Source organism: Pseudomonas sp. Tof1, assembly GCF_055390395.1.
This window is the reverse complement of record NZ_AP024344.1, coordinates 5320546-5376546: the sequence shown is the minus strand read 5'-3', so window position 1 is coordinate 5376546 and position 56001 is coordinate 5320546. Positions and strand designations below refer to the sequence as shown.

Here is a 56001-nt window from a genome sequence, read left to right as displayed (position 1 = left end):
GCGTAGAGCTGAAAACCCCGGCGCAAAAAGCCTCCTACGGTATTGGCCTGAACATGGGCAAGAGCCTGGCCCAGGAAGGCATGGATGATCTGGATTCCAAGGCCGTGGCCCAGGGCATCGAGGATGCCATCGGCAAGAAAGAGCAGAAGCTCAAGGACGAAGAACTGGTCGAGGCGTTCGCCGCGCTGCAGAAGCGTGCCGAAGAGCGCATGGCCAAGCTGAGCGAAGAGTCGGCAGCCGCCGGCAAGAAATTCCTCGAGGAAAACGGCAAGAAGCCTGGCATCGTGACCACCGCTTCCGGCCTGCAGTATGAAGTCGTCAAGAAAGCCGACGGTCCTCAGCCCAAGCCGACCGACGTCGTCACCGTCCACTACACCGGCAAGCTGATCAATGGCACCACCTTCGACAGTTCCGTGGATCGCGGCAGCCCGATCGACCTGCCGGTCAGCGGCGTGATTCCTGGTTGGGTCGAAGGCCTGCAACTGATGCACGTCGGCGAGAAGTACAAGCTGTACATTCCGGCTGATCTGGCTTACGGCGCGCAGAGCCCGAGCCCGGCGATTCCGGCCAACTCGGTTCTGGTGTTCGACCTGGAACTGCTGGCGATCAAGGATCCGACCAAGGCTGACGATGCGGAAGCTCCTGCCGCCAAGCCTGCCGGTAAGGCCGCCGAGAAAGCTGCGAAGTAATCCTCCGGTTTGCCCCGCGAAAACGCCCCGTTCTACGGGGCGTTTTCGTTTGTGCGGCATGATGGGTTGCAATAAACCGAACATATACTGCCGACAGCAGTCTTAACATTGAGCTAATTGGCGTAGTCGTAGACTGTCGCCAAGTCAATGAAATATTGGGGTTTTTTTAGTGAGTAAAAAACGCCCGATCTGACTCGGACCCTTGTGCGACGGGGCTTTCAGCCATGAAATGCCGCTCTGTTCACAAGGTTATCCACAATTTGTGTGGATAACCTTGTGCGCCTGATCGCTGGAGTGATGATGAAAACACCGTGGAATTTCGCTCGCTTCCTGCCCCTGGCCCAACGCCTCCTGGCGCGTGGACGCCTGCCCACTTTACTGTTCGCAGTGGCGAGCAAGAGTGCCCGGGAAGGCGGGCGGCTGGGCAAGCTCAAGGAGGACCTGAAGCTGTTGCAGGTCTTGTGCCTGGCCTACTGGCGCGGTGAATATCGCGCGGTCAGTGCCAAGTCGATGGTCATCGTGGTGGCGGGCCTGATGTATTTTCTCAGCCCGATCGACGCGATTCCGGATTTCATCCCGTTATTCGGCATGCTCGACGATATCGCGGTGCTGGCCTGGGTGATGAATGCCCTGGACCAGGAGTTGAATGCCTTCCGGGCCTGGCGCGAGCGCCAGGTGCCGGAACACCTGGTGGCGGTCGAACGCCTGCCGGAGACCCCGAAGCAGTTGCAGCTCGAACGCAACGACAAAAATTGACCTGAATCCCCTCGTTTGAAGATCACACACACGAGCGACTCTGGTGGCTGTTAATATTAAGCTACTAGGAAAGCGCTGACTCGCTATGTGTAATCGTCCTACGGGGTGTAGTAATGGATCTTCAAATAATTACACGTGACGGTGAACCGGAATATGCGGTTCTCCCCTGGGCTCAGTACCAAAGTTTGCTCAAGGCTGCCGGCTTGCGCAGCCAACAACCCCCTCCGACCTCTTCTGACACGCCTGTGGCGCCGGCCGCCGCCATGCCGGCGTTCGACCAGTTGCGCACCCTGCGCGAAGCCAAGGGGCTGGCGATCGAGGTGCTGGCACGGACCGTGGGCATCAGCCCATCATACCTGGGGTTGATCGAGAGTGGTGAGCGGGAGCCGGATGCCGCGATTCGCCGCAGCCTGGCCTGGGAATTGGGTGTCGCCGGATGGAGGGATGCATCGTGAGCGTGCGAATCAGTCGTCAGCATTGGGAGGGCCTGCTGGGGGAACTCGATCAGGCCCGTCGGCAGCGGCATCTGTTGACCTATCGGGCATTGCTCGAGCGTCTGCAACTGCCCAGCCCTGCCATGCAGACCCTGACGGCGGCGCTGGAGCACCTGGCAGCCCTGGATGCCAGGGCCGAGCAGCCGTTGCGCAGTTCATTGGTGATCAGCCAGGGCGCGAGCCGTCTGCCGCGTACCGGTTTTTTCGAATGCGTGGAGCGCCTGGGGCGCTTTTCCGGTCCGTCGGACGGCGTGGCGGCGGCTTCCTGGCACGCATCGGAAGTGGTGCGGGTGTTCGAGTACGACTATCCCGAGTCGGCCGAAGCCTGATCTCGTGGGGCCTGTTCGCGGACTTGCAGCTCAGGCGCTGTCTTCGAGCGAAGTGATCTCGGTGCTGTCGATGACGTGGATGCTGTGGCCCGGCACGTTCTTGGCGTGGTGCTTGGCCTGTGAGGCCAGCTCGGCCAACTGGCTGGCATCGAGCAGCCCGCAGGACTGCGGCTTCAGGTGCACCGCACCGATGGACAGGGACAGCAGGGCAAACTCCTGGCGCAGGCCCTGGCGGTTCGACGCGATGAAACAGCCGGCCTCCAGATGCTCGGCACGGTAGAAGCGCCGGCACTGGTTCTGGAAGTCATCGACCAGGTGATCCAGGCGTTTCTGCCAATCATCCGAACCCAGCACCAGCAGGAAATCATCACCGCCGATGTGGCCGACGAAGTCGCGGCTCGGGTCGACCCGCTCGTTCAGGCACTGCGCCAGGCATAGCAATACTTCGTCACCCCGGCCGTAGCCGTAGATATCGTTGAAGGGCTTGAAGCTGTCGATGTCGACATAGCAGATCAACGCTTCGCGTTGCTGTTGCAGCAGACGGGCCAGGCACTGCTGGATCGGCACGTTGCCGGGCAGCAGGGTCAGCGGGTTGGCGTAGCGGGCCTGCTGGATCTTCAGTTCGGTGATCAGTTTCAGTACGTCGATCACCCGTCCAAGGCCCAGGTAGCGGCCATTGAGGGTGATGATGAAATCTTCCTCGATACGTTGCCGGGCACGGCTGGTCAGCAGTCGGCTGACCTGTTGCAGCGACTGGCTCGATTCCACGGCGAGGAAGTCATCGCTCATCAGCCGGCTGATGGGCTTGCGGGCGAACAGGTCGGTGGCGAACGGCTTGAGCAGCGCATCCGACAGCGAATGCCGATGGACGATGCCGCAGGGCCGGTTCTGTTCGTCCAGCACCGCCAGCGAATTGAGATTGGCCTGGCGCCGAAAGGCCTCCAGCACCGTCGCCGTGGCGGTGTCCTGGGTCACTGCCGGTTGTTCGATGAGCAGGGCGCTGAGGTCGCTGCCGTCCTCGCTCAGGACGATGGAGGTGTTTTCCACCTTGGGCAGCAGGGCGTGGGCATCCTGTGGCGGGTTTTCCTGGGGACGGCAGAGCAGGTAGCCCTGCACCAGGTCGACGCCCATTTCGGTCAGTACCGCCAGTTCTTCCGGCAATTCGATGCCTTCGGCGATCACCCGGGCCCGCGAGGCCTTGGCGATCTGCAGGATGGAGCCGACGAACTCGCGCTTGAGGCCGTCCTGGTGGATACCATCGATGAAGTGTCGGTCGATCTTGACGTAGTCCGGGCGCAATTCCGACCACAGGCGCAGGCTGGAATAGCCGGCCCCCAGATCATCCAGGGCGATCGAGAAACCCATGTCGCGGTAGTGGTGCAGCGCGTTCTGCAGCAGTTGGAAATCGTCGGTGGGGGTTTGCTCGGTCAGTTCGATGACCACGTTGCTGGGGTCGATGCCGAAGTCCTGCAGCCATTGCAGGGTTCGTCCCGGTGGGTGGCTTGGCTCCAGCAGGGATTCGGGGGATACGTTGAGAAACAGCTTGCCGGGCAGTTTCTGTTCGCTGAAACGGCGGCAGGCACTGAGCCGGCAGGCCATTTCCAGTTCGCTCAGGCGTCCGGCCTGACGGGCCACGGCGAACAGGCTGACGGGTGAGTGCAGCGGGCTGTTGGAGGGCCCGCGACTGAGCGCCTCATAGCCGACGATACGTCTCTCGGACAGTGAAATGATCGGTTGGAACAGGCTGTGCAGACCACTCTGAGCCAGGATTGAACTCAAGGCGTTCAGCTGTTCGGTCATGGTCATGGCAGTCTCTGTCGAAAGAAAAGGACCGGAGGCGGCTCCCGGCTCGGGAGACGTGTCCAGTCCTTTATTTCACGACAGAATGATGACTGTTTGATGACGCTCCGAAGAGCAATCACACTAAATTGCTATCACTCGTCAGTGCTTGGCCACCGCGGTATTCAGACGCAGGTAATCGAGCAGGATACGCCCGGTCTCGCTCAGGTAGGCGTCGTCTTCCGGCTTGGTTTTCTTGTCCGGGTCAGGCGGCAGGGCGTCGTCGTCCTCTTTCTTGAGTTCCTTGAGCGCGTCCTCGCCCTTGGCCTTGCGGCGGGCGTTTTCCATGGCCAGTTGCTTGGCATCGATATCGGCACGCTGGGCGCGACGCTCGGCCTCGTTCAGGCTCACGGTCTTTTCCTTCAGCAGCTTCTCGGCCAGGGCCAGCTTGTCGCGAATGAAGATGAACTCGGCATCCTTCGCCGCGCGGGCCTCGTGGTCGGCCTTGAGCTGGGCCAGGAATGGCTTGAACGGGTCCACCGCCGGCTTGATCGAAGGACGGATGGTGTCCCACGGCATGGCTTCCGGCAGCGCGCTTTCGCCGATTTCCTTGGTGTCGATGATCGACGGGAAATCCACGTCCGGCAGTACGCCCTGATGCTGGGTGCTCTGTCCGGAAACCCGGTAGAACTTGGCCAGGGTCAGTTTCAGCTCGCCATGGTTGAGCGGCTGGATGGTCTGCACGGTGCCCTTGCCGAAGGTCTGGCCACCGATAATCAGTGCACGATGGTAGTCCTGCATGGCGCCGGCGAAGATCTCCGAGGCCGAGGCCGACAGGCGGTTGACCAGCAGCGCCATCGGACCCTTGTAGAACGCACCGGGGTTTTCGTCCTCGAGCACGTCGACCTTGCCGTCGGCGTTGCGCACCAGCACGGTCGGGCCCTTGTCGATGAACAGGCTGGTCAGCTCGGTGGCTTCCTGCAGGGAGCCGCCGCCGTTGTTGCGCAGGTCGATGACCACGCCGTCGACGCCTTCCTTCTGCAGCTCGCCCAACAGTTTCTTCACGTCGCGGGTGGTGCTCTTGTAGTTCGGATCGCCAGCACGGAAGGCCTTGAAGTCCAGGTAGAAGGCCGGGATGTCGATCACCCCGAGCTTGTAGTCCTTGCCATCCTGCTTGAGGTGCAGGATCGACTTGCTTGCCGCCTGGTCTTCCAGTTTCACCGCCTCGCGGGTGATGGAGACGATCTTGCTGGTCTGGTCGTTCGGCGCGTTGCTCGCCGGGATGATTTCCAGGCGGACCACCGAGCCCTTCGGACCACGGATCAGCTTGACCACTTCGTCCAGGCGCCAGCCGACCACGTCGACCATTTCCTTGTCGCCCTGGGCGACACCGATGATCTTGTCGGACGGCGCGACCTGCTTGGTCTTGTCGGCCGGGCCCGACGGCACCAGGCGCACGACCTTGACCTGGTCGTTGTCGCTTTGCAGCACGGCGCCGATGCCCTCGAGGGACAGGCTCATGTTGATGTCGAAGTTTTCCGCGCTATCAGGAGACAGATAGTTGGTGTGCGGGTCGTAGGACATCGCGAAGGTGTTGATATAGGCCTGGAAGATATCCTCGGCCCGGGTCTGGTCCAGGCGGGCCAGCTGGTTCTTGTAGCGCTTGACCAGCAGTTCCTGGATCGCCTTGGGATCCTTGCCGGCGATCTTCAGGCGCAGCACCTCGTCCTTGACGCGCTTGCGCCACAGGTCGTCGAGTTCGGCGGTGCTCTTGAGCCACGGCGCGTCCTTGCGATCGATCAGCAGGGTCTCGTGGGTGGTGAAGTCGATCTTGTCGACGCCCTTGTTCAGCTCGGCGAGGGCGAAGTCCAGGCGGCCCTTGACCCGATCCAGGTAGCGCTTGTAGATGGTGAAGCCGGCATTGAGGTCGCCGCTCTTGAGGAAGTCGCCGAACTGGGTCTTCCACTTGTCGAATTCGGCGATGTCGCTGGCCAGGAAATAGCTGCGCGACGGGTCGAGCAACTTGATGTAGCTGTCGTAGATGATCACCGAGCGCGCGCTGTCCAGCGGCGGCTTGCTGTAGTGGTGGCGCTTGAGCAACTCGACGACGTTCAGGCTGGCGATCACCTCGTCACGGTCGGGCTGAAGATTGTCCCAGCTGTTGGCTGCGAACGTGTTGCCCGAGAACGCCGAAACGCCAAGGCCGATGAAAAGGGCAAGTGCAGTGCCGGGGAACAAATGCTTCATGCTGAGTCGACGCGGGGACAATTGATCACGCATATTAGGCCGTCTTTAAAGTCGCCGGTTCCGTGGGACTGAGTGCCAAAACCGCCATTGAGGGTTTCGCACGAGTCGCGGACCGGTCGCATAATGCAAGAAAGCCCGGTGCTACAGCTCCGGGCTCAGTCCAGACTCACTATGGAGGCACTGTGAAGGCATTGCAAGGCGTTGAAGGTCAAGTGGAGTGGCTGGAAGAGCCGAATCCGGGTTGTGATGTGGGGCAAGTGCGCATTCGCGTCGCTGCTGCGGGGCTCAACCGGGCCGATCTGTTGCAGAAGGCCGGGCTCTATCCGCCACCGCCGGGAGCCAGCCAGGCGCTGGGGCTGGAGTGCTCCGGAGTGATCGTCGAAGTGGGAGCCGGTTCCGCCTGGCAGGTCGGTGATCGGGTCTGTGCGCTGCTCGCCGGCGGCGGCATGGCCGAGGAAGTGGTGGTCGATGGCCGCCATGTGCTGCCAGTGCCGGAAGGCCTGAGCCTGGTCGAAGCGGCCGCGCTGCCTGAGGTCTACGCCACGGCATGGCTGAATCTGTTCCAGTTGGCGGGCCTCAAGCCCGGTGAAAAGGTGCTGTTGCATGCTGGTGCCAGTGGCGTCGGTTCGGCGGCGATCCAACTGTGCAAGGCCTTCGGCAACCCCTGCTGGGTCAGTGTCGGTTCGGCGGATCGACTGGCCTATTGCGAGTCGCTGGGTGCCCAGGGCGGGGCGATTCGTGGTGACGATATCGAAAGTCTGAACGACTTCGCCCCCTTCGACGTGATCCTCGACCCGGTGGGCGCGAACTACGCGGCGCTCAACGTGAAACTTTTGTCAGCTGACGGGCGGTGGGTGCTGATCGGCCTGATGGGCGGGCGGGAAACCCAGTTGGACCTGGCGAAGATCCTCGCCAAGCGTATCCAGTTGCTGGGTTCGACCCTGCGCAGTCGCGATGCGCAATTCAAGGCCGATCTGCTCGCGGACTTGAACCAGCACGTCTGGCCGCTGTTTGCCGACAAGCGCCTGAGCCCGCAACTGGCCAGGACGTTCCCGATCCGTGATGCCGAACTGGCGTTTGCCGAGCTGGCCGGCAACCAGGTGGCGGGCAAGCTGGTGCTGGTGATTGATGAAGCCCTGGTCTGATTGATTCTTCCGTGGGGGCGCAGCCTCTTCGCGGGCTTGGCCGCGAAGAGGCCGTCGCTGCGTGTCTCAGTGCCAGGCGTGAATCGGCCAGCCGGCCTTTTCCGCCTGTTCGCGCAACACCGGGTCCGGGTTCACCACGTGAGGGTGGTCGACCTTGAGTAGCAGCGGCAGGTCGTTGCGCGAATCGGAATAGAAACTCGCGCCTTCGAGGTTTTCCCCTTCGGCGTCGAGCCATTCCAGCAGACGGGTGATCTTGCCCTCGCGGTAGGTCAGGATGCCGGTGGTCTGGCCGCTGTAGACCCCATGCAGCACTTCCAGCTCGATGCCCAGCACCTCGTCGATGCCCAGGCGTTCGGCGATCGGCCTGACCAGGTGGGTGCCCGAGGCGGAGATCACCAGGATCCGGTCACCGGCCGCACGGTGCTCGGCAATCGCCTTGCACGCATCGCTGTAGATCAGCGGCTCGATCACCTCCTCGACCCACGGTTCGACCAGGTGTCCGATTTCATCCGGGGTCCGCCCGGCCATGGGCTCCAGGCTGAACAGCATGAACTCCTCCATGGCCAGTTCGCCCCGGCTGTAGGCGTCCATCAGTTCGTTGTTGCGGCGCATGAAGGACTCCGGGTCGACCCAGCCCAGGCGTCCCATCTGCTCGCTCCAGAGCGTCGCGCAGTCGCCGTGAATCAGGGTTTCATCCAGATCAAAAATTGCCAGGGCCATCAGTGCAGCTCTCTCTTCGGAAGGACATGCTTGAAACAGGGCATCAGGCTACCTCACAAAGGGCCGCCGGATCGATGGACAGGGCCAGGCGTCGACCATCGGGGTGCAGGTCGGCGGCCGAGCGGTTGAGCACGTCCACCAGCAGTTCGACACCGCGGGCCTCGACCCGGTAGCGGATGACGTTGCCCAGCAGACTGTGGCCACGGACCAGGGCATCCGGTTCGCCTTCGGTGTGCAGCTCGATGGCTTCCGGGCGGATCGCGATGCGGCTGCTGACCGGCCGTTGCAGCAGGCGGCTGGCGGCCTCGGCGTCGAGCAGGTTGTAGTTGCCGATGAAGCCGGCGGCGAACACGTCCACCGGCGCGGTGTAGAGCGATTCGGCGTCGCCGCTCTGGACGATGCGGCCCTGGTTCATCAGGAAGATACGGTCACTCATGGTCAGGGCTTCTTCCTGGTCGTGGGTGACGAAAATGGTGGTCAGGCCCAATTCGCGCTGGATCGCCCGGATCTGTTCGCGCAGGTGCTTGCGAATGCGCGCATCGAGGGCCGACAGCGGCTCGTCGAGCAGCAGCAGGCGCGGGCGTGTCACCAGCGAACGGGCCAGGGCCACGCGCTGGCACTGGCCGCCGGACAACTGGTGCGGGTAGCGGGCGGCGAAATCGTGCAGCTCGACCAGCTTGAGGGCTTCCATGACCCGCTTGTGGCTGTCGTCGGCGTTGACCTTCTGCATCTTCAGGCCGAAGGCGACGTTCTGCTCCACGGTCATGTTGGGAAACAGCGCGTAGCTCTGGAACACCATGCCGATCGCGCGTTTCTGCGGGCTCAGCGGGACGATGTCCTGGCCGTCGAGCAGGATCCTGCCGCTGTCCACCGGCGTCAGGCCGGCGATGCAGCGCAGCAGGGTGGACTTGCCGCAGCCGGAGGGACCGAGCAGGGTGATGAACTCGCCCTTGGCGATTTCGCAGTTGATATCGCTGAACACCGTGGTGCCGGCGTAGGTCTTTTTCAGGTTCTGGACGCTGATGAAGCTCATTGGCTCTTGTCCTTATTGAGGCGATTGGCAACCCACGTGAGTACCAAGACGAAGAGGAAATAGGAGATCACCAGCGCACTGGTGAAGTGACCGCTGCTGTTGCGCATGTTGTTCAGGTACACCTGCAGGGTCTCGTAGCGGGTGCCGACCAGGATGTTGGCGAACACGAACTCGCCGAACAGGAACGAGAACGACAGCAGCAACGCCACCATCAGGCCCTTGCGCAGGTTCGGCAGCACCACCAGGAATGCTGCCTGCCAGGTGCTGGCGCCGAGCAGATGGGCGGCGTCCATCAGGTCGCGCAGGTTGATCGCCTGCAGGTTGTTGGTGATCGCCCGGTACATGAACGGCAGGGCCACGGTGAAGTAGCAGCCGATCAGGATCCACGGCGTGCCGACCATGGCGAACGGCCCGGAGCCGTAAAGTTGCAGCAGACCCACCGAGGACACCACCGGCGGCACCGCGAAGGGCAGCAGGATCAGGATGTTCATCAGCGCGTCGAGGCGCGGGAAGTGGTAGTGCACCACGAACAGCAGCGGCAGGATCAGCACCACCGACAGCAGCAGTGCGCCGACGCAGACGATCAGCGATTGGCCGAACGCGCCGAGAAAGCGCGGGTCGCTCCACAACTGCAGGTACCACTTGAAGGTGAAACCGCTGGGCAGCACGGTCGCCGACCAACTGCTGGCGATGGAGTAGACGAAGGTGCCGGCCAGCGGCAGCAGCAGGATCAGGAACAGCAGGTAGACCACCACGCGGTGGTAGAGGCTGGCGGAGCCGGGTTCAACGCGCGACATGGTGGCTCCTTTTCAACAGCCATTGATGGATGACGGTGACGAAGGTCATCAGGCCGACCAGGATCACCGCCAGCGCGCTGGCCATGTTCGGGTCGAGGCTGATGTCGCCGGAGACCATCGCGGCGATACGGATCGGCAGCACGTTGAAGTTGCCGGTGGTCAGGGCGTAGACCGTGGCGTAGGCGCCCAGGGCGTTGGCCAGCAGGATCACGAAGGTGCCCAGCAGCGCCGGAGTCAGCACCGGCAGGCCGATGTGCCGCCAGAACTGCCAGCCCTCGGCGCCGAGCAGCGCGGCGGACTCGCGCCAGTCTTCGCGCAGGGCGTCGAAGGCCGGGTAGAGCAGCAGCACGCCCAGGGGGATCTGGAAGTAGGTGTAGAGGATGATCAGGCCGGTCTTGGAGTACAGGTTGAAGTCCTGGATGATCCCGGCCTGTTTCAGCAGGAGGGTGAGGGTGCCGTTGAAGCCCAGCAGGATGATGAAGGCGAAGGCCAGCGGCACGCCGGCGAAGTTGCTGGTCATGTTGGCGAAGGCGTTGACGAAGTCGCGCAGGCGCGAGTCGACACGGCGCAGCGAATAGGCGCCGAGCAGGGCGATGAGCATGCCGAACACGCTCGACCAGAAACTGATCTCCAGGCTGTACTGGATGGCCTGCAGGTAGAACTTCGAACCGAAGATCTTGTTGAAGTTGGCCAGCCCCCAGCCGTCGTCTTCCGATTGCAGGCTGTTGATCAGCACCCAGGCCAGCGGGGCGATCTCGAAGACGATGAAGAACAGGGCGAAAGGCGCCAGGCAGAGCAGGGCGAGCCATTTGCCACGGGTGATTGAATTCACTTCAACAGCTCCCGGCATACAGGTTTGTCGTGGTGCACGCCCAGCAGTGTGCAGATCGTGCCGCAGAGCTCGGTCTGCCGGGGTGCGGCATCGGGATTGAAACTGAAGGCGTCGCCGAGGACGAACAGCGGTACCTCGCGCTCTTCGGCCAGCAGGCCGTTGTGCGAGCGGTCGTTGTTCATGCCGTGGTCGGCGGTCACCAGCACCTGATAGCCGGCGTCGAGCCAGCCTTGCAGGTAGTCGGCCAGGATGATGTCGGCCGAGCGTGCGCTATTGCGGTACTGGGCGCTGTCCAGGCCATGCTTGTGGCCGGCATCGTCGATATTCATCGGATGCACCAGCAGGAAGTTCGGCGCGTGTTGCAGGCGCAGGCTTTCGGCGTCGGCGAACAGGTGCGAGTCGGGGTAGTGATCCATCCAGTAGAAATGCCCGTGCTGGATCGGCAGGCTTTCGTTGTGGGTGTGGCGATCGCGGGCGGCGACGAAGGGCGAGCGGTTGTACAGCTCGCTGACCCAGTGATAGGCCGCTGCCGCAGTGCGCAGGCCACCGTCGCGGGCGTAGTGGAACACGCTGCGCTGGTGGGACAGGCGCGTGACCTGGTTGTGCACGATGCCGCTTTCGATCGGGGCGACACCGGTGAGAATGCATTCGTAGAGCGGTCTGGAGAGCGACGGCAACTCGCATTCCAGTTTGTACAGCGCCGCGCGTCCTGCGCCTGCGTAAGCCTGGAGATGGCCCATGGCGTGCCGGGCGACCTCATGGTTCAGGCCATCGAGCACGACCAGGATGACGTTGTGCTGCATGAGTCGGGTCTCTGTTTCAAGGAATCTGCAAACTTGTAGGAGCCTGGCTTGCCAGCGAAGGGGGCCTTGAGGGCGATAAAAGCTTCGCGGGCAAGCCCTGCTCCTACACAGTTCAGTGGTGCTTGCTCGACAGTCAGCTATCGAGCCTTACTGCATGTTGATGATGACTTCTTCCTGCCATTTCTGCGGCAGTGCCTTGGACGTCTTCTCCCAGGCGTCGGCATCCTTGATCGGGGTGACGTGCTTGTACTGCTCGTTGGGCAGCAGCTTGGCCTTCACGTCTTCCGGCAGGGTCAGGTGCTCGGCGCGGATCGGCCGGGCATTGCCGCGGGCCAGGTTGGTCTGGCCGGCATCGCTGAAGATGTACTCACGCGCCAGCTTGGCGGCGTTCGGGTGCTTGGCGTACTTGTTGATGATGGTGGTGTAGCCGGAAATCACCGAACCATCGGAGGGGATCAGCACGATGTAGTCATCGGGGTTGGCCATCTTGGCCTTGTAGCTCAGGCCGTTGAAGTCCCAGACCACGCCGACTTCCACTTCGCCCTTCTCCATGGTGGCGATGGTCGGGTTGGCCAGCGACAGGCGACCCTGCTTGGCGATCTCGGCAAACATGAGCAGCGCCGGCTGGATGTTCTTCTCGTCGCCGCCGTTGGCCAGTGCCGCAGCGAGGACGCCGTTGGCGGCCTGGGCGGCGGTGCTCACGTCACCGATGGAGACCTTGTACTTGCCGGTCTTCAGGTCAGCCCAGCTCTTGGGGACTTCGGAGCCGTGCAGCAGCTTCTTGTTGACGATGAAGGCGATGGTACCGGTGTAGGCCAGCGCCCAGTTGCCGTCCTTGTCCTTGGCCCAGGCCGGAACCTGTTCCCAGGTGCTCGGCTTGTACGGCTGGGTCACGCCCTGCTTGGTCGCGATCGGACCGAAAGCCGCGCCGACGTCGCCGATATCGGCGCTGGCGTTGTCTTTCTCGGCGGCGAACTTGGCGATTTCCTGGGCCGAGCTCATGTCTGTGTCGATGTGCTTGAGGCCGTACTTGTCGCTCAGGTCCTTCCAGGTACCGGCCCAGTTGGCCCAGTCATCGGGCATGCCGACGCTGTTGACGGCGCCTTCTTTCTTGGCCGCGGCCTCCAGGGCCTGCAAGTCGGTATCAGCGGCCATGGCGCTGGTGCACAGGGCGATGGTCGAACCTAACAGTGATGCCAGGAAAAGCTGTTTCATCCGAAGCTCCTTTGGGCGTTTTTCAACGCGAAGATCTTGATCGACAGTTTTTATATGCGTAGTGCGGCGGTTGGACGTTTGGTCTAGGTCAGCAATACCTGAGCCAATTTAAGCCTGCTGCATGACACTTTAATGTCGGCATCAGTCCTGCAAGGATTTTTCCTCGTAGCACCCATGACCGCCGAGTTAAGCGTAGACCATTGATAAACTACTGATATTCAAGGGAATTGGTGTTGTGGGACGGGCGTTCCGCTGCACCGTTTCGTCGCTTTGTCACATATCAGTCATGTGCATTGCCTAGGCTGGGTGCTGCAACCGGAGACCGCGATGCCGCGCGGTTTTGCCCTGAAATAGTGCTGGACTAGTCCAAATAGGTAACGTTGATGCGCGAAGAGGCACCAAAGGCGGTGACAGCTATCGGTCTGGCGCTGCACGAGCAGATCGAGCATGGGCTGCTGCCCGGCGGAAGCAAACTGCCGGCCGAGCGCAAGCTCAGCGAGTTGTTCAGCACCACCCGGATCACCGTGCGCGAGGCCTTGTTGCAACTGGAAGCCCAGGGGCTGATCTACCGCGAGGAGCGTCGGGGCTGGTTCGTCTCGCCGCCGCGGCTGGCCTACAACCTGATGCAGCGCAGCCACTTCCATGCAATGGTCAGTGCCCAGGGGCGGGTACCTTCCACCCAGGTGCTGTCGGCACGGCTGCAGCCGGCCTCGGCGGCGGTATGCGAGTGGTTGCAATTGCCGGCGCTGTCGAGCGTGATCCAGATCTGCCGGGTGCGACGGATCGACGAGCGGCAGGTGCTGTATGTCGAGCACTACCTCAACCCGCAGTACTTCCCGGGCATTCTCGAGTTCGACCTGAACCAGTCGATCACCGAACTCTATGCCCGGCACTATGACCTGCACTACGGGCGGGTGCGCTTCGAGATCGTGCCGACCTCATTGCCGCTGGAGGCTGCCGCGGCATTGCGGGTGTCGTCCGGCAGCCCGGGGCTGCGGATTGCACGGGTCAACTATGACCAGCACCAGCGCCTGATCGACTGCGACCTGGAGTTCTGGCGGCACGATGCGATCCATGTCGGGGTGGATGTGCTGTAGGAGCCGGGCTTGCCCGCGAATGCGTCCGAAATATCTCTAAAAGCTTCGCGGGCAAGCCCGGCTCCTACAGGGGGGGAGAGGCAGGACGGTGGTGCTCAGGACTTGACTGGTTGCTCGGTTTGCACACCGCCACCGGCCGTCACCACCTGCACGCTCAGGCGCGGAGTCGCCAGGTCCAGGCCGGATTCGTCCATGGTCCGTTTCAGCGCCAGGTTGAACGCCCGCGAAACCTCCCATTGCTTGATCGGTGCGGTCTTGAAGCGGGCCCGCAGGACCGCGCTGCCGGACTCGAAGCTCTCTACGCCCTGGATCTCCAGCGGTGACCAGATGTTGCGCCGCTGCAACGGATCCGTGCGCATCTTCTGGCCGACATCGCGCATCAGCTTGATCGCATCGTCGATCGCCATGTTGTAGGGGATCGCCACGCGGAAGATCGCGTAGCCGAACTCCCGTGAGTAGTTCTTGATGCTCTTGATCTCGCTGAACGGAATGGTGTGGACGATGCCGTCGATGTCCCGCAGGCGCACCGTGCGGATGGTCAGGCCCTCGACGGTTCCGAGGTGACCGCCGACGTCGACGTAGTCGTCGATGGCCAGGGAGTCCTCGATGATGATGAACAGGCCGGTGATCAGGTCCGCCACCAGCGACTGCGCACCGAAACCGATGGCCAGACCGATCACACCGGCACCGGCCAGCAGGGGCGTGACGTTCATGCCCATGTTCGCCAGGGCGACGATCAGCGCGATGATGAAGATCGCCACGAACAGCACGTTGCGGATCAGCGGCATCATGGTCTGCGCCCGGGCGTTGGCCAGGCCCTTGCGCGAGCGGGTGAGGGCGTGGTGCACGGCGGTATCGGCGAGAATCCACACCAGCCAGGCGAAGATCAGCGTGCCGCCGAGGCCGAACAGCCGAACACTGACCTCGCGGCCCTCGCCTTCGGTGAAGCGGATCAGCGACATGCCCCAGACCCGCAGGCCGAGTTCGATGAAGAACAGCCAGACCGCCAGGTGCACCAGGGTGTAGCAGAAGCTCTTCAACCGTTCGGAGTACAGCGTATGGCGCCGGTGCCCGCGCTGGGGCTTGAGGGCATGGCGGCGCACCAGGCCGTTGATCACCATGCACAGCACCACCAGCACGGTACAGATCAGCGACTGGCGCAGGGCGGTACTGGTGTCGCCAGCGGAGAAGAAGGTCGCGAACAGCGAGATCGCCACCAGGATCAGCGCGGGAACGAACCAGAAGCTGCCGAGGATATCGATGGTGTCGCTCAGGGCGCGGCGGGTCAGCCGGCGGGACAGCGGCTGGTTGCGGATCAGGTGCGCGATGGGGCGACGGAAGCGCAGGATGAACAGGCCAGTGGAGAGCGCGGCCATCACGTTGACGAAGGTCGCGGCGGTATGGGCCAGGTGGCTGCCGAGGCTGGCGATCAGGCGCGGGTCGCTCAGGGCTTCGCCGAATGCGGCGAAACTGCCGATCAGCCACAGCGGCCGGAAAGCCCGGCGGCGCAGGATATGCAGGGCCTGATGGCGATGCGGGCCGTCGAGCAGGGAGAAGGCGATCACGCAGATCGCCGAGAAACAGGTACCGACCACCAGTGCATAGGCCAGCGCCATCGCCAGATCCTTGCCCAGGGACGAGGGCAGGGCGTAGGTCAGGTAGACGGTGATCAGCAGCGCGATCATCCACGGCCCGAGCTTGCGCAGGGCAAAGCGCAGCAGGTCGACGGTGCGTGGGTGCTGGGGCAGTTCCTCGGTGAGGCCGAAGCGCAGGCGCACCCGATGGCCGAGCCAGATCATCGCCCAGGCCAGGCAACTCCAGAGCAGCAGGATCAGGGCAAAGGCGGAGATGATCGGCAGCCATTCGCTGGCCGGAAGCATCAGCGCCATCATCTCCTGCCTGGCCTGGTCGAACTCCAGCGACCAGCGAGTGAGCGGGCTGTCATTGCCGGTGAACTGCTTTTCGAAGTCGGCCAGGGTGCTGCCGATCAGCCCCAGTACCCCCACTTCGGCGGCCGGCTGGGCCTTTTTCGTGCTGTCCCGGAGCTTTTTCAGGTCGCTCAGCAGCTTGCTGCGCTGCTGGTCGTTCTCCAGGTTCCTGATGACTTCGTCGAGCGACTGGGCCAGGGGCTCGGTCGGTTGTGGCTGGGTTTTCTCGGCGCTGCCCAGCAGGCTCGGCAGGCCGACAGCCTGGGCGGGAACCAGGGGCAGTAACGCCAGCAGGCAGATGAACAGTAAGGTGGGCAGAGCGGAAAGGCGGGCGAACACTAGGCAGTCAACCATACAGGTGCGGATCGACCGAGTGTACGCCAGCCTCGGGCGCCGCGCATTTATTCAGCCAGTTTGGCGAGGATCTTGTAGACCACGGTCCCGAGGATCAACAGCATGCCAAGCCACATCAGCACCGGGCCGGCCCGGTTTTCACGAAAGTTGAAGCCCACGGCCAGCAACAGCATGCCTCCCAGGATCGGGATGAGCATCGAGTGGAACTCGAACGGTGTGATCATGACGACGGCCTTGTCGAAGGGATACACCTTTAGTTTAGGTCGCTTTGGTGGAGATGCCTTGATGTGTATCAGGGGCGATCAGGTCAGGTGATGGTGCCTGATCCGGTAGGGACGGTGGGCATTGTCGGAGCCAACTGTCTTCAGCGTACTGCCGATAAGCGGCAGAACAGGCTTGCGCATGTGGGGCGCTGTTCATCGGGCTGGCGTGCGCCGGGAGCGGGCTTGTCAGCCAAGCCGGTCTGGCGTGCGCCAGAAGCTTCGCGGACAAGCCCTCCCACAGCCAGGTGTGTTCCCGCTGCTGCTCTTTCCTGCGAGAGCACAGGGCTCAGGGCAGTTCGGGGCTGGCGTAGAACGCGCTCAGGACCTTCACCAGGTGGGCCAGGTCATGGCTGCCCGCCAGTTCGCGGATCGAGTGCATGGCGAAGGTCGGCAGGCCGATATCCACGGTACGCACGCCCAGGTGGCTGGCGGTGATCGGGCCGATAGTCGAGCCGCAGCCCATGTCGCTGCGCACCACGAAGCTTTGTACCGGGACTTCCTCGGACATGCACAGGTGGCGGAAGAAACCGGCGGTTTCGCTGTTGGTGGCGTAGCGCTGGTTGTTGTTGACCTTGATCACCGGCCCGGCGTTAAGTTTCGGGCCATGGTTGGCGTCGTGCTTCTCGGCATAGTTGGGGTGTACGCCATGGGCGTTGTCCGCCGAGACCAGCAGCGATTTCTGGATCGTGCGCACATAGTCCTCGCCATCCGGCAGGAGGCGGCGCAGGGTCTGTTCGAGCATCGGGCCGTCGGCACCGCAGGCGGAGCAGGAGCCGACTTCCTCGTGGTCGTTGCAGACCAGGATGCAGGTTTCATCACTGTCGGCGCTGAGCAGCGCCTGCAAGCCAGCGTAGCAGGACAGCAGGTTGTCCAGGCGGGCACCGGCGATGAAGTCGCCGTTGAGACCGATCACGGCTGCGCTCTGGGTGTCGTAGAAACTCAGCTCGTAATCGAGCACCACGTCGGCGCTGAGGTCGTGTTCACGGGCCAACTGGTCGGTGAGCACGGCGCGGAAGTCCACGCGCTCGTCGCCGGCGAACTGGGCCAGGATCGGAGGCAGCTCGTTCTGCGGGTTGATCGCCCAGCCCTGGTTGGCTTCACGGTTGAGGTGAATGGCCAGGTTGGGAATGGTCGCTATCGGCGCCTTGAAGTCGATCAGTTGGCTTTCGACCTTGCCGTCGCGACGGAAGGTGACACGACCGGCCAGGGACAGGTCGCGGTCGAACCACGGCGCTAGCAGGGCGCCGCCGTAGACTTCGACACCCAGTTGCCAGAAGCCCTGGCGCTGCAGTTCGGGTTGCGGCTTGACCCGCAGGCACGGGCTGTCGGTATGGGCACCGACCATGCGGATACCCGATTGCAGCGGCGCGTTTTCGCCGAGCTTGATGGCGATGATGGAAGAGTCGTTGCGGGTGACGTAATAGCGACCACCGGCCGCGGTGTGCCAGGTTTCACGCTCATCGAGACGCTGATAACCCGCTGCCTCCAGGCGCTTGACCAGGCTGGCGGTGGCATGAAAGGGGGTGGGGGAGGCCTTGAGGAAGTCGATCAGGCCTTGGTTCAACTCTTCGCGCATAAGTGGCTCCAGACAGCAGTGTCGGGAGTTTACCGTATCTTTGTAGGAGCGTGGCTTGCCCGCGAAGCCTTTGGCGGCCTCAAGGACGCATTCGCCGGCAAGCCGGGCTCCTACAAGAGCGAGCTACACTCAGGAATCGATGTCGAGCGCAGGAGCCTTGCACGACGCGATTCAGAACGGCGCCGGGCACTCGAAGCGCAGGCGCTCGCCGCTTTGCGGGTGGGTGAAGCTCAGCATGCTGGCATGCAGGCACAGCCGTGGCCAGGCCGCCAGGGCCTGCGGGTGGGCATACAGGCCGTCACCGAGCAGCGGATGACCGATGGACAGCATGTGTACCCGCAACTGATGCGAGCGCCCGGTGATCGGCGTCAGTTCCACCCGGCACCAGTCGGCATGGCGCTCCAGCACTTTCCAGAAGGTCAGGGCATGCTTGCCAAACTCGTGATCGACCACATGCCGGGGCTTGGTCGGCGGGTCGTAGCGCAACGGCAGGTCGATGCTGCCGCTGTCCAGTTCCGGCTGGCCCCAGCAGAGCGCGGTGTAGGCTTTCTCGGTTTCCCGGTCATGGAACTGGCGCGACAGTTCGCGATGGGTATCGGGGTCGCGGGCCAGCAGGATGATGCCCGAGGTTTCCCAGTCCAGCCGGTGAACGATCTGGGCTTCCGGATAACCGTTTTCCTGCAGGCGGGTGATCAGGCAATCCTTGTTGTCATCGGCGCGGCCCGGGACGGAGAGCAGCAGGGTCGGCTTGTCCACCACCAGCACGGCGGCGTCCTGATGGATGATGCGGATATTCGACAGCGGCATTGAAACAGTCTCGTAACAAACGCCAACGGCGGCCCGATGCTGCTCACACCGCGCGCCTTGCAGGAGCCGGCTCCCACAACAGCGTTATGTGTGAACATCACCGGGCCGCCGTGGCGCCGGCCGGATCGATCAGCGATCAGGCAGGGTGATATTGAGTTCCAGGATCGAGCAACTGCCCTGGTTCTCCAGGGCGACGTGCACGTCATCGGACCCGATATTGACGTACTTGCGGATCACTTCGACCAGCTCCTGCTGCAGGGCGGGCAAGTAGTCCGGGGTGCTGCGTTGGCCGCGTTCGTGCGCCACAATGATCTGCAGACGCTCTTTCGCGACCGACGCGGTGCTTACTTTTTTGCTGGCACGAAAGAAGTCAAAAAGGTTCATTGCTTAGTTGCCTCCAAACAGGCGCTCGAAGAATCCCTTCTTCTGTGCATCGAGGAAACGATGCTCGACGGTCTTGCCCAGCAGGCGGTCAACCGCATCGCTGTAGGCCTGGCCAGCATCGCTCTGGTCGTCGAGGATGACCGGTACGCCCTGGTTGGATGCCTTGAGCACCGCCTGGGATTCGGGGATGACGCCCAGCAGGGTCACGGCCAGGATTTCCTTGACGTCCTCGACGCCAAGCATTTCGCCCTTGCTCACGCGCTCCGGGTTGTAGCGGGTCAGCAGCAGGTGTTCCTTGATCGGCTCGCCGCCCTGTTCGGCACGACGCGACTTGCTGGCCAGCAGGCCGAGCATGCGGTCGGAGTCACGGACCGAGGAGACTTCCGGGTTGGTCACGACGATCGCCTCGTCGGCGAAGTACATGGCCAGGTGGGCGCCGGTCTCGATGCCGGCCGGGGAGTCGCAGACCACGAACTCGAAGCTTTCCTTGAGTTCCATCAGGACCTTTTCCACGCCTTCCTTGGTCAGCGCATCCTTGTCACGGGTCTGGCTGGCTGCCAGCACGTACAGGTTTTCCAGGCGCTTGTCCTTGATCAGGGCCTGCTGCAGGTTGGCTTCGCCGTTCACGACGTTGACGAAGTCGTACACCACGCGGCGCTCGCAGCCCATGATCAGGTCGAGGTTACGCAGGCCGACGTCGAAGTCGACGATCACTGTCTTGTGGCCGCGCAGCGCGAGGCCGGTACCGATGGCGGCGCTGGTGGTGGTCTTACCCACACCACCCTTGCCGGATGTAACCACGAGAATCTTGGCCAAGGTGTTTCACCCCTAAGGAAAAAGGACTCTGTTTTAGCCCCTGAAGAACGTCGCTGAAAAACAACTGTAGTCGTATGGCTTGGGCCGGGAAGCGGCGAAATGTTTAAAGTACCGGCGGTAATTTTTACATTTCGTGTTTTCCTAAGCCCTTTAAGCCATTTTCGCTACGAAGAAGGCGACATTTCGGAAATGGCGGCAAGTATCCGTTAAAGACGGATGATGTTCAACACATCGCCGGACAAGCTGATCTGAACGCCCGACCCCCACAGCGGATCACGACGCAGATCCTCGGAAACCTTGTAGTGGCCGGCAATCGACACCAGTTCGGCGCTCAGTTGCTGGCAGAAAATTCGTGCCTTGGTGTCGCCCTTGACACCCGCCATTGCACGACCACGCATAGGTCCGTAAACATGGATGTTGCCATCGGCCATAAGTTCCGCGCCGGGGCTGACGGAAGAGACCACCACCAGGTCGCCGCCCTTGGCGTAGACCTGCTGGCCACCGCGCACCGGGGTGGTGATGATCCGGGTTGGCTGGATGGTCGGCTCCGGTGGTTTTTCCGGTACTTTCTTCACTTCGCCTTCGGTCGGATCGACCGGCCGCTCGCGGGCACCGGACGGCGGCAGCACGGGCAGGTCAATGGCGATCGCGGCGGCGATGTCTTCGATCCGGTTGGCGCGGATTGCCAGGGTCCGCAGGCCGTGCTGGCGGCAGACGCGCATCAGCCCGGGCAGGTCGATGGCACCCTGGTCGGCGGGAAGTTTGTCCAGGGCCAGCACCAGCGGGGTATTGCTGAAGAAGTTCGGCGCCTGGACGACCTTGGCTGCCAGTTGGCGGTCGAGGGCTTCGAGGTTGTTCTGCGCCAGTTCCAGCACCGTAATGGCGAGCATGCTGCCCTTCAGCTGGAACACGGGATCCTGGTCTAGCGGTTCGGTTTGGCTCATGGTCGGCATAACGTGGCTTGTCGCTAAAAGTGCCGAGACTTATAACGAGAACGCCCGCGCCCCGCAAGCCGCGCCGAACCGTTGTAGAATGCGCGACCCTGTGTCTGCCCGGAATCATTAATGGATCGCCCGCGTTTTCAAGCCGCTTTTCTTCATCCACGCTACTGGCTGCTCTGGTTGGGGCTGGGGCTGCTCTGGCTGATCGTCCAATTGCCCTACTGTGTCCTGTTGCGCATCGGCCGTGTGCTGGGGCTGGCCATGTACCGGGTGGCCGGCGAGCGCCGGCGCATCGCCGCGCGCAACCTGGAGCTGTGTTTCCCGGAAAAGGGCGCCGCCGAGCGCACCCGTCTGCTCAAGGAAAACTTCGCGTCCACCGGCATCGCCTTCTTTGAAATGGCCATGAGCTGGTGGTGGGCCAAGCCGCGCCTGGCGCGCCTGGCCCATGTCGAGGGCCTCGAGCATCTGCTGCAGGCCCAGCGCGAAGGCAAGGGCGTGATCCTCATGGCGCTGCATTTCACCACCCTGGAAATCGGTGCGGCTCTGCTCGGCCAGCAGCACACCATCGATGGCATGTATCGCGAGCACGGCAATGCGCTGTTCGACTTCATCCAGCGACGTGGGCGCGAGCGGCACAACCTCGATTCCCTGGCGGTGGAACGTGACGACGTGCGCGGCATGCTCAAGCTGCTGCGTTCCGGTCGGGCGATCTGGTACGCCCCCGACCAGGACTACGGGATCAAGCAGAGCATCTTCGTGCCGCTGTTCGGCATTCAGGCGGCGACCGTCACCGCGACCAGCAAATTCGCCCGCCTGGGCAAGGCGCTGGTGGTGCCGTTCACCCAGGAGCGCCTGGCCGACGGCAGCGGTTACCGGCTGGTGATCCATCCGCCGCTGGAGGATTTCCCGGCTGAGTCCGAGGAGGCCGATTGCCTGCGGATCAACCGCTGGGTCGAGGTTTCGCTGCGGGCCTGCCCCGAGCAGTACCTGTGGACGCACCGCCGGTTCAAGAGCCGGCCGGCGGGAGAACCACGACTCTACGACAAAAAGCGACGATAAACCGGAGCAGCCCCTTGCTGTCGGGGAAGGGCCTGGTGTATCAGGTAGCTAGCTGACTGACGGAGTGTCGCGATGAGTCCAACTGAACCGGTTACCGGCCTTATTCTCTCGGGAGGGGGCGCACGAGCCGCGTATCAGGTGGGGGTATTGGCGGCCATTGCCGAACTGCTGCCGCCGGGGGCGAGCAACCCGTTTCCGGTGATCGTCGGTACTTCGGCCGGAGCGATCAATGCGGTCAGTCTCGCCAGTGGGGCGATGAACTTCACCGCGGCCATCGAGCGTCTCAGCGCGTTCTGGCAGAACTTTCGCAGCCATCGGGTACTGCGCAGCGACTGGCCCGGGGTGATTCACCAGGCTGCGCGGTTTTTCGGTCACAGCCTGCTTGGCCTGGGCTCACAGGTGCCGGTGGCCCTGCTCAACAGTTCGCCGCTGCGCGATCTGCTCAACGAGAAAATCCATCTGCCGGGTATCGAGCAGGCCATCGAGCATCACCAATTGCGTGCGGTGGCGGTGACGGCCTTCGGCTACGAGTCGGGGCAGGCAGTGACCTTCTACCAGGGCAAGGGCGCCATCGATTCCTGGCTGCGTCACCGGCGCATCGGCGTGCCGACCGAGTTGACGGTCGATCATCTGCTGGCCAGCTCGGCCATTCCCTTGCTGTTCGCCCCGGTCAAGCTGGACCACGAGTATTTCGGCGACGGTGCGGTGCGCCAGTCGGCGCCGATCAGTCCGGCGCTGCACCTGGGCGCCAGCCGGGTACTGGTAGTCGGGGTCAGCGGCAATTCCCGTGGTCTCGACACCCGGGCCGCGGTGGAGCGTACCTACACCGGCCAGCAGCCGAGCCTGGCGCAGATCAGTGGGCACATGCTCAACAGTACCTTCATCGACAGCCTGGAAAGCGACATCGAGCTGTTGCAGCGCCTGAACCAGTTCAGCCGGATGCTGCCGCCTCACCAGCCGCGCAGCCTGGGGTTGGCACCGGTGGATGTGCTGGTGATCGCGCCCAGCCGGCCTCTGGACGAGATCGCCGCCCGTCACCGACATGAACTGCCACCGGCGCTGCGCACCTTCCTGCGTGGCCCGGGCGCGACCCGCACCAGTGGCGCCGGAGTGCTCAGCTATCTGTTGTTCGAGGCGGGTTACTGCAGCGAGCTGATCGAACTGGGCCGCCGTGACGCGTTGGCCAAGCGCGATGAGTTGTGCCATTTCCTCGGTTTGCCCCATGCGGTGATGTTGCAGACAGCCTCGGCCAGTTGACCCGATCGATGGCGGTTGATCTTCTGTCGTCGGCTCAGCCCAGCAGGTTGATCGCCAGGTAGCGGGCCACCGCCTCCTCGGTGCAGGCACCGATGGTTTCGTGTCCGGGCAGCGCCTCTGTCACCTTGTGGTGCGCCGTGCCCATGACCAGGCCCTTGCCGGCGATCGTGAGCATTTCCACGTCGTTCATGCCGTCACCGAAGGCGATGCAGCGGCTCAGGGGGATGTCCAGGAACTCGGCGAGTCGTTTCAGTGCATTGCCCTTGGACACCGTGCTGGCCATGAACTCCAGGCAGAAGGGTGATGAAAAGGTGCTGTGCACGGTGTTGCCGAGCAGGGCCTTGAGTCGCGTGTCGAGCGCCACCAGGGCCTCGTGGTCACGCCCCGGGTGGATAAAGAAGAGCTTCTCGACACCCTGCAATGGAAATTCCCTGGCCGCGAGGATGGTCGGCGCAAAATTATCCTGCAGGGTGAAGGTGGCGAGCAGGGCGCGATCGGCGTTGGTGATCCAGCGGGAGTCGCAGTAGGCGTTGATCATCAGGCCCACAGTTCCCTGCGTGGCGTCGAGCAGGCTGCGCACCACGTCTTCGTCCAGGTACTCGCAGGCGACCAGGCTTTTGCAGGCGCTGGTGATGCAGGCACCGTTGGAGGTGATCAGGTGTACCGGCAGCGGGTAATCGTGCAGGATCGCTTCGACCTCGGGGCGGCTGCGTCCGGTGGCAATCACCACATGGCGACCGGACTCGACCAGTCGGTCGAGCACCGAGCGGGAATACTCACCGATCCGGTCGTTCGGAAGCAGCAGGGTGCCGTCGAGGTCGGAGGCGATCAGGCTGTACATCTCTCAATCCTTATGGTTTGCGCTGCTTTTTGTGGGGGCCGGCTCCCCCACCATCCCCCATGGGTTCCCGGCCTACTCGGCGATCTGCAGCTTGCGCGCCTCGGTATAGACGTAGCGTACCTTCTCGTACTCGAACGGCGAGTTCAACTGGCCATAGCGGAAGCTGGTGGTATAGCGCTTGTCGATGGCGCGCAGGGCGTAGATTTCCGGATGGTTCTCGCTGGTCTCGGAGACGTTGAGGAAGTTGATCTGCGATTCCGCCGCGAAATCGAACACCAGGCCGCCGGTGTCACGCAGGTTCGAGGGACCGAAGAACGGCAGTACCAGGTAGGCGCCGCCCGGCACTCCGTAGAAGCCCAGTGTCTGGCCGAAGTCCTCGGCCTGGCGCGGCAGGCCCATTTTGGTCGCCGGGTCCCACAGGCCGGCGATGCCGATGGTGGTGTTGAGCAGCAGGCGCCCGGTGGTTTCCAGCGAGCGCTTGCCCTTGAGCTGGAGCAGGCTGTTGAGCAGGTTGGGCACGTCTCCCAGGTTGCTGAAGAAGTTGCTCACGCCACTGCGCACGAAGCCCGGGGTGATGTAGCGGTAGCCGTCGACCACCGGCAGGAACACCCACTGGTCGAAGCGGTAGTTGAAGTGATAGACGCGACGGTTCCACGACTCCAGCGGGTCGTAGACGTTCAGCGCGTTGAGCGTCGAACGTTCGAATTCACGCTGGTCCAGCCCCGGGTTGAACTTGAGTTTTTTCAGCGGCTCGGTGAAACCGTCCGCATCGGGTACGACCGGGTCGTGGGCCTTGCTGTTGTCGGCCTGGGCGTAGCCGGCGCAGAGCAGGGCGGCGATAAGCATCAGATGTTTAGCCACGGAAGAACTCCAGCATGGCGTCGGCGTTGACGCGGTAATTGAGGTTGCCGCAGTGGCCGCCATGGGGATAGACGGTCAGGCGATTGCCGAAGGTGCTGCGCAGGAAGCCCAGGTCGCCAGGGCCGAGGATGACGTCGTCGGCGTTGTGCATCACGGCGATTTTCGGGCTGTCGTGCAGGTAATCCTTGAGGGCGTAGAGGCTGACCTGGTCGATCAGTTGCAGCAGGCTGCCGCCGTCGGTACGGGCGCGCCACATCGGAATCACCTGGTCGGTCAGGTAGCAGTCGAAGTCGCACTGCAGGGCGCGCTTGAGCATCGGCGTCAGGCTGGTGCCCTCGGTGATCGGGTACTTGGGCGGCGTGATCAGGCCGCGGCGGTTGATCAGGTCGGAGGTGAAGGCGATATCGGCCGCCGAGAAGCGGAAGGAGGTGCCGATCAGCATCGCCATCTGCTCGTTGGTCAGGTGCTGTTTGGACTGCTGGAAGTCGTAGAGCAGGGCGTCGTTGAGGTCGATGTAGCCCTTCTGCTGGAAGTAGCGGGTCAGCTTGGCCAGCACCAGTTCATAGAAGGTGGTGCTGTTGTTGATGCCCTTGACCTCGGTCTGCACCAGCTTGTCGAGGTTGGTGATGGAGGTATAGAGGTTGACCGGCGGATTGAGCAGCAGCACCTTCTTGAAGTTGAAGCTGCGCCGGGTTTCATCCAGCTTGCTGACGAACGCCGCATCCAGCGCCCCCAGGCTGTAGCCGCTGAGGTAGTAGTCGGTGACCGGCAGTTTCGGATTCTGCGCACGCACGGCCTGCATCACCCGGTACATGTCCTCGGCATCTTCCTTGGTGATGCCCGGGGTGGCGAAGCGCGAGGCGGCGCTCATGAAATCGAAGCTGGTGGGCGACGACAGCTGCACCACGTGGTAGCCGGCCTTGTAGTAGAGCTTCTTCAGGTATTCGTTGAGGCTGCTGTCATAACGTGCGCCGGTGCCGGCGATCAGGAAGATCAGCGGTGCCGCGTGATCCTGACGGGCGACTCGATAGGTGAGCTTCTTCACCGCCCAGAAGTTGTCCGGGAGGATGAACTCGCGTTCCGGACGCAGTTGCACGCTGTAGTCGGACTGGTCGATGTCATCGTCGTCGGGCAGCTCCGGACGCAGGTCCGGCGGGGTGGTGGCGATGGTCGCTTCGAACGGGTTGGTCAACGGGTAGCCATAGCTGGCGGCGTCGACATCGACCGCCAGCGCGGACGCACTCAGAATGAGACCGCCGACAAAAGTGGCGAGACGCAGGGAACGGAGCATGACTACATCCTTTAAAAGGCGATGCTGAATGGGAGTCGCAGGCTATGACCACTGGGGTACTGCCGAAGTGCCATGTCCGACGACGAAATAATGCAGTCGTGCGGCATTCATCCAGACAATAGCCCACAGACGATACACTTTGCCGCAGTTCGCTGACCAGTTAACCGTTGTTAAAGCTTGCAAGCAGCGCCTCGACGATTATGCTGGGCGCCGTTTTCGCCTATCGGAGCCGTTCATGTCCCGTCGTTTGCCGCTGATTCTGCTGCTTCTCGTTCTGCCGCTGTGGCTGGCTGCCAGTTATGGCGTGCGTTACGGGTTGATGGAGGATGGCCAATGGGTCGGCATCTGTGTCGATGAGGCGCTGCGCTGGGAATGCCAGGCGCGATCGAACCTGGGTTGGCTGATTCACTTCAAGGTACTGGGCTGGACTGCCCTGGGGGCGGCGGCGCTGGCATTCGTGCTGCCGCGCGGGGTCGGTTGGGGGCTGGCGGTGCTGGCGCTGCTGGTCGGGTTTCCGGCGCTGGCGCTGTACAACACCAGCCTGGCGGTGTTTGCGGTGGTGATCGCTGGTTTGAGGCTGGTGCGGGCGGCCTAGGGGCTGGCTGCAAAGGGGAGCCCGCAAGCCGGCTCCCACCGCTCAGCAGCAACTCATATGAAAGTCAGCGGCGAACACCCAGGCTGCGCCACAGCGCGGCGACCATCAGCACGCTGACCAGCGCCCAGCCCCAGGCCTGCGGGTTTTGCAGGCCTTCGCGATACAGCTGCGGCACGATACCGGCACCGATGATGAAGGCCAGCAGGGCGGTTTCTCCCGGGGCGCGCGGACCGGGCGCATCAGGAACGCCAGTGCCGGTAGCAGCAGTGCCGCGCTCGGGAAGCTGCGATAGCGCGGGTCCAACGCCAATTCCAGCATCATCACCGCCCCGGCGAAGCCAGTGCCGACCAGCAGCCAGCCGGCACGACGCTCCAACCAGGCAAAGACGCCCTGGCGCCAGCCCGAGCGCTCGCCCAGGGCCAAGGTCGCGTGGGCCAGTACCAGCAGGTTCAGGCCCACCAACAGGCCGGCCCAGAGCCATTCGCCAGTATCGCGGCTGGTCACTCGCGCCAGTTCGCCCCAGGCGCCGATGGAGCAGGCGGCCAGCGCGCCAAGCAGAGGCAGGAGCAGGGCATCACGACGACTGCGTACTGGCCCTCCGATCAGCAGGGTGGCGACGAACACCGCGGCACCGAATGCCAGCCATTGTGGCCAGTACGGCAGGTTCGACACCGGCCCTGCGAGTATGCCCTTGTCCTGGCGGTCGGCGTCGAACAGGCCCCAGTAGCCACCGACCGCGCCTTCGCTGCCGCGTTTCCACGGTTGGTCGAAGGCTTCGATCAGGTTGTAGTGCCAGCCGTTCTGTTCGGCCAGGTTGACGAAGCCGCGAATGAAGCGGGCTTCGTTGACCCGGCTCGGCAGGGCGGTCTCCCGCTGGCGGCCTTCACTCGGCCAGCCGGTTTCGCCGATCAGGATGTCCTTGGGCGCGAAACGGTTGCCGAAGGTCCGGCGGATCTGTGCCACATGGTCGATGGCCGCCTCGATCCCCGCCGGATCGTCCTCCCAGTACGGCAGCAGGTGGATGGTCAGGAAGTCCACCGCCGGTGCGACATCCGGATGGCTGAGCCAGAACTCCCAGACATCGGCATAGGTCACCGGCTGCTTCACATGGGCCTTGACCTTGTGGATCAGCCTCACCAGTTGCGCCGCGGTCACTTCCTTGCGCAGCAGGGTCTCGTTGCCGACGATCACCGCCGTGACCACGTCGGCATTGGCGTTGGCCGAGGCGATCAGCGCGTCGACTTCCTTCTCGGTGTCCACCGGGTTGCTGTTGACCCAGGCACCGATCATCATTTTCAGGCCATGCTTGCGCGCCAGTTCCGGCAGGGCTTCGAGGCCGGTCATGGAATAGGTGCGGATGCATTCGAAGCGGGTCGACAGCAGGGCCAGGTCGGCATCCATGCGCGCAAGGCGCGGCTTGAACGGCTGGTCGAACGGCGATTGGTCCTTGTCGAACGGCGTGTAGGACGCGCATTGCAGCTTGTGCGTCGGCGTCGCGGCATCCGGGAGGATCACCGGTTGGCCAAGGCCATACCAGAATCCGCAGAGGGCCAGGAGGCCCAGCAGGCAGGCAAACAGATAGGGCAATAGCGGAAAGCGGGCGGTGGCGGGCATGGTCGGGCTGTCTGGGGGCAAAGCCGCGCATATTACCCGGAAATACTCTGGCCTTGGGCTCGCGCAGTATTTTGTCATGCAAAGTCCGCAGCAACTGGATGAGGTGTATTCCCAACTGGGTGATTACTGGCTTTCTGATGTCGCTTCTCGCTGCCTTGAGGTCGCTGTCGGATCAGGTTGGTCGCCTGAGTGGGTTGATGATCGGAGTATCAGTACTCCGCTGATGATCGGATGGGTTTGGCCGTGAGGCGTGAAGGGGGCGCCGTGCACCATAACTACACGTTGATGCCGCCCGGCATCCGTCGGGCGCAGCACTTTCGGGGAAGTAACGATGAAAATGCGACGACTCTTAGGCGCAGGTGCCGCTCTGGTACTTGCCATCAGCTCCAACCTGGCCAGTGCCGAAACCAAGACCGTGACCATCGGTTACGTCGACGGCTGGTCCGACAGTGTTGCCACCACCAACGTGGCTGCCGAGGTGATCAAACAGAAGCTGGGTTACGACGTGAAGCTGCAGGCTGTCGCCACCGGGATCATGTGGCAGGGGGTTGCCACCGGCAAGCTCGATGCGATGCTTTCCGCCTGGCTGCCGGTGACCCACGGTGAATACTGGGCCAAGAACAAGGACAAGGTGGTCGACTACGGTCCCAACTTCAAGGATGCCAAGATCGGTCTGATCGTGCCGGAGTACGTCAAGGCCAAGACCATCGGCGACCTGAAGACCGACGAGAGCTTCAAGAAGAAGATCGTCGGTATCGATGCCGGTTCCGGTGTGATGCTCAAGACCGAGCAGGCCATCAAGGACTACGCGCTCGATGGCTACAAGCTGCAGGCCAGTTCGGGTGCGGCGATGATTGCCGAACTGACCCGTGCCGAAGAGAAGAACGAATCGATTGCCGTCACCGGCTGGGTGCCGCACTGGATGTTCGCCAAGTGGAAACTGCGCTTCCTCGAAGACCCCAAGGGCGTGTATGGCGCGGCGGAGACCGTCAACAGCATCGGCAGCAAGGAACTGGAAAAGAAGGCGCCGGAAGTGGCGGCGTTCCTGAAGAACTTCCAGTGGGCCTCCAAGGACGAGATCGGCGAAGTCATGCTGGCGATCCAGGATGGCGCCAAGCCTGAAGCGGCGGCCAAGGATTGGGTGGCCAAGCACCCGGATCGCGTCAGCGAGTGGACCAAGTAATTCCCCGAAGGCTCTAAATCGCAGTATCCGAGGCCGCCTGGCGTTTTCGCCCGGCGGCCTTCGCGTTTCCGCTCGTTGAACATTTGCCGCGCACAGGCTGAAACCGCGCAACTGAACTAATGTCGTTCTAATACTAAGGTCGTCTGGTTTCGGCTCCAGAGCCGCCTAAAGTGAAAAATGTTTCATCTCATCTGTGCTGCGAGGATAAAAACAATGAACGACAGCATTTACCTCTCGATCCAGAACAGCCCGCGCTTCAAGGAGCTGGTCAGGAAAAGGGAGCGGTTCGCCTGGATTCTCTCGGCGATCATGCTTGGCCTGTATTCGGCTTTCATTCTTCTGATTGCGTATGGACCTCAGGTTCTGGGCGCCAAGCTCAGTCCGACGTCGTCGATCACCTGGGGCATACCCCTGGGTATCGGCCTGATCGTCTCGGCTTTCGTCCTGACCGCCATCTACGTGCGTCGCGCAAACGGCGAATTCGACGACCTGAACAATGAAGTCCTCAAGGAGGCCCAGCAATGATCCGGCGTCTATCCGCGGCCCTGGGCCTGATGGCCTTCGCCCCCGCCCTCTGGGCAGCCGATGCGCTGACGGGCGAAGTGCACAAGCAACCCCTCAATATCCCGGCGATCGTGATGTTCATCGCATTCGTCGGTGCCACCCTGTGTATCACCTACTGGGCGTCCAAGCGCAACAAGTCGGCGGCCGACTACTACGCGGCCGGCGGCAAGATCACCGGTTTCCAGAACGGCCTGGCGATCGCCGGCGACTACATGTCGGCAGCCTCGTTCCTGGGGATTTCCGCGCTGGTGTTCACCTCCGGCTACGATGGCCTGATCTACTCGATCGGCTTCCTGGTGGGCTGGCCGATCATTTTGTTCCTGATCGCCGAGCGTCTGCGCAACCTGGGCAAGTACACCTTTGCCGACGTGGCGTCCTACCGTCTCGGGCAAACCCAGATCCGCTCGCTGTCGGCCTGCGGTTCGCTGGTGGTGGTGGCGTTCTACCTGATCGCCCAGATGGTGGGTGCCGGCAAGCTGATCCAGCTCCTGTTCGGCCTGGACTACCATGTGGCGGTGATCCTGGTGGGCATCCTGATGTGCCTGTATGTGCTGTTCGGCGGCATGCTGGCGACCACCTGGGTACAGATCATCAAGGCCGTGCTGTTGCTGTCGGGCGCCTCGTTCATGGCGCTGATGGTGATGAAGCATGTCAATTTCGACTTCAACACGCTGTTCTCCGAGGCGGTCAAGGTTCACCCCAAGGGTGAGGCGATCATGAGCCCGGGCGGCCTGGTGAAAGACCCGATCTCGGCGTTCTCCCTGGGCCTGGCGCTGATGTTCGGTACCGCCGGCCTACCGCACATCCTGATGCGCTTCTTCACCGTGAGCGATGCCAAGGAAGCGCGCAAGAGCGTGCTGTACGCCACCGGCTTCATCGGCTATTTCTACATCCTGACCTTCATCATCGGTTTTGGCGCGATCCTGCTGGTCAGCACCAATCCGGCGTTCAAGGATGCGGCAGGGGCCCTGCTGGGCGGCAACAACATGGCGGCGGTGCACCTGGCCAACGCCGTGGGAGGCAGCGTGTTCCTCGGCTTCATCTCGGCGGTGGCCTTCGCGACGATTCTCGCGGTGGTGGCTGGCCTGACCCTGGCTGGCGCCTCGGCGGTGTCCCATGACCTGTACGCCAGCGTTTTCCGCAAGGGCAAGGCCAACGAGAAGGACGAGATCCGCGTCTCGAAGATCACCACTGTCGCGCTTGGCGTGCTGGCGATCGGCCTGGGCATCCTGTTCGAGAATCAGAACATCGCGTTCATGGTCGGCCTGGCGTTCTCCATTGCCGCCAGTTGCAACTTCCCGGTGCTGCTGCTTTCGATGTACTGGAAGAAGCTGACCACCCGCGGGGCGATGATCGGTGGCTGGATGGGGCTGATCAGTGCGGTCGGGCTGATGGTTCTTGGCCCAACCATCTGGGTGCAGATCCTGCATCATGAAAAGGCGATTTTCCCCTACGAGTATCCGGCGCTGTTCTCGATGATCATTGCCTTCATCGGGATCTGGTTCTTCTCCATCACCGACAAGTCGACCGCGGCTGAAAACGAGCGGGCGTTGTTCCTCCCGCAGTTCGTGCGTTCGCAGACCGGCCTGGGAGCGAGCGGGGCGGTTTCCCACTGAGGGGTTGTATAGGCTTCTATATATAAGCTGCAGGCAAGCCAATGCCCCGATCGAAAGGTCGGGGCATTTTTATTGAGCCGCAAGCGAAGGTGGCTGTGAGAGCGCTTTCGCGGGCAGGCCCTGCTCCGGCGGGTTTCAGTTGCCTGCAGTCCCTGGGTTCGGCACCAGTCCTGTAGGAGCGGGGCTTGCCCGCGAAGAGGCTCGTCCAGGCAATACAGGCCAACCAGAGACGGCACAAATGAAAACGGCCTCTATCAAGAGGCCGTTTCCGGTGCAGCAAAAGGCGTTACGCGAGGCAAACCTTACTTGCGGTCTTCCAGTTTGGTGATGTCACGCGACTCGTAGCCGGTGTACAGCTGGCGTGGACGGCCGATCTTGTAAGGGCTGGAGAGCATTTCCTTCCAGTGGGAGATCCAGCCGACGGTCCGCGCCAGGGCGAAGATCACGGTGAACATGCTGGTTGGAATGCCGATCGCCTTGAGGATGATCCCCGAGTAGAAGTCGACGTTCGGATACAGCGAGCGCTCGATGAAGTACGGATCGGTCAGGGCGATCTCTTCCAGGCGCATGGCCAGTTCCAGCTGCGGATCGTTGGTGATGCCCAGTTCCTTCAACACTTCGTCGCAGGTCTGCTTCATCACGGTGGCGCGCGGGTCGCGGTTCTTGTAGACGCGGTGACCGAAGCCCATCAGCTTGAACGGGTCGTTCTTGTCCTTGGCCTTGGCGATGAACTTGTCGATGTTCGAGACATCGCCGATTTCATCGAGCATGGTCAGTACCGCTTCGTTCGCACCGCCGTGGGCAGGGCCCCACAGTGCGGCGATACCGGCGGCGATACAGGCGAACGGGTTGGCGCCCGAGGAACCGGCCAGGCGCACGGTGGAGGTCGAGGCGTTCTGCTCGTGGTCGGCGTGGAGGATGAAGATCCGGTCCATGGCCTTGGCGAGTACCGGGCTGATCGGTTTGATCTCGCACGGGGTGTTGAACATCATGTGCAGGAAGTTTTCCGCGTACGACAGGTCGTTGCGCGGGTACATCATGGGTTGGCCCATGGAGTACTTGTAGACCATCGCTGCCAGGGTCGGCATCTTGGCCACCAGGCGGACCGCCGAGATCTCGCGGTGCTGGGGGTTATTGATGTCCAGGGAGTCGTGGTAGAAGGCCGACAGGGCGCCGACCACGCCGCACATGACGGCCATCGGGTGGGCGTCGCGACGGAAGCCGTTGAAGAAGCTCTTCAACTGCTCGTGAACCATGGTGTGGTTCTTCACATTGCTGACGAACTTGGCTTTCTGCTCCGCGGTCGGCAGTTCGCCGTTGAGCAGCAGATAGCAGGTTTCCAGGTAGTCGGATTTCTCGGCCAGTTGCTCGATCGGGTAGCCACGATGCAACAAAATGCCGTTATCGCCGTCGATATAGGTGATCTTCGACTCGCAGGACGCGGTCGACATGAAGCCAGGGTCGAATGTGAACCGGCCCGTGGCCGTCAGGCCCCGCACGTCGATTACATCGGGACCAACGGTGCCGGTTAAAATGGGCAGCTCGACGGGGGCTGCGCCCTCGATGATCAACTGCGCTTTTTTGTCAGCCATGTGGCCTCCTATTTATGCTTGAAATCATCTGACAGGCCCCCACGCAGGGCCCGCACCACTATAGTGAGATAAATTCGAAAGTCAATTTGCCAAAAGTCTTACGGCATAGGGCTTTGAACGGCGCTTTTCCTCGAAATTGACGGCTATTTACGCCTTTTATCCGGTTAACGCAATGCACCCTTAGGGGTAGTCCTTTGCGTTGTCATTAGTAGCCTAACTGTCTATACTCGGCGTCCGACCGCCATGGGCTTTTAGGCCCGATTTATTGGGGGTCGTCACTCCCTGGGTGGTGGGTACCTGACCAGTGCACTTGCCCAACAACTTTGCCCTGATTGTTAGGGGCTCTTCAGTGTGAAAAAAGCCGTGAAAAGCCAACGACCTGTAAACCTAGACCTAAGGACCATCAAACTCCCAGTCACTGCTTACACGTCCATCCTTCACCGTATCTCCGGTGTCATCCTCTTTGTCAGCCTGGCCATCATGCTCTACGCATTGGACAAGTCGCTGAGCTCCGAGGAAGGCTTCGGTCAGGTGAAAGCGTGTCTGACCAGTCCGCTAGCCAAGCTAGTGATTTGGGGCATCCTGTCCGCCTTGCTGTATCACCTGGTCGCCGGTGTGCGCCATCTGATCATGGACATGGGCATCGGTGAGACGCTGGAAGGCGGCAAGCTGGGCTCGAAAATCGTTATCGCCGTTTCCGTGGTGGTAATCGTTCTGGCAGGAGTTTGGATATGGTAACCAACGTCACGAACCTCTCGCGTTCGGGCCTCTATGACTGGATGGCACAGCGTGTGTCGGCGGTCGTTCTCGCGGCTTATTTTCTGTTTCTGATCGGATACATCGTCGTCAACCCAGGCCTGGGCTACGCCCAATGGCATGAGCTGTTCTCTCACGGCTGGATGCGCATCTTCAGCTTGCTGGCCCTGGTGGCCCTGGGCGCTCACGCCTGGGTCGGCATGTGGACCATCGCGACCGACTACCTGACGCCGATGGCGTTCGGCAAGTCCGCGACTGTAGTGCGTTTCCTTTTCCAGGTGGTATGCGGCGTGGCAATGTTCGCGTACTTCGTCTGGGGTGTGCAGATTCTCTGGGGTATCTGATTCATGGCTAACATTCCAACGATTTCTTTCGACGCCATCATCATCGGCGGCGGCGGCGCAGGCATGCGTGCCGCGCTGCAGCTGGCTCAGGGCGGTCACAAGACGGCCGTGATCACCAAGGTGTTCCCGACCCGTTCGCACACCGTATCCGCCCAGGGCGGTATCACTTGCGCCATCGCTTCGGCCGACCCGAACGACGACTGGCGCTGGCACATGTACGATACCGTCAAGGGTTCCGACTACATCGGTGACCAGGACGCTATCGAGTACATGTGTCAGGAAGGCCCGGCTGCGGTATTCGAGCTGGACCACATGGGCCTGCCGTTCTCGCGTACCGAATCCGGCCGCATCTACCAGCGTCCGTTCGGTGGCCAGTCCAAGGACTTCGGCAAGGGCGGCCAGGCGGCACGTACCTGCGCGGCCTCCGACCGTACCGGTCACGCCCTGCTGCACACCCTGTACCAGGGTAACCTGAAAGCCGGTACCACCTTCCTGAACGAGTATTATGCCGTTGACCTGGTGAAGAACCAGGACGGCGCGTTCGTCGGTGTGATCGCCATCTGCATCGAGACCGGCGAAACCAGCTACATCCGTTCCAAGGCCACCGTTCTGGCCACCGGCGGTGCCGGTCGTATCTACGCCTCCACCACCAACGCCCTGATCAACACCGGTGACGGTGTCGGCATGGCCCTGCGTGCTGGCGTACCGGTGCAGGACATCGAAATGTGGCAGTTCCACCCGACCGGCATCGCCGGCGCCGGTGTGCTGGTCACCGAAGGTTGCCGCGGTGAAGGTGGTTACCTGATCAACAAGCACGGCGAGCGCTTCATGGAGCGTTATGCGCCGAACGCGAAGGACCTGGCTGGTCGCGACGTGGTTGCCCGCTCGATGGTGAAGGAAATCATCGCCGGCAACGGTTGCGGTCCGAACGGCGACCACGTGATGCTCAAGCTCGACCACCTCGGCGAGGAAGTGCTGCACAGCCGCCTGCCAGGCATCTGCGAGCTGTCCAAGACCTTCGCCCACGTCGACCCGGTCGTTGCCCCGGTGCCGGTCGTTCCAACCTGCCACTACATGATGGGCGGCGTTGCCACCAACATCCACGGTCAGGCCATCACCCAGAACGCCGACGGCGAAGACACCATCATCCCTGGCCTGTTCGCAGTGGGTGAAGTGGCTTGCGTATCGGTTCACGGTGCCAACCGCCTGGGCGGCAACTCGCTGCTCGACCTGGTGGTCTTCGGTCGCGCGGCCGGCCTGCACCTGGAGAAGGCGCTGACCGACGGCATCGAATACGACGACGCCACCGAAGCCGACATCAACGCGGCTCTGGCCCGTCTGTCCGCGCTGAACGCGCGTACCGAAGGCGAGGACGTGGCAACCCTGCGTCGCGAGCTGCAAAGCTGCATGCAGAACTACTTCGGTGTATTCCGTACCGGCGAATACATGCAGAAGGGTATCGCCCAGCTGGCCCAACTGCGCGAGCGTATCGCCAACGTCAAGATCAACGACAAGTCGCAGGCGTTCAACACCGCCCGTATCGAGGCGCTGGAACTGCAGAACCTGCTGGAAGTGGCCGAAGCCACCGCCATCGCTGCCGAAGTGCGCAAGGAGTCCCGCGGTGCCCACGCCCGTGAAGACTTCGAAGATCGCGATGACGAAAACTGGCTGTGCCACACCCTGTACTTCCCGGGTGAGAAACGCGTTGCCAAACGTGCTGTTAACTTCTCGCCAAAAACCGTACCGGCTTTCGAGCCTAAAGTCCGGACTTACTAAGGGTGGCCGCCATGTTGCAAGTCGAAGTTTATCGTTACAACCCTGACACCGACTCGGCTCCGAAAACCCAGGTATTCCAGGTCGATACCGGTGGCAAGGACCTGATGGTGCTGGACGTGCTGGCGCTGATCAAGGAACAGGACGAGGGCTTCTCCTACCGTCGTTCCTGCCGTGAAGGCGTTTGCGGTTCCGATGGCATGAACATCAACGGCAAGAATGGCCTGGCGTGCATCACGCCGCTGTCTTCCGTGGTGAAGGGTAACAAGCTGGTCATTCGTCCACTGCCAGGTTTGCCGGTTATCCGTGACCTGGTGGTCGATATGAGCATCTTCTACAAGCAATACGAGAAGGTGAAGCCATTCCTGCAGAACGATACGCCGGCTCCGGCCATCGAGCGTCTGCAGTCGCCGGAAGAGCGTGACAAGCTGGACGGTCTGTACGAGTGCATCCTGTGCGCCTGCTGCTCGACCTCCTGCCCATCCTTCTGGTGGAACCCGGACAAGTTCCTGGGCCCGGCCGCCCTGCTGCAAGCCTACCGCTTCCTGGCAGACAGCCGCGACACCAAGACTTCCGAGCGTCTGGCTTCGCTCGATGATCCGTTCAGCGTATTCCGCTGCCGCGGCATCATGAACTGCGTCAACGTATGTCCCAAGGGCCTGAACCCGACTAAGGCCATTGGTCACATCCGTAACATGCTGCTGCAAAGCGGCGTGTGACTCAGCTGTTGTAACCGTAGGACCGCAACACCCGTAGAGGCTGTGGCGCAGGCTTGAACCGGCGCCGCAGTTTAACCAGAGCAACGGCTTACAAGGCTGTTGCTCTTATTTTGAAGAAATGAAGACCAGCAGGGGCATCCGGGCTGGTACCCGGACTATCAGCGTGATTCTGAGTGGCTTGTTTTGGTCGCTGTATTCCGACTGCTTCAAGCTTGCTTGGTGTATTCGCCGGTGGTGTCCCCTAACCGAGGGTGACCAAGCATGCAAGAAAGCGTGATGCAGCGCATGTGGGAAAGCGGCTATCTTTCAGGTGGTAACGCAGCCTATGTGGAAGAGCTTTATGAGCTCTACCTGCACGACCCTAACGCTGTGCCAGAAGAATGGCGCACCAAATTTCAGACGTTGCCTTCCGACGGCAACTCTGCCACTGATGTATCGCACTCGACGATCCGCGATCATTTCGTGCTGCTGGCGAAGAACCAGCGCCGCGCTCAACCGGTTTCCGCCGGCAGCGTGAGCAGTGAGCACGAGAAGAAGCAGGTTGAAGTGCTGCGATTGATCCAGGCATTCCGGATGCGTGGCCACCAGGCGTCCCAGCTCGATCCGCTGGGACTCTGGCAGCGTCCTGCACCTGCTGACCTGTCGATCAATCATTACGGCTTGACCAATGCCGATCTTGATACGACCTTCCGTGCCGGCGACCTGTTCATCGGCAAAGAGGAAGCGAGCCTACGCGAAATTCACGAAGCTTTGCAGCAGACATATTGCCGCACCATCGGCGCCGAGTTCACGCACATCGTCGACTCCGAGCAGCGCCAGTGGTTCCAGCAGCGTCTGGAAAGCGTTCGTGGCCGTCCGACCATCTCCCCCGACGTCAAGAGCCACCTGCTCGAGCGCGTCACCGCGGCTGAGGGTCTGGAGAAATACCTGGGCACCAAATACCCGGGCACCAAGCGTTTCGGTCTGGAAGGTGGCGAAAGCCTGATCCCGATGCTGGACGAGATGATCCAGCGTTCCGGTTCCTACGGCGCCAAGGAAATCGTCATCGGCATGGCCCACCGTGGCCGTCTGAACGTACTGGTCAACACCTTCGGCAAGAACCCGCGCGAGCTGTTCGACGAGTTCGAAGGCAAGAAGAAGGTCGAGCTGGGCTCCGGTGACGTGAAGTACCACCAGGGCTTCTCCTCCAACGTGATGACCACCGGCGGCGAAGTCCACTTGGCCATGGCGTTCAACCCGTCCCACCTGGAAATCGTTTCCCCGGTGGTCGAAGGGTCGGTTCGCGCCCGCCAGGACCGTCGCAACGACGCCAGCGGTGACAAGGTACTGCCGATTTCCATCCACGGTGACGCGGCGTTCGCCGGTCAGGGCGTGGTCATGGAAACCTTCCAGATGTCGCAGACCCGTGGCTTCAAGACGGGCGGCACGATCCATATCGTGATCAACAACCAGGTCGGTTTCACCATCAGCAACCCGCTGGACTCGCGTTCCACCGAGTACGCCACCGACGTCGCGAAGATGATCCAGGCGCCGATCCTCCATGTGAATGGTGACGATCCGGAAGCCGTGCTGTTCGTGACCCAGCTGGCTGTCGACTACCGCATGCAGTACAAGCGCGATGTGGTGATCGACCTGGTCTGCTACCGCCGTCGCGGCCACAACGAGGCCGACGAGCCAAGTGGCACCCAGCCGCTGATGTACCAGCAGATCACCAAGCAGCGCACCACCCGCGAGCTGTACGCCGAGCGCCTGGTCCAGGCCAAGGTGCTGGACGACGCACGCGTCCAGGCCAAGGTCGACGAGTACCGCAACGCGCTGGACAACGGCCTGCACGTGGTCAAGAGCCTGGTCAAGGAGCCGAACAAGGAGCTGTTCGTCGACTGGCGTCCATACCTGGGCCATGCCTGGACCGCGCGTCACGACACCCGCTTCGATCTGAAGACCCTGCAGGAACTGTCCGCCAAGCTGCTGGAAACGCCTGAAGGTTTCGTGGTTCAGCGCCAGGTCGCGAAAATCTACGAAGACCGCCAGAAGATGCAAGCCGGCGGCCTGCCGATCAACTGGGGCTACGCCGAAACCATGGCGTACGCGACCCTGCTGTTCGAAGGTCACCCGATCCGCATGACCGGCCAGGACATCGGCCGTGGCACGTTCTCGCACCGTCATGCCGTACTGCACAACCAGAAGGATGCGACTACCTACATCCCTCTGCAGAAGCTGTACGACAACCAGCCGCGTTTCGACCTGTACGACTCGTTCCTGTCGGAAGAGGCGGTACTGGCCTTCGAATACGGCTACTCGACCACCACGCCGAACGCGCTGGTGATCTGGGAAGCCCAGTTCGGCGACTTCGCCAACGGCGCCCAGGTGGTTATCGACCAGTTCATCACCAGTGGCGAGCACAAGTGGGGCCGTCTGTGCGGCCTGACCATGCTGCTGCCGCACGGTTATGAAGGCCAGGGTCCGGAGCACTCCTCGGCCCGTCTGGAACGCTACCTGCAACTGTGTGCCGAGCACAACGTCCAGGTTTGCGTGCCGACCACCCCGGCCCAGATCTACCACCTGCTGCGTCGTCAGGTCATCCGTCCGCTGCGCAAGCCGCTGATCGTGCTGACGCCGAAGTCGCTGCTGCGTCACAAACTGGCCATCTCCACGCTGGAAGATCTGGCGGAAGGTTCGTTCCAGACCGTTATCCCGGAAGTCGACGCCCTGGACCCGAAAAAGGTCGAGCGCATCGTGCTTTGCAGCGGCAAGGTCTACTACGACCTGCTGGAGAAACGCCGTGCCGAAGAGCGTGACGATATCGCCATCGTGCGTATCGAGCAGCTGTATCCGTTCCCCGAGGACGATCTGGCCGAAATCCTGGCGCCGTACACCAACCTCAAGCATGCGGTCTGGTGCCAGGAAGAGCCGATGAACCAGGGCGCCTGGTACAGCAGCCAGCACCACTTCCGCCGTATTCTCAGCGCACACAACAAGGCGCTCGTACTCGAGTACGCCGGCCGTGACGCGTCTGCTGCACCGGCATGTGGTTATGCATCGATGCACGCCGAGCAGCAGGAAAAACTGCTGCAAGATGCCTTTACTGTTTAACGCCTCGCGCACCTGAAACCGAATTTAAGGAACCACAGATAATGGCTATCGAGATCAAAGCCCCCCAATTTCCGGAATCGGTTGCCGATGGCACCGTTGCCACCTGGCACAAGAAGCCGGGCGAAGCGGTCAAGCGCGACGACCTGATCGTCGACATCGAAACCGACAAGGTCGTACTGGAAGTCCTGGCTGAGGCCGACGGCGTTCTGGGCAGCATCATCGCCAACGAAGGCGACACCGTGCTGTCCGCGCAGGTACTGGGTACCATCGAGGAAGGTGGTGTAGCCGCCGCTCCTGCTGCTGCCGCTCCAGCCGCTGCCCAGGCCGCTGCGCCTGCCGCCGCTGACGGCGAAGACGATCCGATCGCTGCACCGGCTGCCCGCAAGCTGGCTGAAGAGAACGGCATCAACATCGCTTCCGTTGCCGGTACCGGCAAGGGTGGTCGCGTGACCAAGGAAGACGTGGTGGCTGCTGTCGCCGCGAAGAAGGCCGCTCCTGCCGCCGCTCCAGCCAAGGCCGCCGCTCCGGCTGCCACCGCGCCTGTATTCGCCGCCGGCGATCGCACCGAGAAGCGCGTGCCGATGACTCGCGTACGTGCCACCGTGGCCAAGCGCCTGGTCGAAGCGCAGTCGAACATGGCGATGCTGACCACCTTCAACGAAGTGAACATGAAGCCAATCATGGACCTGCGTTCGAAGTACAAGGAACTGTTCGAGAAGACCCACAACGGCGTGCGCCTGGGCTTCATGTCGTTCTTCGTCAAGGCTGCTACCGAAGCGCTGAAACGCTTCCCGGCGGTCAACGCCTCGATCGACGGTGGCGACATCGTCTACCACGGCTACTCCGATATCGGTGTGGCGGTGTCCAGCGACCGTGGCCTGGTGGTACCGGTACTGCGTAACGCCGAGCTGATGAGCCTGGCCGAAATCGAGAATGGCATCGCCACCTTCGGCAAGAAGGCACGTGACGGCAAGCTGTCCATCGACGAAATGACCGGCGGTACCTTCACCATCACCAACGGTGGTACATTCGGTTCCCTGCTGTCGACGCCGATCGTCAACCCGCCACAAGCGGCCATCCTGGGCATGCACAACATCAATGAGCGCCCGATGGCGGTCAAGGGTGAGGTCGTCATCCTGCCGATGATGTACCTGGCACTGTCCTACGATCACCGCCTGATCGATGGCAAGGAAGCCGTGTCCTTCCTGGTCACCATCAAGAACCTGCTGGAAGACCCGGCTCGCCTGCTGCTGGATATCTGATTTCAGCCGACGCGGGCGCAGGTATCGGCCCCGCCCGCGTGCGAATATCAGCTCCATCCCACGACGGTTCCCAAAAGGAACCGTCCGGTTTGATTCGATAAGGAATGACACATGACTCAGAAATTCGACGTGGTAGTGATCGGTGCGGGTCCTGGCGGCTACGTGGCTGCGATCAAGGCTGCGCAACTTGGCCTCAAGACTGCCTGCATCGAGAAGTACCAGGACAAAGAGGGCAAGCTGGCCCTCGGCGGTACTTGCCTGAACGTTGGCTGCATTCCTTCCAAGGCGCTGCTGGACAGCTCCTGGAAGTACCACGAAGCCAAGGAATACTTTGGTGTCCACGGTATTCAGGGTTTCAGCACTGACAGCGTTCAGATGGACGTTGCCACGATGGTCGGTCGCAAGGCCAACATCGTCAAGAACCTGACCAGCGGTGTTGCCACCCTGTTCAAGGCCAATGGCGTGACTTCGATCCAGGGCCACGGCAAGCTGCTGGCTGGCAAGAAAGTCGAAGTGACCGGTCCCGATGGCGTCGTCCAGGTGCTGGAAGCCGAGAACGTGATCCTGGCTCCAGGCTCGCGTCCGATCGACATCCCGCCTGCTCCGGTTGACCAGAAGGTGATCGTCGATTCGACCGGCGCCCTGGAATTCCAGGCCGTGCCAAAGCGTCTGGGCGTGATCGGTGCTGGCGTGATCGGTCTGGAACTGGGTTCCGTGTGGTCCCGCCTGGGTGCCCAGGTGACCGTTCTGGAAGCCCTGGACACCTTCCTGGTAGCTGCTGACACCGCCGTTTCCAAGGAAGCCCTGAAAACCCTGACCAAACAGGGTCTGGACATCAAGCTGGGCGCTCGCGTCACCGGTTCGAAGGTCAACGGCGAAGAAGTCGAAGTGACCTACACCGACGCCAACGGCGAACAGAAGATCGTTTTCGACAAGCTGATCGTGGCCGTTGGTCGTCGTCCGGTGACCACCGACCTGCTGGCGGCCGACAGCGGCGTGACCATCGACGAGCGCGGTTTCATCTTCGTAGATGACCATTGCGCTACCAGCGTACCGGGCGTCTACGCCATCGGTGACGTGGTTCGCGGCATGATGCTGGCGCACAAGGCTTCGGAAGAGGGCATCATGGTGGTTGAGCGCATCAAGGGCCACAAGGCCCAGATGAACTACGACCTGATCCCGTCGGTCATCTACACCCACCCGGAAATCGCATGGGTCGGTAAAACCGAACAGGCCTTGAAAGCTGAAGGCGTTGAAGTTAACGTCGGCACCTTCCCGTTCGCCGCCAGTGGCCGTGCCATGGCAGCCAACGATACCGGCGGTTTCGTCAAGGTCATCGCCGATGCCAAGACCGACCGCGTACTGGGCGTCCACGTGATCGGCCCAAGCGCCGCCGAGCTGGTTCAGCAAGGTGCGATCGGTATGGAATTCGGTACCAGCGCCGAAGATCTGGGCATGATGGTCTTCTCCCATCCGACCCTGTCCGAAGCGTTGCACGAAGCGGCGTTGGCAGTGAATGGCGGTGCCATCCACATCGCCAACAAGAAAAAACGCTAAGGACATAATAAGAAACCACGGCGGATCGCCCGTCGCGAGCCTTGTGCGCAAGACTCACCGCGGAACATCCGCTGGACGCAGTCTTGCGTCGTTGCACCGGGCAACCGGAAGACGATGCAAGCAGCAGTCACAGGTGGTGCGGCCCTGGTCACCAGAGCAGCACCGAATGCGCAGTACCTAAACGAAGACGGTAAAAAGCATGAATCTTCACGAGTATCAGGGTAAGCAGCTGTTCGCTGAATACGGCCTGCCAGTATCCAAAGGCTACGCGGTAGACACCCCGGAAGAAGCAGCAGAAGCTTGCGACAAGATCGGTGGTTCCGAGTGGGTAGTCAAAGCCCAGGTCCACGCCGGTGGTCGCGGTAAAGCGGGCGGCGTCAAGCTGGTTCGCAGCAAAGAAGACGCCAAAGCCTTCGCACAGCAGTGGCTGGGCAAGCGTCTGGTGACCTATCAGACTGACGCCAATGGTCAGCCGGTCACCAAGATCCTGGTTGAATCGTGCACTGATATCGCTAAAGAGCTGTACCTGGGCGCTGTCGTTGACCGTTCGAGCCGTCGCATCGTGTTCATGGCTTCCACCGAAGGTGGCGTGGACATCGAGAAAATCGCTCACGACACCCCTGAGAAAATCCTCAAGGCCACTATCGATCCACTGGTTGGCGCCCAGCCATTCCAGGGTCGCGAGCTGGCATTCCAGCTGGGTCTGGAAGGCAAGCAGGTTGCTCAGTTCGCCAAGATCTTCGTTGGTCTGGCCAAACTGTTCCAGGACCACGACCTGGCCCTGCTGGAAGTCAACCCGCTGGTGATCAAGGCCGACGGCGACCTGCACTGCCTCGATGCCAAGATCAACATCGACGCCAACGCCATGTACCGTCAGCCTAAGCTGAAGACCTTCCACGATCCGTCCCAGGACGATCCGCGCGAAGCCCACGCTGGCAAGTTCGAACTGAACTACGTCGCGCTGGAAGGCAACATCGGCTGCATGGTCAACGGTGCCGGCCTGGCCATGGGTACCATGGACATCGTCAACCTGCACGGCGGCAAGCCAGCCAACTTCCTCGACGTGGGCGGTGGTGCTACCAAGGAGCGCGTAACCGAAGCGTTCAAGATCATCCTGTCCGACACCAACGTCGCTGCAGTACTGGTCAACATCTTCGGCGGCATCGTTCGCTGCGACATGATCGCCGAAGGCATCATCGGCGCCGTGAAAGAAGTCGGCGTGAAAATCCCGGTTGTTGTGCGCCTTGAAGGCAACAACGCTGAACTGGGCGCCAAAGTACTGGCAGAAAGCGGTCTGAACATCATCGCTGCTACCAGCCTGACCGACGCTGCTCAACAAGTTGTCAAAGCTGCGGAGGGCAAATAATGAGCGTCCTGATCAACAAAGACACCAAGGTTATCTGCCAGGGTATCACCGGTTCGCAGGGTAGCTTCCACACCCAGCAAGCCATCGAATACGGCACCCAGATGGTCGGTGGCGTAACTCCGGGCAAAGGCGGCACCGAGCACCTGGGCCTGCCAGTGTTCAACACCGTGAAAGACGCTGTAGCTGCCACTGGCGCCACCGCCAGCGTGATCTACGTTCCAGCACCTTTCTGCAAGGACTCGATCCTGGAAGCTGCCTTCGGCGGCATCAAGCTGATCGTCTGCATCACCGAAGGCATTCCTACCCTGGACATGCTGGATGCCAAGGTCAAGTGCGACGAGCTGGGTGTTACCCTGATCGGCCCTAACTGCCCAGGCGTCATCACTCCGGGCGAGTGCAAGATCGGCATCATGCCAGGTCACATCCACTTGCCAGGCAAGGTCGGTATCGTTTCCCGTTCCGGTACCCTGACCTATGAAGCCGTGAAGCAGACCACCGACGCCGGTTTCGGCCAGTCGACCTGCGTCGGTATCGGTGGTGACCCGATCCCTGGTTCGAACTTCATCGACATCCTGAAACTGTTCCAGGAAGACCCGAAGACCGAGGCGATCGTGATGATCGGCGAGATCGGCGGTTCGGCTGAAGAAGAAGCGGCTGCCTACATCAAGGCCAACGTGACCAAGCCGGTCGTTTCCTACATCGCTGGTGTGACTGCTCCTCCGGGCAAGCGCATGGGCCATGCGGGTGCAATCATCTCCGGCGGCAAAGGCACTGCAGACGAGAAATTCGCTGCTCTGCAAGACGCAGGCGTGAAAACCGTGCGTTCGCTGGCCGACATCGGCAAGGCCCTGGCCGAGCTGACCGGTTGGGAAGTGAAGAAGTAAGCTTCGGCTGACTTCCCGCTTCAGGCAAAGGCCACCTTCGGGTGGCCTTTGTGCTTTCTGTCCTCCAGCTTGCAGGCATGGCTTGAGGGCCATTCGCGGACAAGCCCGCTCCTGCAGGGCGGTGGAGAGGGGGGAGTTCTTGCGGTTTCATATGAAATCGCGACAGCGAAGTGTCGCTTATCGGACAAATCGCCCTCAAACAGTGCGTTTTTTGTGCGAATTCGGTACTCTGGCAGCCATTTTGCGTTTGCGCCCCAAAAGGGTAGCTGCGCGCTAAACGGGTCAACCCCATACGGGTCGACAGCATTTCCCTAACCTGACGGGAAATCCCTCTCTAAATTCCGATTCAGCAGTGTGGTATTTCCTTAAATGAAAGTGTTGAAAGGTCAGGACATCCTGGCACTTGGCTTTATGACGTTTGCGCTGTTCGTCGGCGCCGGCAACATCATCTTTCCACCTATCGTCGGTTTGCAGTCCGGGCCCAATGTCTGGATGGCGGCGCTGGGTTTCCTGATCACCGCGGTCGGCCTGCCGGTCATCACCGTAGTCGCCCTGGCCAAGGTCGGCGGTGCCATGGACGACCTGAGCAGCCCGATCGGCAAGATCGCGGGCGGCCTGCTGGCAGCGGTCTGTTACCTGGCGGTCGGCCCGCTGTTCGCCACGCCACGTACCGCGACCGTGTCCTTCGAAGTGGGCCTGGCGCCGCTGACCGGCGAGAGCCCACTGGCGCTGTTCCTCTACAGCTCGGCCTACTTCCTGCTGGTGTTCTTCATCTCGCTGTATCCGGGACGTCTGCTGGACACCGTCGGACGCTTCCTCGCACCGCTGAAGATCATTGCCCTGGCAATCCTCGGTATCGCCGCGTTCGCCCTGCCGGCCGGTGACATCGGCAGCGCCACGCCCGAGTACGTCGCTGCGCCGTTCTCCCAGGGCTTCATCAATGGCTACCTGACCATGGATACGCTCGGGGCGCTGGTGTTCGGTATCGTCATCGTCAACGCGATCCGCTCGCGGGGCGTCGAGTCGCCACGGCTGATCACCCGCTATGCGGTGATCGCCGGCCTGATCGCCGGTGTGGGGCTGGCGCTGGTGTATGTCAGCCTGTTTCGCCTGGGGTCGGGCAGCCATGAAGTGGCGGCTGGCGCCACCAATGGTGCGGCGGTGCTGCATGCCTACGTTCAGCATACCTTCGGCTCGCTGGGCAGCGGTTTCCTCGCGGTGCTGATCTCTCTGGCGTGCCTGGTGACCGCCGTTGGCCTGACCTGCGCCTGCGCCGAGTACTTCAGCCGGGTCCTGCCGCTGTCCTACAAGGCCCTGGTGATCATCCTGGCGGCGTTTTCGCTGCTGGTGTCGAACCTCGGTCTGACCAAGCTGATCGCCTTCTCGATTCCGGTGCTGACGGCGATCTACCCGCCATGCATCGCGCTGGTGGCGTTGAGCTTCTGCAAGGAGTTCTGGCATTCGCAAGGTCGTATCGTGGGGCCGGTGATGCTGGTCTCGCTGCTGTTCGGCATGATCGACGCCCTCAAGGGCGCGGGTCTGGCCGATTGGTTGCCTTCGCAACTGTCCCACCTGCCGTTGAGCGAGCAGGGGCTGGCCTGGCTGGTGCCGTCGGTGGTCATGCTGGTGGTGGCTGTGGTCATCGACCGGATGCTGGGCAAGCCGAGCGAGGCGCTGGCCTGATATGAGGTTTTTTATCCGCTCGTCATGAGCGGGTTGTGGATGAAATGAAAGCCCCGTGTCGGATACGACATGGGGCTTTTGGTTTGGGCGTATTGGATATGTACAGCTACCCGGTTATCCGCAGGGGCAAATGATCCACCGGGCACCCAACTCACTCGTTCTGCATTTATCCACTGTTTCCCGGCAATTCCAAAACGGCCAGGTTATTGGCAGGGCAAAAAATAAAGCCCGCACAAGGCGGGCCTTACTTATGCAACTTGAGTTCTTTCGTGGAAAGAAGGAACTTCAGTCACTCAGGAGCCGGTGGCTTCCTTGGCGCTTTCCTCGGCTGCAGCCTTGTTCGATTCAGCCTGAGCTTTGGCAGCTTCGGCGTTTTCCTTGGCGGCCTCGTTCACTTTATCCTGAGCTTCGTTCATTTTTTGCTGAGCTTGCTCGGCGTGTTGGTTTGCGTCTTGAGCTTTGTCCTCGGATTTCTTATCGCAGGCAGCGAGACCCAGAGAAGCGGTCAGCATCAAGGCAATAGCTAAAGTCTTACGCATGGGGGTGTTGCTCCTTTGTGGAAATAGTGACTACTGGCCTTTTGAACGCCCGCCGATGGCTTAAGTTCCTTTATTTCCAAAGATATATAAGTGCTTGAGGCACGGAACTTTTTCCAATGCCCAGAGTTTGTCGCTGCAGGTACCCCGATGAGGATTGTCGTCCATGAGCCAAACCGCCGTTTTTGAGCGCGCCACACGCTTTCTCAGTGCCCTCCGGCATTGCCAGGTTCTCGGGCTGCGGCTGCACAGCGTCGACGATCGCGGGCTGACCCTGATCCTGCCCTACAGCGCGGGAATCGTCGGTGATCCGCAGACCGGCGTGATCCACGGCGGCGCCCTGAGTTCGCTGATGGATACCGCCTGTGGCATGGCCACACTGTGCGTGCTGCCGGAGTTCGAGGTCTGTCCGACTCTCGACCTGCGCATCGACTACATGCACCCGGCCGAGCCCGGCCAGGATGTCCATGGCTACGCCGAATGCTATCGGGTGACCCGTGACATCATCTTTGCCCGGGGGCATGCCTATCAGGGCGATCCGGCCAACCCCATTGCCCATGTGGTCGGTACCTTCATGCGCATGGGCAAGGGCCTCAAGGGCAGTCGCAGTTTCGGCAGTTCGATCAGTGGGGATTCGGCATGAGCCAGGATTTCAAGGAGCAACTCCAGCAGGCCCATCAGCAGGGTGACTACGGCCAACTGCTGCAACGGATTCCCTATGCCGGGCTGATCGGCATCGAGTGCTCGCGCCTGGGTGACGAGTTGCTGTTCCGCCTGCCGGCCAGCAAGGACAATATCGGCAACCCCCTGTTGCCGGCGATTCATGGCGGGGTCATTGCCGGGTTCATGGAGCTGGCGGCGGCGTTGCATCTGCTGGTGTTCACCGGCTCGCCGGGAGTGCCCAGGGTCATCGATTTCTCCGTCGACTACCTGCGGGCCGGGCAGTTTCGCGATACCTATGCCAAGTGCCAGGTCTGCCGCCAGGGGCGGCGGGTGGCGAACGTTGCCGTTACCGCCTGGCAGAGCATCGAGGCCGAACCGATCGCCACCGCCCGTGCTCACTTCAAGATCGAGGAAGCGTTACCGGGCTCTTGAAATCCCCGTGGCAGTCCCCAACTTTGATGACAACCCGCCGCCAACGCCTGCATGGGCGGCCATTGCCATCCAATTGGAGTTTGATGACCATGAGTGTGGAAACTCAAAAGGAAACCCTGGGCTTCCAGACCGAGGTGAAGCAACTGCTGCACCTCATGATCCATTCGTTGTATTCGAACAAGGAGATCTTCCTGCGCGAATTGATCTCCAACGCCTCCGACGCCGTCGACAAATTGCGTTTCGAAGCCCTGTCCAAGCCCGAGTTGCTGGAAGGTGGCGCCGAACTGAAAATCCGTGTGAGCTTCGACAAGGACGCCAAGACCGTCACCCTCGAAGACAACGGTATCGGCATGAGCCGTGACGATGTGATCACCCACCTGGGGACCATCGCCAAATCCGGCACTGCCGATTTCATGAAAAACCTCTCCGGCGACCAGAAGAAGGACTCGCACCTGATCGGTCAGTTCGGCGTGGGCTTCTACTCGGCCTTCATCGTCGCCGAGCAGGTCGAAGTCTTCAGCCGCCGTGCAGGCCTTGCGGCCAGTGAAGGTGTGCACTGGTCGTCGAAGGGCGAGGGCGAGTTCGAAGTCGCCACTATCGACAAGACCGACCGTGGTACCCGTATCGTCCTGCACCTGAAGTCCGGTGAGGAAGAGTTCGCCGACGGCTGGCGCCTGCGCAACATCATCAAGAAGTACTCCGACCACATCGCCCTGCCGATCGAACTGCCGAAGGAAGTCGCGGCCGCCGAAGGCGAAGAGAAGCCGGCGCAGGAGTGGGAAACCGTCAACCGCGCCAGCGCCCTGTGGACCCGTCCGCGTACCGAGGTCAAGGACGAGGAGTACCAGGAGTTCTACAAGCACATCGCCCATGACTATGAGAACCCGCTGAGCTGGAGCCACAACAAGGTCGAAGGCAAGCTGGAATACAACTCGCTGCTCTACGTGCCGGCCCGTGCGCCGTTCGACCTGTACCAGCGTGAAGCGCCGAAGGGCCTCAAACTCTACGTGCAGCGCGTATTCGTCATGGACCAGGCCGAATCCTTCCTGCCGCTGTACCTGCGTTTCATCAAGGGTGTGGTCGATTCCAATGACCTGTCCCTGAACGTTTCGCGGGAAATCCTGCAGAAAGACCCGATCATCGATTCGATGAAGTCGGCACTGACCAAGCGTGTTCTCGACATGCTGGAAAAACTGGCGAAGAACGAGCCTGAGCAGTACAAGGGCTTCTGGAAGAACTTCGGCCAGGTCATGAAGGAAGGTCCGGCCGAAGACTTCGCCAACAAGGAAAAAATTGCCGGCCTGCTGCGTTTCGCCTCGACTCACGGCGACGATGGCGAGCAGGTGGTGTCGCTGGCCGAGTACCTGGCGCGTGCGAAGGAAGGTCAGGACAAGATCTACTACCTCACCGGCGAAACCTACGCTCAGGTCAAGAACAGCCCGCACCTGGAAGTCTTCCGCAAGAAAGGCATCGAAGTGCTGCTGCTGACCGACCGCATCGACGAGTGGCTGATGAGCTACCTCAACGAATTCGATGGCAAGAGCTTCGTCGACGTCGCCCGTGGCGACCTGGACCTGGGCAACCTGGACTCGGAAGAGGACAAGAAGGCTGCCGAGGAAGTTGCCAAGAGCAAGGAAGGCCTGGTGGAGCGCCTCAAGACCGCCTTGGGCGACGCCGTCAGCGAAGTGCGGGTTTCCCATCGCCTGACCGATTCGCCGGCTATCCTGGCGATCGGTGAGCAGGACCTGGGTCTGCAGATGCGCCAGATCCTCGAGGCCAGCGGGCAGAAGGTGCCGGATTCCAAGCCGATCTTCGAATTCAACCCGAGCCATCCGCTGATCGAGAAGCTCGACGCCGAGCCGGATGAAGACCGTTTTGGCGACCTCTCGCACATCCTGCTCGACCAGGCGGCCCTGGCGGCCGGCGACAGCCTGAAGGACCCGGCGGCCTACGTGCGCCGACTGAACAAGCTGCTGGTTGAGCTGTCGGTCTGATAACGCTGTAGAAAAACCCGCTTCGGCGGGTTTTTCATTTTTGGGATGTCCTTACGGAGTATGTAATGAGCCAAATCACTGTCAGTTCCGTGGTCTATCAGGTCGATGGCCAGTCCTATGAAGGTCGCCTGGCCTTCGATGCCAGCCACAAGGGCGCGCGTGCGGGCCTGCTGATGGCGCCGAACTGGATGGGCGTCAGCGCCGGCGCGGAAAAGATCGCCCAGTCGGTGGCGGCCAAGGGGTATGTGGTGTTGGTCGCCGACCTCTACGGCCAGTCGGTACGTCCGCAGAATGGCGATGAAGCCGGTGCGGCGATGATGCCGCTGAAGAACGATCGGGCCGAGCTGCGCAAGCGCATGCAGGCCGCGTTCGAAGCGCTGCAGGGGCAGGTGCTGGCGCCGGTCGACAGCTCGAAGCTGGCCACCTTCGGTTTCTGCTTCGGCGGCTGCTGCTCGCTGGAACTGGCCCGTACCGGTGCGCCGCTGAAGGCCGCCGTCTCCTTCCACGGTACGCTGGACACGCCCAACCCGGCGGATGCCCACAACATCAAGGGCTCGGTGCTGGTGCTGCATGGTGCGTCCGATCCGCTGGTGCCGCGCGAGCAACTGCCGGCCTTCGAAGAGGAAATGAATGCCGCCGGGGTCGACTGGCAACTGCTCAGCTACGGCGGCGCGGTGCATTCGTTCACCGATCCGCATGCCAATGTGCCGGGCAAGATGATGTATGACGCGAAGACCGCCAGCCGGTCCTTCACCGCTATGCACAATCTGCTTGAGGAAGTATTCGCCGGCTGAGGCCTGCGTCGCGTCTGAGGGCCCTATCGCCCGCCGGACGGTCCCACAGGCCTTTCGGCGCCCGCAAGGCACCTGCCTGGCGCGGCCATGGTGGGAGCCGGCTTGCTGGCGATAGCGGTCTTGAGAGCACCCGTGGCCTAAGCTCGTACGGGAAGCTCGATCCGCCCGATTTCCCCTGGCACTTTCGGCCAGTCGCCGGCCGCCCAGCGCGCACGGGCCTGGTCGATCAGCGCCGGGTCGCTGGCGACGAAGTTCCAATTCATCCTTCTCGGCCCATCCAGCGGTGCGCCACCGATCAGTACCAGATGCACCTCGCCCTCGGCTGCCAGCGTCGGGCTTGTGCCCCTGGGCAGCACTACCAGGCTGAGAGGCTCGAGGCATTCGCCATCGAGCTCCACGTCACCTTCGAGCACATACAGCGCCCGTTCCTCATGCTCATCGGGCACCAGCAGAGTGGTCGCCGACTCCATCTTTACCTCGGCATAGACCGTGGGCGACAAAACCGGTACCGGCGACGTCAGGCAGAAGCCGCTGCCGGCGATCAGTCGGATTTTCACCCCCAGATTCTCGCTGGTCGGCAGGCTGGCGGCCGGATGATGGCTATAGTGGCCGGCTCCCTGTTCATGCTCCCTGGGCGAGGCCAGCCAGACCTGCAAGCCATGCAGCGTAGAGCCGCTGGCGGTCAGGTCGGCCGGGGTACGCTCGACATGGGCAATGGCGCTGCCGGCAGTCATCCAGCTCACTTCGCCGGGGCCGACCCGCTGGTCGGAACCCAGGCTGTCCTTGTGCTGCAACTGGCCTTCGAACAGATAGGTCAGGGTCGACAGACCGATATGCGGGTGCTGCCGGATGTCCATGCCGCTGCCCGGTGGGTAGCGGGTCTCCAGCATGTGATCGAAAAACACGAAGGGGCCGACACTGCGGCACTGGGCCGAGGGCAGGGGACGCAGGATCGGTTGACCTTCGACATCCTCGGCACGGGGACGAATCACCAACGGTGTACTCATGGGGGTTCCAGGCTGGGCGGGTAATGCGCAAAGCATAACCCGCTTTTGCGGTGTTGCCCCTACTGGCTGAAGGCCCCTTCGGCCAGCAGGGTCTCGATGCTGACGTCGGTACTGGTCATCAGTTTGTGAATCGGGCAGCGGTCGGCGACCTTGTGCAACTCCTCGCGCTGGGCGTCGCTCAACACGCCCTTGAGGGTCAGCTTGACCTGCAGGCCATACTTGCCTTTCTGCTCCTGGCTGCTGTCACGCTTGACCTCGACGGTGACGCCGGTCAGCGGGATGCCTTTCTTCTGTGCATACAGCTTGAGCGTCAGTGCCTTGCAGGTACCCAGTGCCGTGTCGAAGTAGTCGTGGGGTTCCGGTGCGGAGCCTTCGCCGCCCACGCTTTTGGGCACATCGGTGAACAACTGGTGATCATCGATCTGCACACTATGGCGAAAACCTTCGCTGGATTCGGTGTTGATGGTGATGGTCATGATGAACCTCCTGGAGACAGTGGTGGGAAAACCCTTCGAACCTTAATAGAGCACGGCGTTGTGACGGTGTTCAGCTTATTTCGTGGCCGGAACCATCCTGGCACAGGCATCGGGCTTCTCAGGGGGGTTGATATCACTGTTTCGTCCAAGGCAAAACTGCTGATTGCCACCAGGGTTGAACGTCAGGCGGGCTGCATGGCGTGATCAGGGGCTGAAGACATGGACCACAGGGGTTGTGCCGGGCATCCGTGAGGAGGCTGCAACTGGCAAAAAAAACGCCCCGAACCAGTCGGGGCGTTTTTCAGATCGCGATCAGGCCGGGCTTACTTGCCCTGCCAGCGCTTCAGGACCAGGGTGGCGTTGGTGCCGCCGAAGCCGAAGCTGTTGCTCATCACGTTGTTCAGCTTGACGTCTTCGCGAGTCTTGGTCAGTACCGGCAGGTCGGCGACTTCCGGATCCAGCTCTTCGATGTTGGCGGAACCGGCAATGAAGTTGCCTTCCATCATCAGCAGGCAGTAGATCGCCTCGTGTACGCCGGCAGCGCCCAGGGAGTGGCCGGACAGGCTCTTGGTCGAGCTGATCAGCGGTGCCTTGTCGCCGAAGACTTCACGCACGCCCTTCATTTCCGCGACGTCGCCGACCGGAGTCGAGGTGCCGTGGGTGTTCAGGTAGTCGATCGGGCCGTCAACGGTGGACATCGCCATCTGCATGCAGCGCACAGCGCCTTCGCCGCTTGGTGCAACCATGTCGTAGCCGTCGGAGGTCGCGCCGTAGCCGATGATTTCGGCGTAGATCTTCGCGCCGCGGGCCAGGGCGTGTTCCAGTTCCTCGACCACCACCATGCCGCCACCGCCGGCGATGACGAAACCGTCACGCTTGGCATCGTAGGCACGGGAAGCTTTCTCCGGCGTGTCGTTGTACTGGGTGGACAGGGCGCCCATGGCGTCGAACAGGAACGACTGGCTCCAGTGCTCTTCTTCACCGCCACCGGCGAAGACGATGTCCTGCTTGCCCATCTGGATCTGCTCCATGGCGGTACCGATGCAGTGGGCACTGGTGGCGCAGGCGGAGGAGATCGAGTAGTTCAGGCCCTTGATCTTGAAGGGCGTGGCCAGGCACGCGGAAACGGTGCTGCCCATGGTGCGGGTTACGCGGTACGGACCGACACGCTTGACGCCTTTTTCACGCAGGGTATCCAGCGCTTCCATCTGGTTCAGGGTCGACGCGCCGCCGGAACCGGCGATCAGGCCGGTACGCGGGTTGGAGACCTGCTCTTCGCTCAGGCCGGAGTCGGCGATCGCGTCCTTCATGGCCAGGTAGGCGTAGGCCGCCGCATGGCCGACGAAGCGATAGATCTTGCGGTCGATCAGTTCTTCGAGGTTGAGGTCGATGGAGCCGGAAACCTGGCTACGCAGACCCATTTCGGCATATTCCGGGTTGTAGCGGATGCCAGGGCGGCTTGCACGCAGGTTAGCGGAGACGGTCTCTTTGTCATTGCCCAGGCAAGAAACGATGCCCAGACCAGTGATAACGACGCGGCGCATGCGGATAACCCTTAGAAATTGTCAGTGGAGGTGAACACGCCGACCCGTAGGCCTTCGGCAGTGTAGATTTCGCGTCCGTCGACACTGACCGAACCGTCGGCGATGGCCATGTTCAGCTTGCCTTTGAGGACGCGCTTGATATGAATGTTGTAGGTGATCTTCTTGGCGGTCGGCAGTACCTGGCCGAAGAATTTCACTTCGCCCGAACCCAGGGCGCGGCCACGGCCTGGCAGGCCCTGCCAGCCGAGGAAGAAACCGACCAGTTGCCACATGGCGTCGAGGCCCAGGCAGCCCGGCATCACCGGATCGCCTTCGAAGTGGCAGGCGAAGAACCACAGGTCCGGAGTGATATCCAGCTCGGCGACCAATTCACCCTTGCCGTACTTGCCACCCTCTTCGCCGATATGGGTGATGCGATCCACCATCAGCATGTTCGGGGCGGGCAGTTGCGCGTTACCTGGGCCGAACAGCTCACCGCGACTGCAGCGCAGCAGTTCTTCCCGGGTAAAGGCGTTTTGTTTGGTCATGCGAGCTCCTCAATAGTTCCATGCGGCAGGGTGGGGTGTAGCTTCCCGGCCGATCGAAGCCCTCATGCCTCGAATCGACAGCCTACTCATAGACTATTGCGTTGTAGTGAAAGTCACAGCACAGGGGACATGAATGTACACTTGTGCACTGAAATTTTAAATCAAGCCGCTCTCACGGCTCGTTCGGGTGCCTAAGACTGCCGCACTTTCGCCTTTCACGCCAGTCGCACGTCGTATTCAGGGCACCCAGCGCTGCAGAATCTGCTGCAGATCGGTGCGTTTGAAGGGCTTGGCCAGATAATCGTTCATCCCCGCCTGCAGGCACTGTTCGCGGTCGCCCTGCAGGGCATTCGCGGTCAGGGCGATGATCGGCAATCGGGCGGCGTCGTGGAGCTGGCGGATCTGCCGGGTGGCCTCGTAGCCGTCGACGAGCGGTAGCCGGCAGTCCATCAGAATGGCGGCGAAACTGCCGTTCCTGACCTTCTCGACCGCCTCGACACCGTCATGGGCCAGGCTGACCTCGAAGCCCAGGCTGCGCAACATGGCTTCGATCACCGTCTGGTTTACCGGGTTGTCCTCGACCAGCATCACCTTGCGTCCTTCGCCGTGCCCGGCCAGCAACTGTGGCAGGTTTTCCGGTTCGGCCACGCGGTGCAGGGCCAGCGGGATTTCCAGGGTGAACACCGAGCCCTGGCCCTCTTCGCTGCGCGCGTGCAGGGTGCCACCCATGCGTTCGGCCAGGGTCCGGGCGATCGGCAGGCCCAGGCCGGTGCCGCCATAGCGCCGGGAAATCGAACTGTCGGCCTGCTGGAAGGCGTCGAACATCAGTTCCAGGCGTTCGGCGGAAATGCCGATGCCGCTGTCGCGTACCGTGCAACTGAACCAGATCACCTCGTCATCCAGGCTCTGCCAGGCCGGTTCGATGCTGACGCTGCCGTGCTCGGTGAATTTCAGCGCGTTGCCCACCAGGTTGACCAGGATCTGCCGGATCCGTGTCGGGTCGCCCTTGACCTGCAGCCGCTCCAGGCCCGGCGGGAACTGCAGGTTCAACTGCAGGCCGCGTTGCACGGCGCTGTGCTGGAAGGCCTGGACGCAACTGCTGATCAGTTCGCC

Annotated in this window: 51 protein-coding genes and 1 pseudogene (2 of these 52 cut by a window edge); 26 read left to right on the top strand and 26 right to left on the bottom strand. The window is 61.9% G+C overall.

All coding sequences use genetic code 11. The features are described from left to right. The 4 genes from ACZ5KU_RS24080 to ACZ5KU_RS24065 form a co-directional block, all read left to right on the top strand. A protein-coding gene (locus ACZ5KU_RS24080) for an FKBP-type peptidyl-prolyl cis-trans isomerase (protein WP_054057198.1) crosses the window boundary here: on the top strand, nucleotides 1–689 show its 3' portion. Its footprint begins 73 nt before the window's first position; 689 of the gene's 762 nt are visible here — the last part of the coding sequence; its start codon lies beyond the left edge, outside the window; the stop codon is at nucleotides 687–689. A gap of 300 nt (nucleotides 690–989) precedes the next feature. Then, nucleotides 990–1445, top strand: a complete 456-nt coding sequence (locus tag ACZ5KU_RS24075) for a YkvA family protein (RefSeq protein ID WP_054057197.1) — start codon at nucleotides 990–992, stop codon at nucleotides 1443–1445. A gap of 113 nt (nucleotides 1446–1558) precedes the next feature. After that, the gene (locus ACZ5KU_RS24070; RefSeq protein WP_054057196.1) at nucleotides 1559–1900 is read left to right on the top strand and encodes a helix-turn-helix domain-containing protein; all 342 of its coding nucleotides are present in this window, start codon (nucleotides 1559–1561) and stop codon (nucleotides 1898–1900) included. Then, nucleotides 1897–2268: a hypothetical protein gene (locus tag ACZ5KU_RS24065; protein WP_054057195.1), complete on the top strand. Its 372-nt coding sequence runs from the start codon at nucleotides 1897–1899 to the stop codon at nucleotides 2266–2268. Before ACZ5KU_RS24070 ends, ACZ5KU_RS24065 begins: the two co-directional genes overlap by 4 nt. Before the next feature lie 30 nt (nucleotides 2269–2298). Here the strand turns inward: ACZ5KU_RS24065 and ACZ5KU_RS24060 are convergent, their stop codons facing one another. Together ACZ5KU_RS24060 and ACZ5KU_RS24055 are read right to left on the bottom strand one after the other, a co-directional pair. Beyond that, on the bottom strand, nucleotides 2299–4074 hold the full coding sequence (locus ACZ5KU_RS24060) for a bifunctional diguanylate cyclase/phosphodiesterase (RefSeq protein ID WP_054057194.1): 1776 nt from the start codon (nucleotides 4072–4074) through the stop codon (nucleotides 2299–2301). Nucleotides 4075–4209: 135 nt separating this feature from the next. Then, nucleotides 4210–6294 carry a carboxy terminal-processing peptidase gene (locus ACZ5KU_RS24055; protein ID WP_192842663.1) on the bottom strand — a complete coding sequence of 695 codons (2085 nt, stop codon included), beginning with the start codon at nucleotides 6292–6294 and terminating at the stop codon, nucleotides 4210–4212. 182 nt (nucleotides 6295–6476) lie between these two features. Between ACZ5KU_RS24055 and ACZ5KU_RS24050 the strand changes: the two genes are divergently transcribed. Next, nucleotides 6477–7439, top strand: a complete 963-nt coding sequence (locus tag ACZ5KU_RS24050) for a zinc-binding dehydrogenase (protein WP_054057192.1) — start codon at nucleotides 6477–6479, stop codon at nucleotides 7437–7439. 66 nt (nucleotides 7440–7505) lie between these two features. Here the strand turns inward: ACZ5KU_RS24050 and ACZ5KU_RS24045 are convergent, their stop codons facing one another. The 6 genes from ACZ5KU_RS24045 to ACZ5KU_RS24020 form a co-directional block, all read right to left on the bottom strand. Beyond that, a complete protein-coding gene (locus ACZ5KU_RS24045; RefSeq protein ID WP_464736382.1) occupies nucleotides 7506–8159 on the bottom strand; it encodes an HAD family hydrolase in 654 nt (217 codons plus the stop codon). 43 nt (nucleotides 8160–8202) lie between these two features. Continuing rightward, nucleotides 8203–9192, bottom strand: a complete 990-nt coding sequence (locus ACZ5KU_RS24040) for an ABC transporter ATP-binding protein (RefSeq protein WP_464736381.1) — start codon at nucleotides 9190–9192, stop codon at nucleotides 8203–8205. After that, nucleotides 9189–9989, bottom strand: coding sequence for an ABC transporter permease (locus ACZ5KU_RS24035; protein ID WP_054057189.1), 801 nt, complete (start codon nucleotides 9987–9989; stop codon nucleotides 9189–9191). The genes ACZ5KU_RS24040 and ACZ5KU_RS24035 overlap by 4 nt, the downstream gene beginning before the upstream one ends. Beyond that, on the bottom strand, nucleotides 9976–10839 hold the full coding sequence (locus ACZ5KU_RS24030) for an ABC transporter permease (RefSeq protein ID WP_162491340.1): 864 nt from the start codon (nucleotides 10837–10839) through the stop codon (nucleotides 9976–9978). The genes ACZ5KU_RS24035 and ACZ5KU_RS24030 overlap by 14 nt, the downstream gene beginning before the upstream one ends. Next, nucleotides 10818–11624 (bottom strand): alkaline phosphatase family protein, encoded by an 807-nt coding sequence (locus ACZ5KU_RS24025; protein WP_054057187.1) that lies wholly within the window; start codon nucleotides 11622–11624, stop codon nucleotides 10818–10820. The genes ACZ5KU_RS24030 and ACZ5KU_RS24025 overlap by 22 nt, the downstream gene beginning before the upstream one ends. 147 nt (nucleotides 11625–11771) lie before the next feature. Continuing rightward, nucleotides 11772–12839 (bottom strand): ABC transporter substrate-binding protein, encoded by a 1068-nt coding sequence (locus tag ACZ5KU_RS24020; protein WP_054057186.1) that lies wholly within the window; start codon nucleotides 12837–12839, stop codon nucleotides 11772–11774. Nucleotides 12840–13222: 383 nt separating this feature from the next. On the opposite strand from ACZ5KU_RS24020, the gene ACZ5KU_RS24015 reads away from it, so the two are divergent. After that, entirely contained in the window at nucleotides 13223–13936 is a 714-nt protein-coding gene (locus tag ACZ5KU_RS24015) for a UTRA domain-containing protein (RefSeq protein WP_054057185.1), read from the top strand. Nucleotides 13937–14031: 95 nt separating this feature from the next. Here ACZ5KU_RS24015 and ACZ5KU_RS24010 read toward each other — a convergent pair whose 3' ends face one another. From ACZ5KU_RS24010 to minC, 7 genes are all read right to left on the bottom strand, one after another. Continuing rightward, on the bottom strand, nucleotides 14032–16203 hold the full coding sequence (locus tag ACZ5KU_RS24010) for a mechanosensitive ion channel family protein (protein ID WP_054057184.1): 2172 nt from the start codon (nucleotides 16201–16203) through the stop codon (nucleotides 14032–14034). Nucleotides 16204–16265: 62 nt separating this feature from the next. After that, a complete protein-coding gene (locus ACZ5KU_RS24005) occupies nucleotides 16266–16442 on the bottom strand; it encodes a hypothetical protein (RefSeq protein ID WP_192842661.1) in 177 nt (58 codons plus the stop codon). 325 nt (nucleotides 16443–16767) lie between these two features. After that, nucleotides 16768–18057: a M18 family aminopeptidase gene (locus ACZ5KU_RS24000; RefSeq protein ID WP_054057182.1), complete on the bottom strand. Its 1290-nt coding sequence runs from the start codon at nucleotides 18055–18057 to the stop codon at nucleotides 16768–16770. Between the two features lie 171 nt (nucleotides 18058–18228). Beyond that, nucleotides 18229–18864 carry an RluA family pseudouridine synthase gene (locus ACZ5KU_RS23995; protein ID WP_464736380.1) on the bottom strand — a complete coding sequence of 212 codons (636 nt, stop codon included), beginning with the start codon at nucleotides 18862–18864 and terminating at the stop codon, nucleotides 18229–18231. Nucleotides 18865–18993: 129 nt separating this feature from the next. After that, nucleotides 18994–19248, bottom strand: a complete 255-nt coding sequence (minE, locus tag ACZ5KU_RS23990; protein WP_010449114.1) for a cell division topological specificity factor MinE — start codon at nucleotides 19246–19248, stop codon at nucleotides 18994–18996. A 3-nt stretch (nucleotides 19249–19251) separates the two neighbouring features. Beyond that, on the bottom strand, nucleotides 19252–20064 hold the full coding sequence (gene minD, locus ACZ5KU_RS23985; RefSeq protein WP_017904738.1) for a septum site-determining protein MinD: 813 nt from the start codon (nucleotides 20062–20064) through the stop codon (nucleotides 19252–19254). A gap of 206 nt (nucleotides 20065–20270) precedes the next feature. Continuing rightward, on the bottom strand, nucleotides 20271–21008 hold the full coding sequence (gene minC / locus ACZ5KU_RS23980; RefSeq protein WP_054057210.1) for a septum site-determining protein MinC: 738 nt from the start codon (nucleotides 21006–21008) through the stop codon (nucleotides 20271–20273). A gap of 120 nt (nucleotides 21009–21128) precedes the next feature. On the opposite strand from minC, the gene ACZ5KU_RS23975 reads away from it, so the two are divergent. After that, the gene (locus ACZ5KU_RS23975) at nucleotides 21129–22064 is read left to right on the top strand and encodes a lipid A biosynthesis lauroyl acyltransferase (protein WP_054057181.1); all 936 of its coding nucleotides are present in this window, start codon (nucleotides 21129–21131) and stop codon (nucleotides 22062–22064) included. Nucleotides 22065–22136: 72 nt separating this feature from the next. Next, nucleotides 22137–23321 carry a patatin-like phospholipase family protein gene (locus tag ACZ5KU_RS23970; RefSeq protein WP_054057180.1) on the top strand — a complete coding sequence of 395 codons (1185 nt, stop codon included), beginning with the start codon at nucleotides 22137–22139 and terminating at the stop codon, nucleotides 23319–23321. A gap of 34 nt (nucleotides 23322–23355) precedes the next feature. Here ACZ5KU_RS23970 and ACZ5KU_RS23965 read toward each other — a convergent pair whose 3' ends face one another. The 3 genes from ACZ5KU_RS23965 to ACZ5KU_RS23955 form a co-directional block, all read right to left on the bottom strand. After that, nucleotides 23356–24162: a Cof-type HAD-IIB family hydrolase gene (locus tag ACZ5KU_RS23965; protein WP_464736379.1), complete on the bottom strand. Its 807-nt coding sequence runs from the start codon at nucleotides 24160–24162 to the stop codon at nucleotides 23356–23358. 72 nt (nucleotides 24163–24234) lie between these two features. Continuing rightward, the gene (locus tag ACZ5KU_RS23960) at nucleotides 24235–25023 is read right to left on the bottom strand and encodes an MlaA family lipoprotein (protein ID WP_054057178.1); all 789 of its coding nucleotides are present in this window, start codon (nucleotides 25021–25023) and stop codon (nucleotides 24235–24237) included. Continuing rightward, a complete protein-coding gene (locus ACZ5KU_RS23955; RefSeq protein ID WP_054057177.1) occupies nucleotides 25016–26314 on the bottom strand; it encodes a serine/threonine protein kinase in 1299 nt (432 codons plus the stop codon). Before ACZ5KU_RS23955 ends, ACZ5KU_RS23960 begins: the two co-directional genes overlap by 8 nt. Nucleotides 26315–26549: 235 nt before the next feature. Here ACZ5KU_RS23955 and ACZ5KU_RS23950 point away from each other — a divergent pair, with 235 nt between their 5' ends. Then, the gene (locus ACZ5KU_RS23950) at nucleotides 26550–26909 is read left to right on the top strand and encodes a hypothetical protein (RefSeq protein WP_464736378.1); all 360 of its coding nucleotides are present in this window, start codon (nucleotides 26550–26552) and stop codon (nucleotides 26907–26909) included. Nucleotides 26910–26973: 64 nt separating this feature from the next. Here ACZ5KU_RS23950 and ACZ5KU_RS23945 read toward each other — a convergent pair. Beyond that, a pseudogene (locus ACZ5KU_RS23945) lies at nucleotides 26974–28523 on the bottom strand (glycoside hydrolase family 17 protein). A gap of 331 nt (nucleotides 28524–28854) precedes the next feature. On the opposite strand from ACZ5KU_RS23945, the gene ACZ5KU_RS23940 reads away from it, so the two are divergent. From ACZ5KU_RS23940 to ACZ5KU_RS23930, 3 genes are all read left to right on the top strand, one after another. Next, the gene (locus tag ACZ5KU_RS23940; RefSeq protein WP_054057173.1) at nucleotides 28855–29706 is read left to right on the top strand and encodes a glycine betaine ABC transporter substrate-binding protein; all 852 of its coding nucleotides are present in this window, start codon (nucleotides 28855–28857) and stop codon (nucleotides 29704–29706) included. Nucleotides 29707–29919: 213 nt separating this feature from the next. Further along, nucleotides 29920–30231: a DUF485 domain-containing protein gene (locus ACZ5KU_RS23935; RefSeq protein ID WP_017904749.1), complete on the top strand. Its 312-nt coding sequence runs from the start codon at nucleotides 29920–29922 to the stop codon at nucleotides 30229–30231. Beyond that, nucleotides 30228–31886 carry a cation acetate symporter gene (locus ACZ5KU_RS23930; protein ID WP_054057172.1) on the top strand — a complete coding sequence of 553 codons (1659 nt, stop codon included), beginning with the start codon at nucleotides 30228–30230 and terminating at the stop codon, nucleotides 31884–31886. The genes ACZ5KU_RS23935 and ACZ5KU_RS23930 overlap by 4 nt, the downstream gene beginning before the upstream one ends. 302 nt (nucleotides 31887–32188) lie before the next feature. On the opposite strand, the gene gltA is transcribed toward ACZ5KU_RS23930, so the two are convergent. Continuing rightward, the gene (gene gltA / locus ACZ5KU_RS23925) at nucleotides 32189–33478 is read right to left on the bottom strand and encodes a citrate synthase (RefSeq protein WP_054057171.1); all 1290 of its coding nucleotides are present in this window, start codon (nucleotides 33476–33478) and stop codon (nucleotides 32189–32191) included. A 351-nt stretch (nucleotides 33479–33829) separates the two neighbouring features. Between gltA and sdhC the strand changes: the two genes are divergently transcribed. From sdhC to brnQ, 10 genes are all read left to right on the top strand, one after another. Continuing rightward, nucleotides 33830–34216, top strand: coding sequence for a succinate dehydrogenase, cytochrome b556 subunit (gene sdhC / locus ACZ5KU_RS23920; RefSeq protein WP_177057650.1), 387 nt, complete (start codon nucleotides 33830–33832; stop codon nucleotides 34214–34216). Then, a complete protein-coding gene (sdhD, locus tag ACZ5KU_RS23915) occupies nucleotides 34210–34578 on the top strand; it encodes a succinate dehydrogenase, hydrophobic membrane anchor protein (RefSeq protein WP_054057170.1) in 369 nt (122 codons plus the stop codon). The genes sdhC and sdhD overlap by 7 nt, the downstream gene beginning before the upstream one ends. 3 nt (nucleotides 34579–34581) lie before the next feature. Next, on the top strand, nucleotides 34582–36354 hold the full coding sequence (gene sdhA, locus ACZ5KU_RS23910; protein ID WP_054057169.1) for a succinate dehydrogenase flavoprotein subunit: 1773 nt from the start codon (nucleotides 34582–34584) through the stop codon (nucleotides 36352–36354). 11 nt (nucleotides 36355–36365) lie between these two features. Beyond that, nucleotides 36366–37070 carry a succinate dehydrogenase iron-sulfur subunit gene (locus ACZ5KU_RS23905; RefSeq protein ID WP_017902728.1) on the top strand — a complete coding sequence of 235 codons (705 nt, stop codon included), beginning with the start codon at nucleotides 36366–36368 and terminating at the stop codon, nucleotides 37068–37070. A gap of 261 nt (nucleotides 37071–37331) precedes the next feature. Then, on the top strand, nucleotides 37332–40163 hold the full coding sequence (locus ACZ5KU_RS23900; protein ID WP_054057168.1) for a 2-oxoglutarate dehydrogenase E1 component: 2832 nt from the start codon (nucleotides 37332–37334) through the stop codon (nucleotides 40161–40163). A gap of 41 nt (nucleotides 40164–40204) precedes the next feature. After that, a complete protein-coding gene (gene odhB / locus ACZ5KU_RS23895; RefSeq protein WP_054057167.1) occupies nucleotides 40205–41425 on the top strand; it encodes a 2-oxoglutarate dehydrogenase complex dihydrolipoyllysine-residue succinyltransferase in 1221 nt (406 codons plus the stop codon). A 111-nt stretch (nucleotides 41426–41536) separates the two neighbouring features. Continuing rightward, entirely contained in the window at nucleotides 41537–42982 is a 1446-nt protein-coding gene (gene lpdA / locus ACZ5KU_RS23890) for a dihydrolipoyl dehydrogenase (RefSeq protein WP_464736377.1), read from the top strand. Between the two features lie 199 nt (nucleotides 42983–43181). After that, on the top strand, nucleotides 43182–44348 hold the full coding sequence (gene sucC, locus ACZ5KU_RS23885) for an ADP-forming succinate--CoA ligase subunit beta (protein WP_010449065.1): 1167 nt from the start codon (nucleotides 43182–43184) through the stop codon (nucleotides 44346–44348). Continuing rightward, entirely contained in the window at nucleotides 44348–45232 is an 885-nt protein-coding gene (gene sucD / locus ACZ5KU_RS23880; RefSeq protein WP_017902724.1) for a succinate--CoA ligase subunit alpha, read from the top strand. The genes sucC and sucD overlap by 1 nt, the downstream gene beginning before the upstream one ends. 369 nt (nucleotides 45233–45601) lie before the next feature. Continuing rightward, a complete protein-coding gene (gene brnQ / locus ACZ5KU_RS23875) occupies nucleotides 45602–46915 on the top strand; it encodes a branched-chain amino acid transport system II carrier protein (RefSeq protein ID WP_054057165.1) in 1314 nt (437 codons plus the stop codon). 293 nt (nucleotides 46916–47208) lie between these two features. On the opposite strand, the gene ACZ5KU_RS23870 is transcribed toward brnQ, so the two are convergent. Further along, nucleotides 47209–47454 carry a hypothetical protein gene (locus ACZ5KU_RS23870; RefSeq protein WP_017902722.1) on the bottom strand — a complete coding sequence of 82 codons (246 nt, stop codon included), beginning with the start codon at nucleotides 47452–47454 and terminating at the stop codon, nucleotides 47209–47211. A 163-nt stretch (nucleotides 47455–47617) separates the two neighbouring features. On the opposite strand from ACZ5KU_RS23870, the gene ACZ5KU_RS23865 reads away from it, so the two are divergent. The 4 genes from ACZ5KU_RS23865 to ACZ5KU_RS23850 all read left to right on the top strand — a co-directional run bounded on the left by ACZ5KU_RS23865 (nucleotide 47618) and on the right by ACZ5KU_RS23850 (nucleotide 51334). Further along, complete coding sequence (locus tag ACZ5KU_RS23865; RefSeq protein ID WP_054057164.1) at nucleotides 47618–48094, top strand: PaaI family thioesterase; 477 nt, start codon at nucleotides 47618–47620, stop codon at nucleotides 48092–48094. Beyond that, nucleotides 48091–48546: a PaaI family thioesterase gene (locus ACZ5KU_RS23860; RefSeq protein WP_464736376.1), complete on the top strand. Its 456-nt coding sequence runs from the start codon at nucleotides 48091–48093 to the stop codon at nucleotides 48544–48546. Before ACZ5KU_RS23865 ends, ACZ5KU_RS23860 begins: the two co-directional genes overlap by 4 nt. Nucleotides 48547–48635: 89 nt before the next feature. Further along, nucleotides 48636–50540 carry a molecular chaperone HtpG gene (gene htpG, locus ACZ5KU_RS23855; RefSeq protein WP_464736375.1) on the top strand — a complete coding sequence of 635 codons (1905 nt, stop codon included), beginning with the start codon at nucleotides 48636–48638 and terminating at the stop codon, nucleotides 50538–50540. A 65-nt stretch (nucleotides 50541–50605) separates the two neighbouring features. Continuing rightward, on the top strand, nucleotides 50606–51334 hold the full coding sequence (locus ACZ5KU_RS23850; RefSeq protein ID WP_273825107.1) for a dienelactone hydrolase family protein: 729 nt from the start codon (nucleotides 50606–50608) through the stop codon (nucleotides 51332–51334). Between the two features lie 137 nt (nucleotides 51335–51471). On the opposite strand, the gene ACZ5KU_RS23845 is transcribed toward ACZ5KU_RS23850, so the two are convergent. From ACZ5KU_RS23845 to ACZ5KU_RS23825, 5 genes are all read right to left on the bottom strand, one after another. Then, entirely contained in the window at nucleotides 51472–52341 is an 870-nt protein-coding gene (locus ACZ5KU_RS23845) for a pirin family protein (RefSeq protein ID WP_464736374.1), read from the bottom strand. A gap of 59 nt (nucleotides 52342–52400) precedes the next feature. Then, a complete protein-coding gene (locus tag ACZ5KU_RS23840) occupies nucleotides 52401–52817 on the bottom strand; it encodes an OsmC family protein (protein WP_054057160.1) in 417 nt (138 codons plus the stop codon). Nucleotides 52818–53140: 323 nt separating this feature from the next. After that, nucleotides 53141–54361, bottom strand: a complete 1221-nt coding sequence (fabB, locus tag ACZ5KU_RS23835) for a beta-ketoacyl-ACP synthase I (protein ID WP_464736373.1) — start codon at nucleotides 54359–54361, stop codon at nucleotides 53141–53143. 11 nt (nucleotides 54362–54372) lie between these two features. Next, nucleotides 54373–54888 carry a 3-hydroxyacyl-[acyl-carrier-protein] dehydratase FabA gene (fabA, locus tag ACZ5KU_RS23830; RefSeq protein WP_017902714.1) on the bottom strand — a complete coding sequence of 172 codons (516 nt, stop codon included), beginning with the start codon at nucleotides 54886–54888 and terminating at the stop codon, nucleotides 54373–54375. Nucleotides 54889–55125: 237 nt separating this feature from the next. Then, nucleotides 55126–56001, bottom strand: the 3' end of a protein-coding gene (locus tag ACZ5KU_RS23825) for an ATP-binding protein (protein WP_054057158.1). 1020 nt of this gene lie beyond the right edge of the window; the window shows 876 of its 1896 coding nt (coding positions 1021–1896); its start codon lies beyond the right edge, outside the window — the gene reads right to left on this strand; the stop codon is at nucleotides 55126–55128.

Bases quoted from the DNA above. Each gene is read 5' to 3' on its own strand.
- ACZ5KU_RS23850 (WP_273825107.1), top strand. From the start codon at position 50,606: ATGAGCCAAATCACTGTCAGTTCCGTGGTCTATCAGGTCGATGGCCAG.
- minC (WP_054057210.1), bottom strand. From the start codon at position 21,008: ATGAGCCAAACCGAACCGCTAGACCAGGATCCCGTGTTCCAGCTGAAG.
- ACZ5KU_RS23940 (WP_054057173.1), top strand. From the start codon at position 28,855: ATGAAAATGCGACGACTCTTAGGCGCAGGTGCCGCTCTGGTACTTGCC.
- ACZ5KU_RS23845 (WP_464736374.1), bottom strand. From the start codon at position 52,341: ATGAGTACACCGTTGGTGATTCGTCCCCGTGCCGAGGATGTCGAAGGT.
- ACZ5KU_RS24030 (WP_162491340.1), bottom strand. From the start codon at position 10,839: ATGCCGGGAGCTGTTGAAGTGAATTCAATCACCCGTGGCAAATGGCTC.
- ACZ5KU_RS24005 (WP_192842661.1), bottom strand. From the start codon at position 16,442: ATGATCACACCGTTCGAGTTCCACTCGATGCTCATCCCGATCCTGGGA.
- ACZ5KU_RS24000 (WP_054057182.1), bottom strand. From the start codon at position 18,057: ATGCGCGAAGAGTTGAACCAAGGCCTGATCGACTTCCTCAAGGCCTCC.
- sdhA (WP_054057169.1), top strand. From the start codon at position 34,582: ATGGCTAACATTCCAACGATTTCTTTCGACGCCATCATCATCGGCGGC.
- minE (WP_010449114.1), bottom strand. From the start codon at position 19,248: ATGAACCTTTTTGACTTCTTTCGTGCCAGCAAAAAAGTAAGCACCGCG.
- ACZ5KU_RS24045 (WP_464736382.1), bottom strand. From the start codon at position 8,159: ATGGCCCTGGCAATTTTTGATCTGGATGAAACCCTGATTCACGGCGAC.
- ACZ5KU_RS23870 (WP_017902722.1), bottom strand. From the start codon at position 47,454: ATGCGTAAGACTTTAGCTATTGCCTTGATGCTGACCGCTTCTCTGGGT.
- ACZ5KU_RS24070 (WP_054057196.1), top strand. From the start codon at position 1,559: ATGGATCTTCAAATAATTACACGTGACGGTGAACCGGAATATGCGGTT.
- ACZ5KU_RS23975 (WP_054057181.1), top strand. From the start codon at position 21,129: ATGGATCGCCCGCGTTTTCAAGCCGCTTTTCTTCATCCACGCTACTGG.
- ACZ5KU_RS23840 (WP_054057160.1), bottom strand. From the start codon at position 52,817: ATGACCATCACCATCAACACCGAATCCAGCGAAGGTTTTCGCCATAGT.
- lpdA (WP_464736377.1), top strand. From the start codon at position 41,537: ATGACTCAGAAATTCGACGTGGTAGTGATCGGTGCGGGTCCTGGCGGC.
- fabA (WP_017902714.1), bottom strand. From the start codon at position 54,888: ATGACCAAACAAAACGCCTTTACCCGGGAAGAACTGCTGCGCTGCAGT.
- ACZ5KU_RS24060 (WP_054057194.1), bottom strand. From the start codon at position 4,074: ATGACCATGACCGAACAGCTGAACGCCTTGAGTTCAATCCTGGCTCAG.
- ACZ5KU_RS24015 (WP_054057185.1), top strand. From the start codon at position 13,223: ATGCGCGAAGAGGCACCAAAGGCGGTGACAGCTATCGGTCTGGCGCTG.
- gltA (WP_054057171.1), bottom strand. From the start codon at position 33,478: ATGGCTGACAAAAAAGCGCAGTTGATCATCGAGGGCGCAGCCCCCGTC.
- ACZ5KU_RS24035 (WP_054057189.1), bottom strand. From the start codon at position 9,989: ATGTCGCGCGTTGAACCCGGCTCCGCCAGCCTCTACCACCGCGTGGTG.
- ACZ5KU_RS23900 (WP_054057168.1), top strand. From the start codon at position 37,332: ATGCAAGAAAGCGTGATGCAGCGCATGTGGGAAAGCGGCTATCTTTCA.
- ACZ5KU_RS24040 (WP_464736381.1), bottom strand. From the start codon at position 9,192: ATGAGCTTCATCAGCGTCCAGAACCTGAAAAAGACCTACGCCGGCACC.
- sdhD (WP_054057170.1), top strand. From the start codon at position 34,210: ATGGTAACCAACGTCACGAACCTCTCGCGTTCGGGCCTCTATGACTGG.
- ACZ5KU_RS24020 (WP_054057186.1), bottom strand. From the start codon at position 12,839: ATGAAACAGCTTTTCCTGGCATCACTGTTAGGTTCGACCATCGCCCTG.
- ACZ5KU_RS23860 (WP_464736376.1), top strand. From the start codon at position 48,091: ATGAGCCAGGATTTCAAGGAGCAACTCCAGCAGGCCCATCAGCAGGGT.
- ACZ5KU_RS23935 (WP_017904749.1), top strand. From the start codon at position 29,920: ATGAACGACAGCATTTACCTCTCGATCCAGAACAGCCCGCGCTTCAAG.
- brnQ (WP_054057165.1), top strand. From the start codon at position 45,602: ATGAAAGTGTTGAAAGGTCAGGACATCCTGGCACTTGGCTTTATGACG.
- ACZ5KU_RS24055 (WP_192842663.1), bottom strand. From the start codon at position 6,294: ATGAAGCATTTGTTCCCCGGCACTGCACTTGCCCTTTTCATCGGCCTT.
- htpG (WP_464736375.1), top strand. From the start codon at position 48,636: ATGAGTGTGGAAACTCAAAAGGAAACCCTGGGCTTCCAGACCGAGGTG.
- ACZ5KU_RS23930 (WP_054057172.1), top strand. From the start codon at position 30,228: ATGATCCGGCGTCTATCCGCGGCCCTGGGCCTGATGGCCTTCGCCCCC.
- ACZ5KU_RS24025 (WP_054057187.1), bottom strand. From the start codon at position 11,624: ATGCAGCACAACGTCATCCTGGTCGTGCTCGATGGCCTGAACCATGAG.
- ACZ5KU_RS23905 (WP_017902728.1), top strand. From the start codon at position 36,366: ATGTTGCAAGTCGAAGTTTATCGTTACAACCCTGACACCGACTCGGCT.
- ACZ5KU_RS23865 (WP_054057164.1), top strand. From the start codon at position 47,618: ATGAGCCAAACCGCCGTTTTTGAGCGCGCCACACGCTTTCTCAGTGCC.
- ACZ5KU_RS23950 (WP_464736378.1), top strand. From the start codon at position 26,550: ATGTCCCGTCGTTTGCCGCTGATTCTGCTGCTTCTCGTTCTGCCGCTG.
- ACZ5KU_RS24075 (WP_054057197.1), top strand. From the start codon at position 990: ATGAAAACACCGTGGAATTTCGCTCGCTTCCTGCCCCTGGCCCAACGC.
- fabB (WP_464736373.1), bottom strand. From the start codon at position 54,361: ATGCGCCGCGTCGTTATCACTGGTCTGGGCATCGTTTCTTGCCTGGGC.
- ACZ5KU_RS23970 (WP_054057180.1), top strand. From the start codon at position 22,137: ATGAGTCCAACTGAACCGGTTACCGGCCTTATTCTCTCGGGAGGGGGC.
- ACZ5KU_RS23965 (WP_464736379.1), bottom strand. From the start codon at position 24,162: ATGTACAGCCTGATCGCCTCCGACCTCGACGGCACCCTGCTGCTTCCG.
- sucC (WP_010449065.1), top strand. From the start codon at position 43,182: ATGAATCTTCACGAGTATCAGGGTAAGCAGCTGTTCGCTGAATACGGC.
- odhB (WP_054057167.1), top strand. From the start codon at position 40,205: ATGGCTATCGAGATCAAAGCCCCCCAATTTCCGGAATCGGTTGCCGAT.
- ACZ5KU_RS23955 (WP_054057177.1), bottom strand. From the start codon at position 26,314: ATGCTCCGTTCCCTGCGTCTCGCCACTTTTGTCGGCGGTCTCATTCTG.
- sucD (WP_017902724.1), top strand. From the start codon at position 44,348: ATGAGCGTCCTGATCAACAAAGACACCAAGGTTATCTGCCAGGGTATC.
- ACZ5KU_RS23995 (WP_464736380.1), bottom strand. From the start codon at position 18,864: ATGCCGCTGTCGAATATCCGCATCATCCATCAGGACGCCGCCGTGCTG.